Raw genomic sequence first — 55,081 nt, 5'->3', positions numbered from 1 at the left:
TGTCCGTACCGGCGGGCGTATACGTCAGTCTTGGTCAGGAAGTGGTGGCGGGTCAGTTGGGGCGTTCACGTACTTTCACTACCCAAGCCTGGAGCAGTGCAGACCTGCTGCCTAGCTCAAGCTACTTTCTGCGGGCGCAGGTGGTGGGCGGTGTTCTGAGCCTCTATACCCAGCGCGGTACGATTTACGATGTGACACCCGAGACTCTGAAAGGTGTAGCCAACGGTGCTGCCGGCGGCGGTTTTCAGAGCTCGGTGTTGGACATGTGTCTGGCGTGGGTCGTCACCGGTGCGCCAGGCTCCGTGCCGACGGTCCGTGCGATTTACAACCGCGCACGCTTGACCTGGACTCAGACCGTCAACGGCACAGGTGCAGTGTTCCTGCCTCTGGACCCGCATGTACGTGCTGCCCGGCTTGTGGTGGGCAATCCGACGCCCTCATCGACGGCCGTTACGAGTGTGGCGTTTCCGGCGACTGGATGGGCTGGGGGCAACTACAGCTACCTGTCACCGGTATCGACGGGCGTATCCAATAATGCGGGAGGCTGGAACCCGGCCACTGTGCAACCGTGCGTGATATTCACCAACAACATCCTCTACGACGTCACGGTCTCGACGCTGACCGCCAGTTTTGATCATGCCAATTTGCGCTCGCTCTGGCAGTCCTATCAGGCTGAGCACAATCTGGGGCAATCCAATGCTGACAGTGATGAATTGCTGTTCAGCATGGGGATCAAGAGCCATCCGCTAACCGACTATACCGCCGGCATTGCGATCAATTTTGGGGACGCTGTGAACGTCCAATTGCAGTGGGAGCTGATTCGATGATCGTCATTCAGGAACTCCATCAGATTGACGGCGAGTTGCGCCCCGCGCCGCCATCTGTCACCCATGACTGGGACGGCGCACGGTGGGTTGTCAATCCGGAAAAAGTCGCGCGGCTTGAGCAGGACGAAGCCGAGCGCCTTTGCGCCAAGGTCGACTCAGTAGCCGACAGCGCCCGCCTCGAATTGGTCGGCGACCCGCTCAAAGCCATGGAATACGCCCAGGCCGCCGCCGACGCACAGGCCTATCAGGACGCCGGTTACCCGAAAAAGGAAGTGCCGCTGTCGGTCGCAGCGTGGGTGGTCAAAGGACGCACTGCCAAACAAGCCGCCGAGCAGATTCTGAGCAAGGCCGATCAACTGACCGACCATCTGCTGGCGCTGCGTACGCTGCGCCTGAAGGCCAAAGCGCAGATTCGCGCACAGGCTGCCAAGGGCAACATGGATCTGGCGCGCAGCGCTGGTGACGAAGCTTTGGTCGCCATTCGCGAGTTGGCCAGCGGCCTTTCCAGCTAAGCCGAAAATTCTGCGTTCCGAGTCACCCAAGCCCACTTCGTTGTGGGCTTTTTATTTTCAGAAAACGGACCGTGGACAGGCACGCAGAAGACGCTGTGTCGACGCCGGCATTTGTCATTTCAAAGGAACGAACATTCTATGGATTATCCAAAAAGCGTCCCCAGCGTCGGCTTGGTCGATGGCCGCTTCGTCGATGAAAACCCGGTGGCGGGTACGCCGGGGTCGTTGATTCCGGCGGTGTGGGGAAATGCCGTCACCGAGGAAATACTCAACGTTGTCACCGGAGCGGGACTGGCGCCTGCTGAAGGTGATAACCGACAACTGCTCAAAGCCTTGCAGGTGCTGTTGGCATTGGCCAGCCCTATGGCAACGTCAGTGACCAGTGTGTCGGCCTCCAAAGCATTGGCGGCAAATGAACTCGGGCTGGTGCTCGTCAATGCGAGCAGTGGTGCGACCACCATCAGCCTGCCGCCGGCGGACCTTACGTTAGGGGTTCGCGACGTCATATTACGTCGGGTCGACAACTCGACATCGCGCTTGGCAGTGCGCGCTTCGGGCACCGACAAAATCAGATTTCATACTCATCTTGTCGCAGCCGGGTATCCCTTTTTTGTACTGATGGGTTCCGGGGACTGGTGGCATCTGCGCAGTGATGGTGCAGGCAACTGGTGGCCGATCGGGCGGTTCGATGGCACGCCGTTGGGCCGGACGGTCTTCGAGACAACGGCACTGCTCAATCCCGGAGGGTACGGGCCGCTTAACGGCGCGGTATTCAGTCGCAGCGACTGGCCATGGTTGTGGGATCACGCGCAGCAGTCCGGCGCACTGACCACCGAAACCGCGAGGGTAGGGACCGAGGGTGGCTGGACCAGCGGAGATGGCACGTTGACCTTTCGCGGGCCGGAGGGTCGAGGTGAGTTCATCAGAGTGTGCGATGAGGGGCGTGGGATTGATGCCGGTCGCTCGGTTGGTAGTTGGCAGGTCGACATGTTCCGCTCGCATCGCCATGAACTCAAAAGCGACCTGCTGGGCGTGCCTTTGGTATCAGCTCAGAACGCAGCACCGGACGCATTATTCAATCAGGCCAATATCAGTCTCGGATTTACCGAAAGCACCGGCGGTGTCGAAACCCGGCCGCGCAACATCGCCTATCCCGGCAGGATAAAACTTATCTGACGCGAGTTTTTCGTTTTCTGAGCAGCTTCAAATGGAAATGAACAATGCCCTATTACTACGTATTAAATGAAGGGACGCAAGAAATTACCGGACCGATCGAATTGCCGATCACACCCGGAATAGGCGTTCAAATACCCGGCAATGCAATCGAGTTGACTGAATTGCTGCCCACCATTGAGCCCGGTTATGTTTGGGTGTGGCGCAATGGGCAAGTTTTGCAACTGATCGACTTGCGCAACCGGCTGGTTTATCGCAAAGACAATGGCAACTCGCTTTACTGGAGCGAGCTTGGGCCTATCCCTGACTATCTGACCGTCAAGCCGCGTCCCGACACTTTCTACTTCTGGAAAGACGATGACTGGGTGCTGGATGTCGACGCCCAACGTGCGGCATTGGTGACGCAGGCGGGCTTAGAGCGCGATAACCGCCTGCGCGAAGTGGTCATTCGTGTCGCACCGCTGCAATACGCTTACGAACTGGGCGAGGCGAGCAGTGATCAACTGGCCACGCTGCAAACATGGAAACGCTACGCGCTTACTCTGGCCCGGATCGAGCTGCAACCGAATTATCCGTTGCTCATTGAATGGCCCGCGACGCCTGCCGAACTGGTTATTTCACCACTCTCATAAGCGCAACTCAATTGATTGAAACCTCATAGACGGCTTGATGCTGTCGGTATTCGGCTGCCTGTCAGAAGCTTGAAGGCTATGGCGTGGATGGTCTGGAACGATGTGCGTTTGTTGACAGCAGATTGGCGGCCTTCAGGGCCAAAGTGGCTTGTTTAAAAAACAGGAGAAATTTAATGGATTACCCAAATAGTGTGCCCAGCGCCGGTCTTGTAAACGGTCGGTTTGTCGATGAAGACCCGCTGAGCGGTAGGCCGGGATCGTTGATTCCAGCGAGTTGGGGAAATAGCGTTACGCAGGAAATTCTTGAAGTTATCAGAACCTCGGGAGCAGTCGCGGACGAAGCCGATAACACTCAGTTAAGAGCAGCAATTAATACGCTGATCTCGAAGAAATATAGTGAAAGCCTGGCCAGTCAAGAAGACGCGGAGTCTGGTGCCAGTACCACCAAGTTAATGACACCGTTGCGCGTAGTCCAATCCATTGCGAAGAAAATCCAACAGGCGACAGAGTCCATCGTAGGCATAGCAAGAGTTGCTTCTCAGGCAGAGGTCAATGCTGGCGTTAGCGACGCGTCTATTGTGACTCCGAAAAAACTTAGACTTGGATTCAAGGTGAATCTGGGCATTTCAGGCTACATCGTTTTTCCCTCTTGGATGGGAGGGTTGATCATCCAGTGGATTAACGGCAGCGCCAGTCAGTCAGGCAACAACAATTGTGGTGACCTGAATTTATGGCCACTCGCATTTCCCAATGCGATGTTTCTTGCGGTCGCCACCCATGAAGGTGGTTCAACGGCAACGTTCTTGACGTGGAACGATACTTCAACAGTAAGTCGGAGAGTGGGCATCAATGTGCGCTGTCCTGATTATTCCAACTCTTCCATTTCCGCCCGAATCATAGGAATAGGGTACTGACTATGTATTATTTTTCGCCGGCAACGTCTGGTTTTTATCATTCGGATGTACATGGAGTGAGTATTCCTTCTGATGCGTTTGCACTCAGCGAAGGTGAGTACTGCGGGCTGGTATCGAATGCTCCAAAAGGTACGGTTCTTTCGCTGAATAGTGACGGACGACCGGAGCGGATATTTTTGGCGGAACCGTCCAGTGACGCGCAAGAGCGAACGTGGCGAGACAAGGCGTTGGGGCTGACTCAGTGGCTGGTCCTTCGTGATAACGAAGAACTGGAAATGGGCGAGGGCACAACCCTCCGTGCCGAGGAGTTCAAAGAACTCCTAGCCTATCGGCAGGCACTGCGCGACTGGCCCAATCATCCGGACTTCCCGGATTCCCATTCACGCCCGGTCGAACCTGACTGGCTTGAAGATTTGCTGCGGGCCAATGACTGAACGGTTCGCCCTGCAATCGAGGATAGATATACATGGATTACCCAAAAAGCGTCCCAGGCTCAGGCTTGGTCGACGGCAAGTTTGTCGATGAAGATGCCATCGCTGGAACGCCGGGGTCGTTGATCCCGGCGAGTTGGGGCAACAGTGTCACCCAGGAGATTCTCAGCGCGATTACCGCAGCGGGTCTGAAACCTGATGAAAAGCAGACAGATCAGTTGGCGCAGGCGATCCGTCAACTGTCCAGGCCTGATCCGCTACAGCAGTTTCCTGTGCAGGTGTATCGCAGGAATGTCCTGATCAATGGCGGGTTCGATATCTGGCAGCGCGGCACGACCAACCAAGGCCCCAATATCGGTGGCTATGTAGCCGATCGTTTTCGCTGCGACTGGAATGGCAATGCTGCCGTGACCATCTCTCGCCAGGACTTTGCTCCGGGGCAGACAGAAGTGACAGGCGAGCCGGGTTATTTTTTACGCTGGCAGCAAACCTCAGCGGGCGTCGGCGCTACCGAGCACAAGATTTCCCAAAGCGTTGAGTCGGTCAGGACTCTGGCCGGACGAACCGCCACCGTGACCTTTTGGGCGCGCTCCGATGCCACACGCTCATTGAAAGTGACGATCGGCCAGTACTTTGGCAATGGTGGTTCGGAAGCCGTCGTCAAAGTAGTCGATGTTTTTCCATTGAGCACTGCATGGGGCATGTACAGCGCAACCTTCCAGGTGCCATCGATCGCGGGGAAAATGCTCGGTGCCAATGATTATTTACGCTTGGCTTTTGATTTGCCGCTCAACGTTTTGCAAACCGTCGACCTGACTCAGGTGCAATTGGAAGAGGGACCGGTTTCCACGCCATTCGAATACCGTCTTTCTGGCGAAGAATTGACGTTGTGTCAGCGTTATTTCGAAAAGTCTTTTGCCAACCGTTTACCGATTCGTGCAAACAACGGCACTGGGACCTGCATCGTATCGTTTACTCAGGCTGCGCCTGGAAATACCGGTCAATACGGGATGGTCGTAGACATGCAGACTCAGAAAAGAGTGCAGCCTACTGTTGTCCTGTATTGCCCTGGAAATGCAAGTAATCAGATTTGGAACTATTCGCAGGGAGTGCCTTGCACAGGCACCATTGTGCAAAGTGTGACACAGCGCAGTTTCGCGATCGGCACTGTGACGCCTGTAAACAGTCAGCCCGGTAACGGATTGCAGATTGAATGGACAGCGGACGCTGAGATCTAGGAGTGAACCCATGACCTATCAACTGACCACTTGCGGAGTACTGCGCACGGAGGACTCTTCGTTTATCCCGCAGGATCCAACCAATCGCGACTGGCTTGACTATCAAGCCTGGCTGTTATCTGGCGGCCAAGTCCTGCCATTGAATGAAACCCTCGAAAACGCAGCCCCGGCCAGCTCAGTGACAAGTCTGGCAAAAAAATGGCTGGGGGCTGTTGTCCGTCAACCGTGATTCAATCGGGGCAATATCCAGGGAGGATCAAGCATTATGCAAATAACTGAAAAAAACCTTATCGACATCATGCCCAACGCCCGCTCCCAAGCGGGCGTTTTTGTTTCGCCGCTCAACAGCGCCATGGCTCGCCGTCATATCGACTCGCCCAAGCGTGTCGCGGCGTTCCTCGCGCAAATCGGCCATGAGTCGGGGCAACTGCGCTACGTGCGGGAATTGGGCAATAACCAATACCTGAGCAAATATGACACCGGTACGTTGGCCTTGCGTTTGGGCAACACCCCGGAGGCTGACGGCGACGGGCAGAAGTATCGTGGTCGCGGGCTGATTCAGATCACCGGGTGCAGTAACTATCGCGAATGCAGTCTCGGCCTGTTCGGCGATGAACGGCTGCTGCCCTTGCCTGAATTGCTCGAACAGCCGCGATGGGCCGCCGAATCCGCCGCGTGGTTCTGGGAAAAGAATGGCTTGAATGAACTCGCCGATCGCGAGCAGTTCAACACCATCACCCGGCGCATCAACGGCGGGTTGAACGGCTTGCAGGATCGCCTGGAAATCTGGGCGCGGGCGAGGGCGGTGCTATGCCAATCCCCTGGCGAGTGATCGGCATCTTTTTGCTGGCCGCTGGTGTGTTTGCAGCGGCCTGGCAGTTTCAGGCGTGGCGCTACGAACGGCAATTGGCCGAGCAGGCCCGGTTGAACGCCGAAACCCTCAATCAACTGACTCTGACGGCCGCCACCGCGCAACAGGCCGAGCAGGATAAACGCCTGGCGCTGGAGCAGCGGCTCGCGACCAGTGAACAAACCCACTATCGAGCGCTGAGCGATGCCCAACGTGATCAGGATCGCCTGCGCGATCGCCTTGCCACTGCTGATGTGCGCCTGTCAGTCCTTCTCGACGCCGGCGACGTTGCCCCAGGCTGCAACGTGCCAGCCACCACCGGCGCCAGCAGCGTGGATCATGCAACCGTACGCGCCCGACTTGACCCGGCGCATGCTCAACGAATTATCGCCATCACCGCCAGCGGCGACCGTGGACTGATTGCCTTGCAGGCGTGTCAGGCCTATGTCAGAGCGCTGGCGCCTGCACATTTTGAATGAGTCTGTGTATTGAAAGCGCAACCGGCTCGTGTACGGTGGAGGCATTCCACACGATCCGGAGCACGCCGTGAAAGAGATCACTCAACTGGCCGCCGACCTGGGCCGACGTTTGCAACTGCTCAATGCCCACGTCACTACCGCTGAATCCTGTACCGGAGGCGGGATTGCCGAAGCCATCACCCGAATCCCGGGCAGTTCGGCGTGGTTCGAGGCAGGTTATGTCACGTACTCCAATCGGCAGAAAACCCAGCAATTGAATGTGCCGGCCGAGTTGTTCGAGTCGGTCGGCGCCGTCAGTCGCGAGGTCGTTGAGGCGATGGTGCGTGGTGCCCAGGACAAAAGCCTGGCGCGATTTGCCGTAGCAGTCAGTGGTGTGGCCGGGCCGGACGGTGGCTCGCCGAACAAACCGGTCGGCACGGTGTGGCTGGCCTGGGGTGTTGGCGAGACGGTGACCAGTGAGGTTCAGCACTTCCCCGGCAACCGCGATGACGTCCGCCGACAAACGGTGAAGGCCGCGCTAGAGGGGCTCCTGCGACTAGCGGCACGAGAAATCGAAAATCAGGGGTAGGCGATCCGCGAACGCTGTGGAATAATACTGGCTACTTATACAGGTGTTGGCCGTCAGGCCTTATTGATTACGTGAGGACTTTAATGGACGACAACAAGAAGAAAGCCTTGGCTGCGGCCCTGGGTCAGATCGAACGTCAATTCGGCAAGGGTGCCGTAATGCGTATGGGCGATCAGGACCGTCAGGCGATCCCGGCCATTTCCACCGGCTCTCTGGGTCTGGACATCGCACTCGGCATCGGCGGCCTGCCAAAAGGCCGTATCGTTGAAATCTACGGTCCTGAATCTTCCGGTAAAACCACGCTTACTTTGTCCGTGATCGCCCAAGCGCAAAAAGCCGGTGCGACCTGCGCATTCGTCGACGCCGAACACGCCCTCGACCCTGAGTACGCCGGCAAGCTGGGCGTCAACGTCGACGACCTGCTGGTGTCGCAGCCGGACACCGGCGAACAGGCCCTGGAAATCACCGACATGCTGGTGCGCTCCAACGCGGTTGACGTGATCATTGTCGACTCCGTGGCAGCCCTGGTACCGAAGGCTGAAATCGAAGGCGAAATGGGTGACATGCACGTGGGCCTGCAAGCCCGTCTGATGTCCCAGGCGCTGCGTAAAATCACCGGTAACATCAAGAACGCCAACTGCCTGGTGATCTTCATCAACCAGATCCGCATGAAGATCGGCGTGATGTTCGGTAGCCCGGAAACTACCACCGGTGGTAACGCGCTGAAGTTCTACGCCTCGGTTCGTCTTGACATCCGCCGTACCGGCGCGGTGAAGGAAGGCGACGAAGTGGTCGGCAGCGAAACCCGCGTCAAGGTTGTGAAGAACAAGGTCGCTTCGCCGTTCCGTCAGGCCGAGTTCCAGATTCTTTATGGCAAGGGCATCTACCTCAATGGCGAGATGATCGACTTGGGCGTGCTGCACGGTTTCGTCGAGAAGTCCGGCGCCTGGTATGCCTACGAAGGCACCAAGATCGGTCAGGGCAAGGCCAACTCGGCCAAGTTCTTGGCGGACAACCCGGAAATCGCCGCGAAGCTCGAGAAGCAACTGCGTGACAAACTGCTGTCGCCAGCAGTGATCGCCGACTCCAAGGCCTCTGCAGTCAAAGAGACTGAAGACGACCTGGCCGACGCTGATATCTGATTGCAGCGATGACCACCGCCGTACTCGATACCCTCGTCGCGGTGCGGCGAACCGCCATGGACCTGCTCGCACGCCGCGAGCACGGTCGAGTCGAGCTGACGCGCAAACTGCGTCAACGCGGCGCTGAGGCGGAGATGATCGAAACAGCCCTCGACCGTTTGACGGAAGAGGGGCTGCTTTCCGAAGCCCGTTATCTTGAAAGTTTTGTTTCCTACCGCGCCCGTTCCGGATATGGCCCTCTGCGGATTCGTGAAGAGCTGAGTCAACGCGGTTTGCAACGCGCCGATATAGAACTCGCCCTGCGCGAAAGCGGTATCAGTTGGCAGGAACAACTGCAGGAGACGTGGCGCCGGAAGTTCTCCGGGCATTTACCGATTGATGCGAAAGAACGGGCCAAACAGGGCCGGTTCCTGGCGTATCGGGGGTTCTCGATGGAGATGATCAACCGCTTGTTCAGCGGTCGAGGGATGGACGATTAAACCGATTCAATAAAAACGGCCCGCTATGAAAATAGCGGGCCGTTTTTTTTTGCCTTCAGATTGCCTTTGACGGCTCGCGGCTGCGTTGTGCTGTTTGCGGCCTGGAGTCGGCCCAGTTTTCCGGCAGGTTGATGTAGTCGATCAACTCCCTCAAGCGCCCGTGGGTGCGGGCATTGAAGGCGAAGGCAAGCCGCACCAGATGGCTGTACTGCGCTTCATCGTGTTCCTCGCCGGCGTAGGCGTGTTGATGAAACTGATCGCTCAGGCACAGATCGGCAAAAGCCTCCTGCATGTGTTCCAGCGCTTGATCGCTGAGCTTGTGATTCATGCGGATCACAAATTGTCGTTTGAGCCAGCGACTGGAGTGGAAGTTGCTGTAGAACTGGTTGATCTGCTCCACCGCCTCGTCGACGCTGTAGACCAGTCGCATCAGTTTCATGTCGGTCGGCAAAATGTAGTGGTTGCTCTCCAGTTGCTGGCGGATGAAGTCCATCGCGCCTTGCCAGAACGTGCCGCCCGGCGCATCCAGCAGCACCACCGGCACCAATGGACTTTTACCGGTCTGGATCAATGTCAGTACTTCCAGTGCTTCATCCAGTGTGCCGAACCCGCCCGGGCACAAGACCAGCGCGTCGGCTTCTTTGACGAAAAACAGTTTTCGCGTGAAGAAAAAGTGGAACGGCAACAGATTGCTGGTGCCGCCCACCGTCGGGTTGGCGTGCTGTTCGAAGGGCAGGGTGATATTGAAGCCTAGGCTGTGATCGCGGCCGGCACCTTCATGCGCGGCGGCCATGATGCCGCCCCCGGCGCCGGTAATGACCATCATCCCCGAGCGGGTCAATGCTGCCCCGAGTTCGCGGGCCATGGCATACAGCGGATGTTCGGCCGGCGTGCGCGCCGAGCCGAACACGGTGACTTTGCGTCGGCCCTTGAACTGCTCCAGCACCCGAAAGGCCTGCTCCAGTTCGCGCAGGGCTTGCAAGGTGATCTTGGCGTTCCAGCGGTTGTGGTCTTCCTGGGCCATGCGCAGCACGGTCAGGATCATGTCGCGGTAGATAGGAATATTCGGGCTGTTGGGGGAAACACGGTTGAGTTGTTCTTCGACCTTGCTGATGAGGTCGGGGCCGCTTTCCTGAAAATGACGGCTGAGCAAGTCATTCGGTTGGTAAGGCATTCAACGTCTCCTTCTGCACAGAGCGGATGGCCCTGACGAGCGGCGTCAGGGCCGCGCTGCAAAAAACACACGATCGGCAGTTCCTTTCCTGCCGTTGAAAAATGATCGGGAATACTCTGAATCTAGACCCTGGCGCGCATTTGCGCTGACTTGATCATTGCGCTGTAAAGTTTTGGCTGGCAACCGTTTATTGATTTTCCGCACGTTGCTTCACCGCTCGTCCGAACGTGCGCCGAGCTGCAATCGCTCTGATTTACTAACATACAGGCGCCTTACGACAGCTTCAGGTCAATAACTGTAGGTCAGGTGCACGCGATTCAAGGATTTGCAGGTGGCAAGGAGGCGAGACATATGGCCAGAGTGATTCTGGAGATCGATACGCAGCTGTATCGAATGTTGAAAGCGGCAGCCGAGACCAATCAGCTCAGTCTCGAAGAGGAGTGCTGCCGGCGCTTGGCGGGTGGCGAGCGCCGTTCGCACTATTTGCAGGCCTTGCTGGCGGAACTGCGCGCCGAGGATGAACAGCGGCGCGCCAATTCGCGATAGTTACTTCTTCTTCGCCGGGGCAGCTTTCGGGCAATCCGATTCCTGGTAGCTGGCGGAGCCGATCGCCTTGTTGGTTTTCACTTCAGTGAAGTCGTAACGCATGATCGCGCCCTTGGCCATCAGCTTGCGGTACGACGGGTTGTTGCACACCGAGGCGCCCAACTGAAAATACACAGCTTTAGGGTCAGCGCGCATTTTGTCGGCGTGGCTCTTCTGTACGCTCAGGTGGTTGATCAACTGAGTGCCTTCAACGGTGTAGCCCTGATCAAGAATGTCTTCATTGATTGCCCGAGGCGTGCCGACGCTGCTTTGGGCGGCGACGTTGCGCAGCTCGCGGTTCAGATTCTGCTCACTCAGGGAAGCAGCCTGAGCGGTGAAGGACGACGCCAGCAGAATGGCAGCGGTGGGAACGATAAGGCGCAGCATGAAACTCTCCTGGTTCAGTGACTGGTGGTTCGACCAGCCACGTGACTGTGCGTTCAGTGGCGGCGAATTATAGGGGAGCCGGTCGGGAGGGTACAGGTTTGTGCCCGTCGCTCTGGTAAACTGCCGGTCTTTATTGCCCTGCCGAGTGCTGTGCGTGTCGAGTTTTCCTGCCGTAAGGCGTTGCCCGTGACCCATCATGCCCCCAACGCCGTAGCCCGCTTGCGCGATCAGCGCGAGGACGAGGGCATCAAGCCGATTCAGGCCCGTGGCTTTCGCTCCGAGCGTTGCCGCGATTGCCGGGTGATCATCAGCCATTGCCTGTGCGCCTGGCGGCCGAACGTCGAAACGCGTTCGGGCGTGTGCCTGATCATGACCGGCAAGGAAGTGTTCAAGCCGAGCAACACCGGTTGGCTGATTGCCGACGTGGTGCGCGATAACCATGCGTTTATCTGGTCGCGTACCGAGCCCGATCCGCAGATGCTCGCACTGCTCAATGATCCGCAATGGCAACCGTATCTGGTGTTTCCCGGCGAATACGTAGAGCCGTCGCGAGTGACCAACACTGTCGCGATCGATAGCAACAAGCGTCCGTTGTTCATTCTGCTCGACGCCACGTGGACCGAGGCACGAAAGATTTTCCGCAAGAGCCCGTATTTCGATCGTTTGCCGATTCTCAGTCTGCTGCCCGACAAACTCTCACGCTACCGCTTGCGCCGTTCGACCCGCAGCGAGCACTTGTGCACTGCCGAAGTCGCGGCGCTGTGCCTGGAACTGGCCGGTGACAGCGACGCCGCCTCGGCGCTGGACGCCTATTTCGACGTGTTCAGCCAGCATTACCTCGGCGCCAAACAGCAACTGGACATGAATGAATCGACGCCGGCCCACGCCGAGTTGCTGCCCTATATACGAAAGCCGCAGCCGGAGTTGGCCCAATAGTGGCCCATACTGTACAAGCCGGCGGCCGTGCTGCTTGACCACCCCGTCTTCGCTGGGCATGCTTGGCGCCGATTAGGGTGCGGCCAAGGTTTGAAACGCCGTGTTTGCTGTTGATTGGCGTTGAACGTGCCCCTGTGGATACCGCTTTCAAGCGGCATCTTGAGTTGCTTTGGCCAGGCCGGAATGCACCGGGTCTGCCATCAAAAACAGGATCATTTGAAAAATGGCCACATACGACATCCTGATTGCCGATGATCACCCCCTGTTTCGTAGCGCCCTGCATCAAGCGGTGACGCTGGGCCTTGGCCCGGATGTGCGGCTGGTGGAGGTGGCGAGCATCGCCGAGCTGGAAACACGTCTGACCGAAAAGGCTGACTGGGATCTGGTCCTGCTGGACCTGAACATGCCCGGCGCTTTCGGTTTTTCCGGGCTGGTCATGCTTCGCGGACAGTACCCGCAGATTCCGGTGGTGATGGTTTCGGCGCAGGAAGAAGCTTCGGTGATGGTCAAATCCCGTGAGTTCGGCGCCAGTGGCTTTATTCCCAAGTCCAGCGACCTCAGCGTGATTCAGGAAGCCGTGCGCAAAGTGCTCGAGGGCGATGTGTTCTGGCCGCCACAAGCATTCGAGGCGGTCAGTGTGTCCGACGAAGCCAAAGCCGCCAGCGATGGCCTCGCCAGCCTGACGCCGCAGCAGTTCCGCGTGTTGACCATGGTCTGTGAGGGCCTGTTGAACAAGCAGATTGCCTATGAGCTGAGCGTGTCGGAAGCGACCATCAAGGCCCATGTCACGGCGATCTTCCGCAAGCTGAATGTGCGCACCCGCACGCAAGCGGCTTTACTGCTGCAACAACTTGAGTCAATTCCGAGCCAATAAAGGCTGGCATCTTCACGCTTTTTTGACTTTTGTTGCTCTAGCTTTCCCCACTCCTTTTCGGTTGGTTTCTACTTTATGTCACCTTTCAAGGGCCAGACCGGCCTGAAACGTATCCTCAATGCTTCGGGTTATTCGCTGGACGGCCTGCGCGCAGCTTTCACCGGTGAAGCGGCCTTCCGCCAACTGGTGCTGCTCAATGTCGTGCTGATTCCGTTGACGTTCTTTCTCAATGTCAGCCGCGTTGAGCAGGCGCTGTTGATTGCTGTGTGCCTGTTGGCGCTGATCGTCGAGTTGCTGAATTCGGCGGTGGAAGCGGCCATCGACCGCATTTCGCTGGAACTGCACCCGCTGTCGAAAAACGCCAAGGACATGGGCAGTGCCGCGCAATTTGTCGCACTGAGCATGATCGCTTTGGTGTGGGCAGTGATTCTGCTTTAAGCAATCGTCGGCAAAACGATCTCGTCGCTGCGCTGCACCCCGGCAGTGAAAGCGCGGCACAGATCGAGAAACTCGCGCATCGCCGAAGTCTGATACTTCTGCTTGTGCCAGATGAAGTAGAACTGCCGCGCCAGGTCCAGGTCCGGCGTCTCCACCGGCACCAGACTGCCACGGCGGAATGCATCACGCAGCGCCAGCCGCGAGATGCAGCCAATCCCCAGCCCCGATTCCACCGCGCGTTTTATCGCTTCGGTGTGTTCCAGCTCCAGGCGGATATTCAGCGCGCTGCGATGATGCCGCATGGCCTGATCGAACGTCAGGCGCGTGCCGGAACCCTGTTCGCGCAGAATCCATGCCTCGTGGGTCAGTTCTTCCATGGTCGCGGAGCCGCGTTGGGCCAGCGGATGTTGCGGCGCGCAGAAAACCACCAACTCATCTTCGACCCAGCTCTGCACTTCGATGTCCGGATGGCTGCAATCGCCTTCGATTAGACCCAGATCAATTTCGTAGTGGGCGACTTGTTGCACGATATTGGCAGTGTTCTGCACGTGCAGCTTTACCTGACTTTCCGGGTGGCGCTGCATGAAGCTGCCGATCAGCAGGGTCGCCAGGTAATTGCCGATGGTCAGCGTGGCGCCCACCGACAGCGAGCCGAAACCGGATTTGCCGTTGAGCAGGTCTTCGATTTCCTTGGCCTGGTCGAGCAGAGCCACCGCCTGCGGCAAGAGCTGTTTGCCGAGGGCGTTGAGGCTCAGCCGTTTACCGGCGCGGTCGAACAACTGGCAGCTGGATTGCCGCTCGAGTTCGGTGATCGACGTGCTCGCGGCCGACTGCGAGAGGTTGAGCAGACCCGCAGCACGGGATACGCTTTCCTGCTGGGCGACGGCGACGAAGACTTGCAGTTGACGGAGAGTAAATCGCATATCGATATAACCGATAACCCTTATCTTAATAATCCAGTTAACAGATATTGTCGTCGCTATTAGAATGCGATGCAATTGCGCACCGTCGCCTTCAAAAGCCAGCGCAGACCCAATATCCAGGAGTCAAACGTACATGAGCAACATGAACCACGAGCGTGTCCTCAGTGTTCATCACTGGAACGACACTCTGTTCAGCTTCAAGTGCACCCGCGATCCGGGTCTGCGCTTCGAGAACGGTCAGTTCGTGATGATCGGCCTGCAACAGCCCAACGGCCGCCCGCTTATGCGCGCTTACTCGATCGCCAGCCCGAACTGGGAAGAGCATCTGGAGTTCTTCAGCATCAAGGTGCAGGACGGCCCGCTGACCTCGCAGCTGCAGCACTTGAAGGAAGGCGACGAGATCATCATCTCGAAGAAGCCTACCGGCACTCTGGTTCTGGACGACCTGAACCCGGGCAAGCATTTGTACCTGCTGAGCACTGGCACTGGTCTGGCGCCGTTCATGAGCGTGATTCAGGACCCGGAAACCTACGAGCGCTTTGAAAAAGTGATCCTGGTTCACGGTGTGCGTTACGTCAACGAAGTCGCCTACCGCGAATTCATCACCGAGCACCTGCCGCAGAACGAGTTCTTCGGCGAGGCGCTGCGTGACAAGCTGATCTACTACCCAACCGTGACCCGTGAGCCTTTCGAGAATCAGGGCCGTCTTACCGACCTGATGCGCAGCGGCAAGTTGTTCAGCGACATCGGTCTGCCACCGATCAATCCGCAGGACGACCGCGCGATGATCTGCGGCAGCCCGAGCATGCTCGACGAGACCAGCGAAGTACTCGACAGCTTCGGCCTGAAGATCTCGGCGCGGATGCGCGAGCCGGGTGATTACCTGATCGAGCGTGCATTCGTCGAGAAGTAAGCCTCTCTTAAAAAGCCCCCATTGCCTATGCAGGCAATGGGGGCTTTTTTATGCCTGAAATATTTCCATCATGCTTGGCCACAATCCATGTAGGAGCTGCCGAAGGCTGCGATCTTTTGATCTTGATCTTAAAAAGAAAGATCAAAAGATCGCAGCCTTCGGCAGCTCCTACATTGGGTGCGGCATCAGACCGTGGCAGGAATGACTTCGAGTACGCGGATCTGCTCAGGCGTCGGGTAATGCCAGCGCACATCCAGATCCCAGAATTGCGCGCCGTATTCGCGTTCTGGCGCCGGGGTTTGGTAGGCCGGACGCGGATCCTGGGCCAGGCACTGCTCGATCAGCTCGACCAACGGCTCGCCAAGGCGCTGAGCGTGTGTGTGCGCCTGTTTCAACGCGGCGTCCGTCCACTGCACGTCAATCAGTTGCGGCGCGGCACTGGCGATGCTGTTGGAGGCGCCGGGGATAATATCGGCGTACGGTACGTAGGGTTTGATGTCGAGAATCGGCGTGCCGTCGAGCAGGTCAATGCCAGAGATGAACAGCCGATTGGCTTCGACTTTGTCCAGCTTCACCACCGATTGACCGATGCCGTTTGGCCGGTGTGTGGCGCGGGTGGCGAACACGCCCATGGACTTGTTGCCGCCCAAACGGGGCGGGCGCACTTTCAGGCGCGGTTTGTCCTCCAGCGCCTGATGGAACAGAAACAGCAGCCACACATGGCTGACCTGTTCCAGGCCCTGCACGGCGTCACCCTGATCGAACGGCGCCACCAGTTCCAGCACGCCACGGGCGGCGGGGGCCAATTGCGGTTGGCGGGGGATGGCGAATTTCTCCTTGAAGCAGGAGCGCACGAAGCCGATGGGGGAGACGCTGTAAGTCATGGTTTGCATTCGAAGCGGGGCGGGGTGGGCATGATAACCCGTCCAACCTCAAGTCTGGTGCTGGTCGGGCGGGCGCCATCGCTGGCGAGCCAGCTCCCACAGGGTTCTCGAGTGTTCTCATAACCGTGTACACCGAAGAACCTGTGGGAACTGGCTTGCCAGCGATAGCTTCACCGCCAATTCAGAGGCTGAAGCCACCATCAAGAGGAATAATATTCCCGGTCATGTAAGCCCCAGCCGTACTCGCCAGACTGATCGCCAACGCCGCCATCTCTTCCTCCCGCCCCCAACGCTTCATCGGAATCAACGCCGTATCCTCAGCCAATGCCTGCTGATCATTGCCAATATGCTGAGTCATCTTGCTCGGAAAGCGCCCCGGCGCAATCACGTTGACGTTGATGTGCTGGCTCACCAGCTCCCGTGCCAGTATTCGCGATAACTGATGCAAGGCCGCTTTACTCGGCCCGTAGGCATACGCCTGCTCGCCAAACGAAGAAATCCCCGCCACCGAACCGATGTTGATGATCCGCGCCGGGTTCGCCGCCGAACCCGCTTTGCGCAACAACGGTAGAAACTGCTGGATGCAACTGAACACCGACGTCACGTTGAGCTGCATGACTTTTTCCCAACCCTTGACCGGGTAACTTTCCAGCGGCGCGCCCCACGTGGTGCCGGCGTTGTTCACCAGAATATCCAGATGGGTGATCTGCTCGCCCAGGCGCGCGGCCAGTTCCTGCACGCCTTCTTCGGTCGCAAGGTTCGCCGCCACGCCGTGACACTTGCCCAAGGCGCTGAGCTCTGCCGCAGTTTGATGGCAGGCTTCGGCGTCGCGCGAGCAGACGTAAACGCGCGCGCCAGCCTCGACAAAGGCTTTGGCGATCATTTTGCCGATACCACGGGTGCCGCCGGTCACCAGAGCGGTGCGGCCTTGCAGGGAGAAATACGGGTGCATGGCGAGTCCTGAGGATTAGGGATCAATACACCCTAGTCGTCAGCCGCGAAAAGCGGAGCCACTATTTTCGGAGGGAATGAACGGTCATGCGCTGCGGCGGCGACCATCAGTCGCCACCGCAGAAGGGGATCAGGCCGGGCGAACGCGCAGGGTCAGACCCTTGAGGAAGTTGCGCAGCAACTGGTCGCCGCACGGGCGGTAGTTGGTGTGGCCGACCTTGCGGAACAGCGCGCTCAGCTCAGGCTTGGACACCGGGAACTCGGCGGCCTTGAGGATTGCGTGCATGTCGTCTTCTTTCAGTTCGAAAGCCACGCGCAGCTTTTTCAGGATGATGTTGTTGGTCACCGGCACTTCGATCGGCTGTGGCGGACGGCTTTCGTCCTTGCCGCGCTTGAAGATCACCAGACCATCGAGGAAGTGCGCGATGACTTCGTCCGGGCAGCGCACGAAGCCTTCTTCGTCTTCTTCTTTCTTGTCGAGCCAGGTCACTACGTCAGCGAGGGTCACGTCCAGGCCGCCGAGTTTGATGATCTCGACCACTTTCTTGTCGCTGATGTCGAGCATGTAGCGCACGCTGCGCAGTACGTCGTTATGAACCATGTGGGTAATCCTGATGCGTTGTGGGCAGCACGCGGGCGCGCTGCCGGAATGTGTGGCGGTAGTGGAAGTCTTAGAACTTCTCTTTGCCGGACAGGTAGCGCCATTGGCCGACCGGGACCTTGCCGATCGACACGCCGCCGATACGGATGCGGCGGATACCGACGACCTTCAGGCCGACCGCTTCGCAGAACTGGGCGATGATCCCCGGCTGCGGGTTTTTCATGGCGAAGCGCAGACGGTTTTCGTTCTGCCAGCTGGCCTTGACCGGCGGCAGTTCCTTGCCCTTGTGCGTCAGGCCGTGCTGCAAGCGGTTGAGGCCGTGAGCGACCATGTCACCTTCGACCTCGACCACGTATTCCTGCTCGATCTTCGCGGCGTCGGCGGTGAGCTTGCGCAGGATCTTCCAGTCCTGGGTGAACACCAGCAGGCCGCTGGCCTTGGGCTGCAGGTCGGCGCTGGCGGTCAGGCGCAGGAAGTGCCCGCGCAACGGGCGCTTGCTGTAGCGGTGCTCTTCGCTGAGGGTCTCTGCGCTGAGCGACTGCATGGCGGTTTCAACATCCATGCCGGCCGGGGCGTTGAGCAGGATGGTCACTGGCTCCGGCGCGGTGGCCTTGGCATCCTTGTCGAGCTCGACCTTCTGGTCGCCGACCTTGAACTGCGGCTCATCAATGACTTCGCCGTCCACGGTGACCCAGCCGCCCTCGATGAACAGCTCGGCCTCCCGGCGGGAGCAACCGACCAGTTCGATGAGGCGTTTGGAGAGGCGAATCGGGTCAGTCATGACAGGGCCGTAACAAAAAAGGGGTGGGCATTGTACCTGTGTGGCGCCGGTTAAGCCCGGTTCCATTTACACGGTATTCGTATTCCCTGTGGGAGCTGGCTTGCCAGCGATAGCATCACCTCGGTATTTGTTGCACACCGCAGTGTCCGCATCGCTGGCAAGCCAGCTCCCACAGGGTTTGTGTTGTGTCAGCCGTTACTGGAGCGTTGCTGGTTCTGGCGCAAGCGCATATGCAGCAGCGGATACGGCTGGCCCATGCCATCCACCTCCGAGCGGCCGATCACCTCGAAACCCTGCTTGAAGTAGAACCCCAGCGCCTGCGGGTTCTGTTCGTTGACGTCGAGTTCATCGGCATTCAAATGTTGCATCGCGTAGTTGAGCAGTTTCTTGCCCAATCCCTGGCCGCGATGGGCGGGGTCGATGAACAGCATTTCGATCTTGCCCGCTGCAACACCGGCAAACCCGGTGATGCGCTGATTGGCGTCTTTGGTGCAGACCAGCATCACCGCATCCAGATAACGGGTGAGCACCAGGTTGCGCAACAGTTCGATGTAGCTGTCCGGCAGAAAATCATGGGTCGCGCGAACCGAGGCCTCCCAGACCCGGGTCAGTTCCTGATAATCGCTAAGTTTCGGTGTGTGGATGACCGAATGGTGACGCATGCCCGTCTGCCTCTTGTCCGTTTCAAGGGAGTCCGTCCCCCGCTAAACGATAGCCGTAAAAAAGCCCCGCATCTTGTAAAAAGAGCGGGGCTTTTTGTATTTGTTGCGGTGTCTGGCTGGCTATTTCTGTCGCCAGCAAGAGCTCTCCCCCTCACCCCAACCCTCTCCCCCAAGGGGCGAGGGGGAAGGGAGCTGATCTTCGTGCTGTTCAAAACCTGAGTTCGACTCGAACGTTCAGGTCGCCGTAATACGAAAGAACAACTCAATCAGTCCCCTCTCCTCCAAGGGGGCGAGGGGGAAGGGGGCTGATCTTCATGCTGTTCAAAATCTGAGTTCGACTCGAACGTTCAGGTCGCCGTAATACGAAAGAACAACTCAATCAGTCCCCTCTCCTCCAAGGGGGCGAGGGGGAAGGGAGCTGATCTTCATGCTGTTCAAAATCTGCGTTCGACTGGATATTTCAAGTCGCCACAATTCGAAAGAACACCTCGATCAGTCCCCTCTCCCTCTGGGAGAGGGTTAGGGTGAGGGGCTTTTGATCTTCAGATCAGATCTGCTCAGCCCACAGATCATATTCGTCAGCATCAGTGACTGTGCACCAGACCTTATCGCCCGGCTTCAGGTTGCTGCCGTTGTCGATAAACACGTTGCCATCGATTTCCGGTGCATCGAAGAAGCAGCGGCCAACCGCGCCTTGCTCGTCGACTTCGTCTACCAGCACTTCGATTTCACGGCCGATGCGCATCTGCAGACGCGCCGAGCTGATCGCCTGCTGGTGCGCCATGAAGCGCTCCCAGCGGTCCTGCTTGACGTCGTCCGGCACCACTTCCAGGTCCAGATCATTGGCAGGCGCGCCATCGACCGGCGAGTACTGGAAGCAGCCAACGCGGTCGAGTTGTGCTTCGGTCAACCAGTTCAGCAGGTACTGGAAGTCTTCTTCGGTTTCGCCTGGGAAGCCGACGATGAAGGTCGAACGGATGATCAGGTCCGGGCAGATTTCGCGCCAGTTCTTGATGCGCGCCAGGGTCTTGTCTTCGAACGCCGGGCGTTTCATCGACTTCAACACTTTCGGGCTGGCGTGCTGGAACGGGATGTCCAGATACGGCAGGATCTTGCCGGCGGCCATCAGCGGGATCAGCTCATCAACGTGCGGATACGGGTAAACGTAGTGCAGACGCACCCAGACGCCGAGGGTGCTCAGCGCTTCGCAGAGTTCGGTCATGCGGGTTTTTACCGGCGCGCCGTTCCAGAAACCGGTGCGGTATTTCACGTCAACGCCGTAGGCGCTGGTGTCTTGCGAGATCACCAACAGCTCTTTAACGCCGGATTTGACCAGGCGCTGAGCTTCGTCGAGCACATCACCGACCGGACGGCTGACCAGTTTGCCGCGCATCGACGGGATGATGCAGAAGCTGCAGCTATGGTTGCAGCCTTCGGAAATCTTCAGGTAGGCGTAGTGACGCGGAGTCAGCTTGATGCCTTGCGGCGGCACCAGGTCGATCAGCGGGTTGTGATCCTGACGCGGTGGCACGACTTCGTGCACGGCGTTGACCACTTGCTCGTACTGCTGCGGACCGGTCACGGCCAGCACGCTCGGGTGTACGTCGCGGATATTGCCTTCTTCCACGCCCATGCAACCGGTGACGATCACCTTGCCGTTTTCCTTGATCGCTTCGCCGATCACTTCCAAAGATTCAGCCTTGGCCGAATCGATGAAGCCGCAGGTGTTGACCACCACGACGTCGGCGTCCTGATAGGTGGACACCACGTCATAGCCTTCCATGCGCAGCTGGGTCAGGATGCGCTCGGAGTCGACCAGTGCTTTCGGGCAACCCAGAGATACAAAGCCAACCTTTGGATTGGCCGGCGCGGGAGTGGTGGACATGTCTAACCTCGGTATTTTGTGACATCGCTTTCTTGATGCGAAAGCCGACGGACGGGCGCTTAGGGCGCGCCTCTGATCAAAAAGTGCGCAATTCTAGCGATGAGCAACGCACTTGACCAGCTTTATGCAGGGAAATACGACGAGTGCTGCGCTATGCTTCGCGCCGTTGAGCTTTACCAATTTTTTACAGTCAACAAAACGTCTGTAACAACAGGTAAAACAGCGCATGCTGCACCACAAAGCATAGTGCTTCATTCAAAGAAGCCGGTTCTGAGAAGTAGGAGTGTTGGATGGGTCAGGCAAGTAGTCAGGCGGCGGGCGCCGAGCATTCGGCTGCAAAACCGCTGAGCATGCTGGTCGCGGCAGTCGGGGTAGTTTACGGCGACATCGGCACAAGCCCGTTGTACACCCTCAAAGAAGTTTTCGCTGGTCACTATGGGGTGCCGGTTAACCACGACGGAGTTTTCGGGATTCTGTCGTTGATTTTCTGGTCGCTGATTTGGGTCGTCACCATCAAGTACGTGTTGTTCGTACTGCGCGCTGACAACCAGGGGGAAGGGGGGATCATGGCGCTGACCGCTCTGGCGCGGCGTGCATCCAGCCGCTACCCGAAACTGCAAACGGTGCTGGTGATTCTGGGGCTGATCGGTGCAGCGCTGTTTTACGGCGACAGCATGATCACGCCGGCGATTTCTGTCTTGTCCGCGGTTGAAGGTCTGGAGCTGGCGTTCGATGGCCTGGAGCGCTGGGTGGTGCCGATGGCACTGGTGGTGCTGGTCGCGCTGTTCCTGATCCAGAAACACGGTACCGATCGCATTGGCAAGCTGTTTGGCCCGGTGATGGTGGCGTGGTTCCTGGTACTGGGCGGTTTGGGTATCAGCGGAATTCTTAAACACCCGGAAGTATTGAGCGCGCTGAACCCGATTTGGGGGGTGCGTTTCTTCATCGTACATCCGGGCATGGGCGTGGCGATTCTCGGCGCGGTGGTGCTGGCACTGACCGGCGCCGAAGCCTTGTACGCCGACATGGGCCACTTCGGCCGCAAGCCGATTGCCCGCGCCTGGCTGATTCTGGTGCTGCCGGCCTTGGTGTTGAACTACTTCGGTCAGGGCGCGTTGCTGCTGGAAAACCCGGAAGCGGCGCGTAACCCGTTCTACCTGCTGGCGCCGAACTGGGCACTCGTGCCACTGGTGGTACTGGCGACCCTGGCCACGGTCATTGCTTCGCAGGCGGTGATTTCCGGCGCGTTCTCGTTGACCCGTCAGGCCATCCAGCTTGGCTACATTCCGCGCATGCACATACAGCACACTTCCAGTGCCGAACAGGGCCAGATTTACATCGGTGCGGTGAACTGGGCGCTGATGGTCGGCGTGATCCTGTTGGTCATTGGCTTCGAATCCTCGGGCGCGCTGGCGTCGGCTTACGGTGTGGCGGTGACCGGCACGATGCTGATCACCAGCATATTGGTGTCGGCAGTGATTCTGCTGTTGTGGAAATGGCCGCCGCTGTTGGCGGTGCCTATTCTGATTGGCTTCCTGCTGGTCGATGGCCTGTTCTTCGCGGCCAACGTGCCGAAGATCATTCAGGGCGGTGCGTTCCCGGTACTGGCGGGGATCGTGCTGTTCATCCTGATGACCACCTGGAAACGCGGCAAGGAGCTGCTGGTCGATCGCCTCGACGAAGGCGCGCTGCCGCTGCCGATCTTCATCAGCAGTATCCGCGTGCAGCCACCGCACCGCGTGCAGGGCACCGCGGTGTTCCTCACCGCGCGCTCCGACGCCGTGCCGCATGCCCTGTTGCACAACCTGCTGCATAACCAGGTGTTGCATGAGCAAGTGGTGTTGCTGACCGTGGTCTACGAAGACATCCCGCGTGTACCGCCATCGCGACGCTTCGAAGTCGAGGCCCACGGCGAAGGCTTCTTCCGGGTGATCCTGCACTTCGGCTTCACCGACGAGCCGGATGTGCCGCAGGCGCTGAAGCTGTGTCATCTGGATGATCTGGACTTCAGCCCGATGCGCACCACGTACTTCCTCAGCCGCGAAACGGTGATTGCCTCGAAACTTGAGGGCATGGCGCGTTGGCGTGAGGCGTTGTTTGCGTTCATGTTGAAGAATGCCAATGGCAATTTGCGGTTCTTTAATTTGCCGTTGAACCGGGTGATTGAGTTGGGGACGCAGGTGGAGATGTAAGCCTGACCTCAAATGAAAAGCCCCCGTCGGCCTAGTGGCTGGCGGGGGCTTTTTTGTGGGCGTCTGGTCGAGCGGGTATTTGGTCGGTGGCTGGAAACAGGAGGTTGCACTGTGTTTAATTCAACGCAATACTCTGTGCATTATTGTGCTAATCAGCAAGTGAGTGAGAGGTAGTTATGACGGCATTACTAGAACGTGCTGACCAGGCAATTTCCGTCACTGCCATGGTCAGGAGCTTCAGTGCGAAGCTCAAGGAAATCTCCAGTCGTGCAACGGAGCGTTTGGTTATCTTCAAAGACAATCAACCGGCCGCTGTCATCATCAATGTGCAGGCCTATCAAGAGATGCTGGATGAACTCGAGAATCTGCGCATCGAAGCGGCAGCCCGGGAGAGATTGATCAATTTTGATCCGGCCCAGGCGGTCAGCCATGACGATATGCGGGCCCGGTATGCCAGGAAGGACTAAAGGAGTGCTGGATGGTTTGGGGAGTGATTTATCATCCGGAAGTCCAAGGGGATCTGGATCAACTGGGATCTGCGGCAGCCAACCGGATTCTTGATGTCATTGAAGAGCGGATTATTAATGGTGAGCCAGACAAGTCTGGAAAACCGCTCAGATCCAGCCTTGCCGGATGTCGCAGGATTCGCACGGGCGACACGCGCATTGTTTATCGGGTCAATGGCAGGGCGATTCAGGTGTTGATCGTCGCCGTTGGGGTGCGGCGAGATGAAGAGGTTTACGACGCCGCCGAGCGTCGAATCTGATCAATGTGTCGAACCCAATTAAAAGATAGCCCTCGCCGGTTTTTCAACTGGCGGGGGCTTTTTTGTGCCTGCGCTTTTACATGCTCTCGGGTGCATCTAATTCAGATTCAGCCTTTGTTCGCGGAGGACGAGGAGTCAGTGTCTGAATCACATCATCAAGCAAAGCCTTGCCCATGAGTGTGAGGTAATGCGCAGCCCAGGCATGGCGGTCGGTGTCTCTGATGAAGGCCGCATCTTCGGCGAAGGATTTTGCGAGGTACAGCAGGTCGGAGGATTGCGACAAGGCATCGATGATCGGGATGCCGGAGCGAACGCTGAAGAACGCTTGATCGGAGTTGTAGAGGAAGGGGGTGAAGCCGATGGTTTTAAGATCAGATTGATTGTTCATGTCAGTTCCCTTGATTTCGAGAGCTGCCGCATCCGATACCAAGCGAATGGGTGGCAGCTGTGCGCAGGTTGGTAAACCGGGGAACCAAGGAAACCGGCACGCTCGAAAGCGTCCCACACACAGCTGCCATAACACAGGGGCACAGACGTGTAATACGCCTGAGTCGTGTCGGGTGCGCTGTTGCGCCTTATTCCACCGGGTTACCAAGCCCGATCGCTGAATGGGTCAGCGACGTCTGGAGAGTATCCCGTCAAAAAACAGCGCAATAGAGCGGCAGAGCGTCCAAACACGAGTTTCGGAGTTTGCCTACAAGGTCTGTGGGCGTCATCCGATATTGCAAGACTGGAAGTAAACGAAACTAAACGCCGGACACGCAATTCCTTGTAGGAGTGGGGTCATCGTCCGAGATGTAAAAAGCCCCCGTGACTGTGAAGTTGCGGGGGCTTTTTGTGGGCGCGGCTCAGATCACTCTTCGGCAACCGAGTCCTTGCTCTGACGCTTTTCGATCAAATCCACCAGACGCTTGGCCAGCGCCGGGTAGTTCTCGTCGAAGTGGTGGCCACCAGGCAGCTTCACCGCTTCGCCCACCGCAGTCTTGTCCGTGCAGCCGCTTTCATCCGTCTCTTCTTCACCATAGATGCACACAACCTTGGCGGGTGGCAGCTTGGCCATTTCCGGGCCGGTGGCGGCTTCTTTGCCGGCATTGCCCAGCCAGCCTTCGACTTCGATTTCGAAGCTGCCGGTGCGGGCGAAGGCCAGCAGGATGATGGCGTCGACGCGTTGCTGCTCGGTGTCCGGCAGGCGGTTGTAGATCGCCGGCAGGACGTCAGCACCGAACGAGTAACCGGTCAGGATGAAGCGCTTGGTGCCCCATTTCTGCCGGTAGTGCTGCATCAGTTCGGTCAGGTCCAGCGCGCTCTGCTCCGGGCTCTTGTGCTGCCAGTAGTAGCGAAGGGTGTCGATGCCGACCACCGGGTAGCCGATCTTGGCCATTTCACCGGCCACGTCGCGGTCGAGGTCGCGCCAGCCGCCGTCACCGGAGAGGAACAGGGTCACGGTGTCTTTCGCTTGGCCGGCCGGCACTTCCACCACCGGGATGGCCAGACCGCCGTTGGCCTTGTCGCCGCCAACGAGGATCTTGCGCAGTTCGTTGTTGAGCACTTGCGGCAGGTTGATGTCGTAGTCGCTGATGCTGGTTTCGGCGTTCGGTTGATCGCGCACGAAACCTGCGCTGGCGTCGTCCGGGTTGTCGTTCCAAGCCACCAGCCAGTGGCCGTGGGCGGCGGATTTCGGCAGCAGGTGGGTGCAGCCACCCTTTTCCAGGGCGAGGTCAACGGAGACGGCTTGGGCCTTGTCGTCTTTTTGCTCGGACAACCAGCGCCAGGCCAGTACCGCGCCGGGGCCGATACCGCTGACCAGCGTGGCCGGGCCGTTCAGTTCGCGCAGACCGGTTTGCAGGGCACGGCTTTGCAGCAGGCAGTCCTTGGGCAGAATCACCTGAACGATCTGCGCCGAAGCGCTGCGGCTCAGGGTGGTCAGTTGTTTTTCACTGAGCTTTTGGTCGTCATTAACGGCGATCAGCACCTGCGCCTTGGGCTTGGTGCCGGGGATGATGCGGGTCAAAACGGTGCCGTCTGCCGCCGTAATAGGTTCGAGCGTCGGTTCCGGTGCCGGACGTTTGAGGTACCAGAAACCGCCGCCGGCAATCACGGCCAGCACGATCAGTGCGGCCAGGATGTACTTCAGGGAGCGTTGAATCATCAGCGTTTCACCAATCCAGTCAAGCCGCCCGCGATCAGGGCAGCAGTGTCGGCCAGCGCCACCAACGGATCGAGTCCGGCGGGCACGGCCATATAACGGGGTTCCCAGTCAGGCTGGAACTTGTCTTTGAAGCGGCGCAAGCCTTGGAAGTTGTACAACTGCTCACCACGGCGGAAGACCATCGAGCCCAGACGCTGGGTCAGCGGTGCACCACGCCGGGGTTGCAACCCCGACAACGGCACCATGCCCAGGCTGAAGCGCGCGTATCCGTGACTCTTATAGTGTTGAATCAGGCCGACCATCATGAATTCCATGGTCAGCTTGGGGGCATCCGGGTGCGAACGCATCAGATCGAGGCTCGCCAGGTTGTGGCTGTAAGTCTCGAGCAGGTTGGCGAATGCCACCGGGCGCCCTTCGAAGCGAATCACCGCGATGCGGAAATGCTTCAGGTAATCGTCACTGAAACGGCCGAGGGAGAAACCTTTCTCACGCACGTTCTTGCCGGTTAGCCACGCATCGGAAATCACTTTCAGCTCGTCCATCGGCGCCTGACCGGGCTCATGGATTTCCAGCGACAAGCCGTCGCGGGTGCCACGGTTCCAGGTGTAGCGCAGGTCCTTCATCTCTTTGCCCTTGGCTTCCAGGTCAAAGCGATGCAGATCGACCCGGGCTTCTTCGCCGAGTTTGATCGCGGTCAGGCCGATGTCCATGTAGTACGGCAGGTTCTCCGCGCGCACTTGATAGAAGACCGGGCGGGCGTGGTGAATGTCGCAGAGGTCGCGGAACTGCCAGATCATCTCGGCGCGTTGCTGGCCGGGGCCGATCGGGTCGTACAGGGCCACCAGGCTGCGGCCACGGCGTGCGTACATCAGGAATGCTTCGTCGTTCTGGTGAAACAGCAACGCCTTGTCACCGGTCAGCGCGAGGCCACCGTCGGGTTGCGACGACGCCATCAGAATCTTCGCCGAGCGATCGAGCTCGTCAGGCGTCGGCAGGTGAATGACCGGGCGCGCGGTGCGCAACAGCCAGGTCAGTGCGATCACCAGCAACAGCACGGCGGCACCGAGCAGCGAGCGCAGGCCACGCGGGGCGTCAGCGTCGAGGGTGAACTGCCACCACAGTTGATGGCTGTACGGTACGTCCTGATAGGCGAACAGCAGCAGCCACGTCGAAGCGCCCAGCACGCAGAGACTGGCCACCAGATACAGCGGCGAGAACGGCAGTTCGGTCAGGCGGCTCGGACGATAGAACGAGCGACGGAACACACCGAGCAATGCTGCGGTGAGGGTCATCAGCGTCGCTTCTTCCCAGTCGAAACCTTTGAGCAGCGAGAGCAGGGCGCCGACCAGCAGCAGAATGGTGGTGAGCATCCACGCGGCCGACAGGCGCCGGCGCAGGCCCTGAGCCAGCATCAGGCAGAGTACGCCGATCAGGCTGGCGCCGAAGTGCGAGGCGTCGACCAGACGATGCGGGATCAGAAAACCGATGTGCTCCAAGCGTGTGTCGATCTCGGGAGTCGCGCCGGAAAACAGCAGCACCACACCGGAGAGGAACACCAGCACTGCCAGAATCGGTGCTGCCAGACCGGATGCCGCGCGCATGGTCTGGGTCTGAAACAGGCGTTGGCCTTCGTTGATCAGCAGCAATACGCAGGCAACCAACAGCGGCAGCACCACGTAGATCAGGCGATACAGCAGCAGCGCGGCTGCCAGGGGCGCGGCGCCGAGCTTGTCAGCGAAAGCGGCCAGCAGGATCGCTTCGAACACACCGACACCGCCGGGCACATGGCTGAGTACGCCGGCAGCCAGCGCCAACAGGTACACCAGCAGGAAAGCACCAAACGGCGGCGCTTCCGGTAGCAACAGATAGAGAACAGTGGCGGCAGCGGCAACGTCGAGCGCGGTGATGACCAGTTGCAGGAAGGTCAGGCGGCGACCCGGCAGGCGCAGGGTGCGGCGGCCCACCCTGACCAGCAGGTTGTCGCGCAACGGTTGTTCCGGCAGGCGCCGACGGTAGATGCCGATAGCCAGTACTGCGCCTAGCAACAGCACGATAGCGGCGACCGTGCCGAGCAACCCTTCGGACAAGCCCAGTGCCTGGGATGCCGCAGGCAGGTCGCTCAGCGTGGCCAGTGCAGCCAGCGGCGGCAAGGCGCAACCCAGCGACAGACTGGCGAACAAGGTCATGTGCGCGACTTCCGACGCTCCTAGCCCCAGTCGTGCATATAAACGGTAGCGTACCGAGCCGCCGGACAGCAGCGACAGACCGATTGCATTGCCGATCGCAAACGCGGTGAAGCCGCCCAGGGCCAAGGTGCGCGGCGGCAAGGTTACGCCGGCATAGCGGCTGGCCGACCATTCGTAGCCGAGCAGGATAATGAAGCCGACCACCGTCGCGCCGAACGCACCGAGGAGGGCGGGTTTCGGCACGTCGAGAATCGAGTCGTGCAAGGCATCGAGATCGAGTTCGGCGAGCAGATGACGACAGGCAATCAGCGCAATGGCGAACAATAGCAAGGTAACCCCCAGCCCGATGGGCTGACGGTATTTGCTTAACCGATCCAGCAAGCGCAGGCGCTCGGGTTTGATCGGGTGTTCCGCTGTGACGGTGTCTTGTGGATCAGACGAGTTGGCGCGCATCAATCACCTCTTGGATTGTGCGCGACAGGATGGAGGTATCCAGCCAAGTTACCAATCCCTGTAGAAAAAAATAATCACAAAATACTACGCCTCTCACCGGGTATCGGCGAGGGCAGTTCCTGGATTGCAGAGGTCTTGCATGCGACTCAAGCATAGTCGCAAGTCGGCACCTCTGAAGATCCCAAGCGGTTCACTGCACAGTGACAGATCATTGTTGCGAAAGGACTTTTTCAACAGATACAAAAAAGGCCACTCTTTCGAGTAGCCTTTTTTGATGTTTGGTTGCGGGAGCCGGATTTGAACCGACGACCTTCGGGTTATGAGCCCGACGAGCTACCAGACTGCTCCATCCCGCGTCTGTGTGGCGGCATTCTACAGGCGAACGGCGAGGTGTCAACCGCTAATCCCGTAAAGGGTCAAATAAGTGTGCAATCGCGTCAAACGGTCGCAGGCAGCGCGTTAAGTTTCGGAAACGCAACGAATTCCTGTTTGGCGGTTTGCTCTCGCCAAGAGGGGAGACCTGAAAAACAGACGCGCACAAAAAAGGCCACTCTTTCGAGTAGCCTTTTTTGATGTTTGGTTGCGGGAGCCGGATTTGAACCGACGACCTTCGGGTTATGAGCCCGACGAGCTACCAGACTGCTCCATCCCGCGTCTGTGTGTCGGCATTCTACAGAGGAACGCCGGGGTGTCAACCCGCAATCCGGATAAAATCTGTTGAGGTTCAATCGGTTAGCGCTTTTTGTCGGGCGTTTTTCCCGCGGCAGGGCAGGTGGCGCAAGGCTTTCAGCTCTATTGGAGGTCGCTCGTCGATTGATAAAGTAAATTCAAAAGACATTTCCTACCGTCTGGAAAGAACATTCATACCACTGGTGCTATATACAGGTGTCAGTGAGATACTGCCCATCCGGTTCGCCACGTTTCCTTTTCTGACATGACCCAGCGAAAAATCATCCACATCGACTGCGATTGTTTCTACGCCGCCATCGAGATGCGCGATGACCCGCGTCTGGCCGGCAAGCCGTTGGCAGTGGGTGGTTCGGCGGACCGGCGCGGGGTGATCGCCACCTGTAACTATGAAGCGCGCGCGTACGGCGTGCGTTCGGCGATGGCGTCGGGGCATGCCTTGAAACTGTGCCCGGACCTGACCATCGTCAAGCCGCGTATGGATGCGTATCGCGAGGCTTCGAAAGAGATTCATACGATTTTTGCCGATTACACCGACCTGATCGAGCCGTTGTCGCTGGATGAGGCTTATCTGGATGTATCGGACAGTGCGCATTTTGGTGGCAGCGCCACACGCATCGCCCAGGACATCCGCCGCCGCGTTTCCAATCAATTGCACATCACCGTTTCCGCTGGCGTAGCGCCGAACAAGTTTCTGGCGAAGATCGCCAGCGACTGGAAGAAGCCCAATGGCTTGTTCGTGATTACCCCGGATCAGGTCGAGGGCTTTGTCAGCGGTTTGCCGGTGAGCAAGTTGCACGGCGTCGGCAAGGTCACCGCTGACAAGCTCGGCAAGCTCGGCATCGTCGACTGTCAGCACTTGCGTGAGTGGGACAAACTGGCGCTGGTGCGCGAATTCGGCAGTTTTGGCGAGCGACTGTGGAGTCTGGCCCGTGGGATCGATGATCGGTTGGTGCATAACGACAGTCGGCGTCAGTCAATCAGCGTGGAAAATACCTACGACGTTGACCTGCCGGACTTGCGCAGTTGCCTGGATAAATTACCCGAGCTGCTGGAAACCCTGAAAACCCGCATGGCGCGGATCGACAGCAGTTATCGGCCGGGCAAGCCGTTCGTCAAAGTGAAATTCCATGACTTTACCCAAACCACCTTGGAGCAGGCCGGGGCAGGGCGGGATCTGGGCAGTTATCAGTTGATGCTGACGCAGGCTTTCAATCGCGGCGGGAAACCGGTGCGGTTGTTGGGGGTTGGGGTGCGGCTGGAGGATTTGCGGGGTGGGTTTGAGCAGATGGAGCTGTTTGAGCGGTAATTTTTCGGTGAATTCGAGATTGCCATCGCGGGCAAGCCCGCTCCCACAGGGTTCTATAGTGATGCACAAAATGTGTGAACACCCGAAACCTTGTGGGAGCGGGCTTGCCCGCGATGCTTTCAGCTGTTAATTCGGTCCCGGATCCGCGACCAGTCGCCCGGCATCCTTGGTCAACGACTTGAGAAACTCGGTCTGCAACTCAGGATCGTTGCGCGTCAGTTCGATCAGGCTTTGTTCCAGCTCGCTGGCTTCTTCTTCCAGACCCAGTTCCGACAGACGTTTGACCCGGTGTACCCACTGGCTCACTTCGTCGTCTTCCAGATCGTCGTAAATCAGCCCGTGTGCTTCCAGCAACTTGCCGCGCAGATGGCTGCTGATCACCAGTGATGAGTCAGAGTGCACGTCATCCTTGGCGTCTTCGACGCTGATCTGCAGTTTGCCGACGTGATTGAGGTCATTCTCGGCGAACGGACTGTCGAGCAGGTTCAGACGCAGCACACCGTTACGATCGGTGGTCATGTCGAAGGTCTGCTTGCCAGCCTTGACCTGCACCGGCCGCTCGCTCCACGGCAGGCTCGAATACTCCGTGCGCTTGTCGCGCTGGACTTCATCGATGCCGGCCAGGTTCTGTTGCGCACGACCGTTGGACTGCGCGTTCATGAACGGGTTGAGTCCGGCAAAGCCATAGCTCAGCCAGTCTCTGGTGATGCTGTCCGGCAAGTTGCCGAGGGCGAACACATTGACCACGTTGGCGCCGATGCCTCCGGCCACGGCTACCGCGCCCAGCGGGATCTCGTAGATCTCCCGCCAAGGCTGGTAAGGCGTGTAGCGATCGTAGCGACGTGTCACTTCGAACTCGGTGACTTCAAAAGTCTTTTGTTCGTTGATCTTCACGCGTCGCTGCGGCAGCTCAAGCGCCTTAGGCTCACCGACATCGATCTGCAGGCTGTGGTCGAGCAGCTTTCGCTCGACCCGCTCTTCGTGCTCGCTGCGTTGTGACATGTGATTGGCACAGCCGCTGACCAGCAGGGCACCGCACAGGGCGGCGCCACCGAGGCCTAAGGTGTTTCGCTTGAACATGACGTCTCTATCTGGTTTCAGCGGCGGATACGGGCCTGAAGGAAGGACAATACGTCGGCCACCGGCAGCGCTTGCGCCTCGCCTTCGGTACGGCTCTTGTATTCCAGGTTGCCTTCGGCGAGGCCGCGGTCGCTGACCACGATCCGGTGTGGAATGCCGATCAGCTCCATGTCCGCGAACTTGATGCCCGGGCTGGTTTTCTTGTCGCGATCATCCAGCAGCACTTCGAAACCGGCGGCCGTCAGTTCGGCGTACAGCTTGTCGGTGGCTTCGCGCACCTGCTCGGTTTCATAGCGCAGCGGTACCAGAGCGATCTGGAACGGCGCCAGCGTGTCGCTCCAGATGATGCCGTTTTCGTCGTTGTTCTGCTCGATGGCAGCGGCGACCACGCGGGAAACGCCAATGCCGTAGCAGCCCATTTCCAGGGTCACCGGCTTGCCGTTCTCGCCCAGCACTTCGCACTTCATCGCCTTGCTGTACTTGTTGCCCAGCTGGAAGATGTGTCCGACTTCGATGCCGCGTTTGATTTCCAGAGTGCCTTTACCGTCCGGGCTTGGGTCACCGGCGACCACGTTACGCAGGTCAGCCACGGTCGGAACCGGCAGATCACGCTCCCAGTTCACGCCGAAGTAGTGCTTGTCGTCGATGTTCGCGCCGATACCGAAGTCGCTCATCAGTTCGACCGAACGGTCAATGATGATTGGCAGCGGCAGGTTCAGCGGGCCGAGCGAGCCGGCGCCGGCGCCGATGGCGTCACGCAGTTCGGCATCGGTGGCCATGACCAGCGGGCTGGCCACGCCAGGTTGCTGGGCAGCCTTGATTTCGTTGAGTTCGTGGTCGCCACGGATGACCAGTGCGATCAGCTTGCCTTCTTCTTCGGCGCGCACGATCAGGGTCTTGATGGTCTTTTCAATCGGCAGATTGAATTTTTCCACCAGCGCCGCGATGGTTTTGGTGTCTGGCGTGTCGACCAGACGCAGCTCTTCGGTCGGAGCAGGACGCGAAGTTTCGCGTGGCACCGCTTCGGCTTTTTCGATGTTCGCCGCGTAGTCGGAACCGTTACTGAAAACGATGTCGTCTTCGCCGGACTCGGCCAGTACGTGGAATTCGTGGGAGCCAGCGCCACCGATCGAGCCGTTGTCGGCTTCAACCGGACGGAATTTCAGACCCAGACGCGTGAAGATGTTGCAGTAGGCTTCATGCATGCGGTCATAGGTGATCTGCAGCGACGCTTGGTCAGCGTGGAAGGAGTACGCATCCTTCATGATGAATTCGCGACCGCGCATCAAACCGAAGCGTGGACGGATTTCGTCACGGAATTTGGTCTGGATCTGGTAGAGGTTGATTGGCAGCTGTTTGTAGCTGCTCAACTCGTTGCGCATCAGATCGGTGATCACTTCTTCGTGGGTCGGGCCCGCGCAGAAGTCGCGACCGTGGCGGTCTTTGATGCGCAGCAACTCAGGGCCGTATTCGTCCCAGCGCCCCGATTCCTGCCACAGCTCGGCCGGTTGGGTGCTCGGCATCAACACTTCCAGAGAACCGGCAGCGTTCATCTCTTCGCGAACGATGGCTTCCACCTTGCGCATAACTCGCAAGCCCATCGGCAGCCAGGTGTACAGGCCCGAGGCGAGTTTGCGGATCATGCCGGCGCGCAGCATCAGCTGGTGGCTGATCACGACCGCATCGGAAGGCGTTTCTTTCTGTGTGGCGAGCAAAAATTGACTGGTGCGCATGGTTGGCCGTTGTCGGTTGCTATGACTGGAAATGACGGAGCAGTGTACCGGCGAGTTTTGCTGACGTACAGGCATGCGGCCGGTGGTGGGGTCCAACGGCGGGATTCCTCCCGCCGTTGGCGAAACGTCTTACGATTCTTCTGCGACCGGTGTCGGCACAGGCTCGGGTTTTGGTGTCGGGCCTTCGCGGCGGCTCTCCTGGAACCAGTGCAGGGCGATCAGCACCAGCGTCGGCACGCCGAGCAGGGCGGTGATCAGGAAGAAACTGTGGTAACCGAACTTCTCCACCAGGACCCCGGAATAGCCGCCCATCAGGCGCGGCAACAGCAGCATGATCGAGCTGAGCAGCGCGTATTGCGTGGCCGAGAACTTCAGGTTGGTCAGGCTCGACAGATAGGCAACGAACGCCGATGTCGCCAGGCCCGAGCTGAAGTTGTCGAGGGAGATGGTCACCATCAGCATCTGCAAGTTCGGGCCCATGTCGGCGAGCATGACGAACAGCAGGTTGGTGGCTGCCGAGGCTGCGCCGCCAATGAACAGAATCGGCAGAATGCCAAAACGCACGATCAACAGGCCGCCCATGCCGGCGCCGACCAGCGTCATGATCAGGCCGAAGATCTTGCTGACACTGGCAATCTGGTCCTTGGTAAAACCCTGGTCGATGTAGAACACGTTGGCCATGACGCCCATCACCGTGTCCGACATTCGATAGGTGGCGATCAGACCGAGCAACAGCAGCGCCTGCCAGCGATAGCGCAGAATGAAGTCGTTGACTGGCGTCAGTACCGGTGCGAGGCCGCGACGACCCATGGTCGACAGGCACAGACCGGTGAGCAGCGTATAGAGAATGGCGCGCAGGAATGCGCGGTCTTCGAGCAGCAGGTCGAGCGGGCTCATGTCGCCGAACAGCACGCTGGCGAAATCCGTGTTGTAGAGCTGGGTGAACATCGCCGGTACCGAGACCAGCAACACAATCAGCACGAACACCGACATCAACTGGTGCATGAATGTATAGCGACCGGCCTGCAACTGTGTGCGCAGCGGCACCGGCGGCTCGCGCATGAGCAGCGTGGTCAGCAGGGCGGGAATCATTAGTGCGCCGAACAGCGCGTACGTGCCGGCCCAGGCCGAGTGCTTGTAATTGAACCCGGTAGACCCGAAGCCCTCAGCGAAGAACAAGGCGCCGGCGGTGGCCAGCAGCGCCGCTACGCGATACCCGGACATATAGCTGGCGGCGAGCGCAGCCTGGCGGTTGTCTTCGGCGATTTCCAGGCGATACGCGTCCACCGCGATGTCCTGGGTGGCGGAGGCGAAGGCAACGACAACGGCAATGGCGATCAGCCAGGACAGATGCTTCTGCGGATCACAGAAACCCATGCCGATCAGGCCGAGGATCACCAGCGCCTGTGAGAGCACCAGCCACGAACGGCGACGGCCAAGCTTGCCCAGCAAGGGCAGGCGCCATTGGTCGAGCAGCGGTGACCAGACCCACTTGAACGCGTAGGCCAGGCCGATCAGGCTGGCGTAGCCGATGGTTTCGCGGGCGACACCGGCTTCACGCAGCCAGACGGAAAGCGTAGAGAACACCAGCATGTACGGCAGGCCGGCGGCAAAACCGAGCAACAACAGCACGAGCGTCGAAGGACTGGCATAAGCGGCTAGCGCGGCGCGCCAGGTTTTACGGGGCATGGGCTGAAGTCTGCCTCAAGATTGCGGAAACAAAGCGCGCACTCTAACCGCTGTGCTCTACCGGACGCCAGCCATGGCGCTGAATATCCACACGATTGTTCCGGACGGTGATGCCTTCCAGGCGCAATCGGGCCCGTTGTTCATCGCCGGACGGGCTGCCCACCGGCAGGCTGATCCGACCGCCGGCGCCCAGCACACGGTGCCAGGGCAGCTTTGTATCGCCGGGCAACTGACTCAGGGTGCGGCCGACCCAGCGGGCGGCGCGCCCCAGCCCGGCCAGCTCTGCTAACTGACCATAGCTGACGACTTTGCCTTCGGGCACTTGGGCGAGCGTCGAGTAGAGCGCCGTGCGTCGGATTTGCGCATCGTTTTCAACGCTGGCGAGCGGGTCTGTCACGTACGCGGTTCCTGAGCATGAACAGTTTGATGGCTTTCAGAGTAATCGGTGATCGCGCAATTGAGAAATGAACTCATCGGAAATCGTCCGGTCAGTCCTTGTCAGGGTCTTATTCCTACGGATAATGCCGACCTTTTTCGCAAACTTGAGCCTCCGATTCGCTTATGTTTTCCAGATCCTTGCTGTGCCTTGCTGTTTTCAGCGCGTCCACGCCCCTGCTTGCCGACACCGTCTGGTTGAAGAATGGTGACAAGTTGAGCGGCACCATCACCGTGTTCGACGGCGGCAAGCTGTTGATCCAGACCAAGTACGCCGGTGCGGTCACGATTGACTGGAAAGAGGTCAAGACTCTGGACAGCGATCAGCACTTGTTGGTCAAGCAGGACGCCTACACCGGTGAAGTGTCCAAGTCGCTGACCGCCGCTGAAGATGGCAAGGTCACCCTCGCCAATGGCGAGGCGCCGAAAACCGTCGAACTGGCGAGCATTCAGCAGATTCTCAAACCGAAACCGGTGGTCGAAGATCTGGTCTGGAAGGGCAACGTCGACCTGGCCCTGGATTATCAGCGCGCCGAGAAAGACACCGATGACTACGATGTCGGCTTCAAGACCACGGCACGTCATGGTCGCTGGCGCCACACCGCCGAAGGTGAATACAACCGCGAAGTACAAGACGACGAAACCACCACCAACAACTGGCGCGCTGAATACGCACTCGACCGCTTCCTGACTGATCAATGGTTCTGGCAGGGCCGTCTGAACTACAAGCGTGATCACGTCGAAGAGCTGGCACGTCAGCGCGTGGTTGGTACCGGTCCTGGCTACCAGTTCTGGGATGATGAGTTGGGCGCGTTCTCGCTCGGCTCGCTGCTCAACCGCACCGACTACGAATATCGCGATGGCAGCAAGGACAACTTCTATTCTGTCGCTATGAAGTGGGATTACAACCGTTACCTGATTGGCAAGAAGGTCGAGTTCTTCACTAACGGTGAGGTGGGCAAGCCGCTGTCGGGCGTCGCCGATTATGCGCTGGATGCTGAGTTGGGGCTGCGCTACAAGGTCACTGATTGGGCCTCGCTCAACCTCAAGGCCGAGCGCGATATCATCAGCGGCACCAATGATGCGGACTTGAACAAGACTCGCTATACCGCCGGGTTTGGCGTGGCCTGGTAGGGCACAAGCAAAAGATCGCAGCCTTCGGCAGCTCCTACAGAGGATTGATGTGCATCCTGTAGGAGCTGCCGAAGGCTGCGATCTTTTTTTGCGCCCGGAAAACAGACGCCCACAAAAAAGCCCCGCTTTTAAGGGCGGGGCTCTTTTCTAAAGAAGCTACAAGTTAGATAACTTGTACTTCTTCAGCTTGCATGCCTTTCTGACCGCGGGTAGCGATGAAAGAAACCTGTTGGCCTTCTTTCAGGCTTTTGAAGCCGTCGGATTGGATAGCTTTGAAGTGAACGAACAGGTCGTCACCGGATTGTGGAGTGATGAAGCCGAAGCCTTTTTCATCGTTGAACCACTTAACGGTACCGGTTTGGCGATTAGACATGGTGTAACTCCTTGAACAAAGATAACTGCGACTCAGGAAGAACCCTGGCCGAGACTGAGTGCAAAGAGCAGGAAAAATTCTTGTAGATGGTTGGATCGAAATTCAACATATCGTGTAGAGATTCTCAGTGACACAAGCAACACAGTGACGCCACCTTAACCCAGTTTCCGAGAAGTGCCAATGCTTCTTGCGAAGGTTTCTCTGTTTTCGGGATCGGCGGTGTGACGGTTCGTCGCCAAAGCCCGTATTTCATGGGTGTTCGGCGAGAATTGCAGACCGCACTTTGAACCCGGCGGCGCGCCCGGTAAGATGCCGGACAGAATTTTTCCACCTCGCTATTCAGGACACCCCGCCATGAGCATCAAATCGGACAAGTGGATTCGCCGCATGGCGCAGGAACAGGGCATGATCGAGCCGTTCGTCGAGCGCCAGATGCGCGGCAGCGATGACAGCCGAGTGATCTCCTACGGTGTGTCGAGCTACGGCTACGACGTGCGCTGCACCAACCACTTCAAGGTGTTCACCAACATCAACTCGTCCATCGTCGACCCGAAAAACTTCGACCCGGGCAGCTTCGTCGACGTCCACAGCGACGTCTGCATCATTCCGCCGAACTCCTTCGCCCTGGCCAGCACCGTCGAATATTTCCGTATTCCACGCAATGTGCTGACCATCTGCCTGGGTAAAAGCACCTACGCGCGCTGCGGCATCATCGTTAACGTCACGCCGCTCGAGCCTGAGTGGGAAGGTCACGTGACGCTGGAATTCTCCAACACCACCAATCTGCCGGCGAAAATTTACGCCAACGAAGGCGTGGCGCAGATGCTCTTCCTTGAATCCGACGAGGAATGCGAAGTGTCCTACAAGGATCGCGGCGGCAAGTACCAGGGCCAGCGTGGCGTGACCTTGCCGCGCACCTGATCCGTCCATCCGACAGATCGCGGGAATTCTTTGGCGGGCAGACACTCTATGGGGTGTACTGCCCGTTTTTGCTTTCGGCAAAACGGGCCTTCGCCGAGGAGTACCCTATGAAGATCGATCCGCAAATCACTGCCGAACTGGCAAGGCTCGAGCCCAATCAGATTGGCGTATTGGCCTGGTCCTTGTTGGCGCATCCGCCACTGAGCATGGCCGGCGGAATTCCCGGACAGCCCGATCCCGATACCCCCAACGAACAACCGACCGAGCCGGGCGAACCAACCCTTCCGGACGAGCCGCCACCGGCACCGGTTGCCTGATCTGCATTGAAAATGAATGGCCAGTCAGATGAGGTCTGCAGAGACTTCAACTGACTGGCCATATTTCGTTGTCACCGATGACGAAAATCCTGCAGCTATCTTCCTTGTCGACCGGATAGCCCCCGGTAAACGCGCCAAAGGCCGGCAACAGGCTGATGCGTTCGCTGAGCCTGAAACACGCCAGACGCAAGCTTTGCCGGCCCTTGCCATGCAGCCGATAGACCGGATGCACATGACCGGCCAGTACGTGTCGTTCAGGGTGCGGGTCCGGTTCATGTTGCAGGGCGAATGGCCCGATCAGCAGCGGTTCGGGCACGACGCGGATGTTCAGCGACTCAGGCGGATCGCCCGCCCGTTTGTCGTGATTGCCACGGATCAGTGTCATCGGCAGCTCGGCGTGGCGCGCGCGCCATTGCGCCAGCGCGTTTAGCGTGCCCGATGCATGGGAGCCGGGGCCGTGGAGAAAATCGCCGAGGAAGATCAGTTGCCGACAGGGCAGTCTCGCCAGCAATCGATCAATCACCGCGATGTTGCTCGCCGTCGTGCCTTGCGGGACCGGTTGACCGAGGCTGCGGTAAGCGGCGGCTTTGCCGAAGTGCACATCGGCAATCAGCAAGGCCTGTTGTGCGGGCCAATACAGCGCCTTCTCCGGCAGCAACCAGAGGTCTTCGCCCGCGAGGCGCAACGGGTAGGGCGCGCTCATCGGGATTTACCTGTGTCGGCGGATTTTTCCAGGTCACCGACCATGCGTCTGATGCGGTCGGCCAGTTTCTCTGAACTCATGCTTTCGCGCATGCGTTCCACCAGCAGTGGAAACCCCAGTGGTGTAGGACGCTTTATCTGATGGACGTCGAGTTTCATCCGGTTGATGTGCTCCAGTGTCTGTTCCAGACGTTGAATATCCAATTCTTCCCGTAAGACTTCTTCCCCGGCCTGGGCCAGCAACAGGTTGTCGGCGTCGTATTGTTTGAACACTTCGAAGAACAAGCCGCTGGAGGCCTGTACCTGCCGGGTACTTTTCGGCGCACCGGGGTAACCGGCGAAGACCAACCCGGCAATCCGCGCGATCTCGCGAAAACGGCGCAAGGCCAGTTCGCCTGCGTTCAGACTGGCCAGAACGTCCGCTAATAAATCATCGGCATTGAACAGATCTGCATTCAAATACTCGGCCCAGTCGATCGGCGTAGCGCTGAGCAATTCCAGACCGTAGTCATTCACCGCAATCGAGAATGTGACGGGCTGGCGCTGGCTGACACGCCACGCCAGCAGGCTCGCCAGCCCCAGATGCACCTGGCGCCCGGCAAACGGGTAGAGGAACAGGTGCCAGCCTTCGCGGGATTTCAGCACTTCGGCCAACAGGTTTTCGGCGGTGGGCAAGCCAGACCAGCGCATCTGCGTTTCCAGTAACGGCCGCAGTGCGTGCATTTCCGGGCCAACAAACTCACCCTGCGCCGCCGCACTGAAGCGCCTGACCACGGCTTCGGCCAATTCATTGGAAAGTGGCATCCGCCCACCATTCCAGCGCGGTACGGCGGCTTTTTTCGCGGTGCTGCGTTTGACGTAAGCGGTCATGTTTTCCACCCGCACCAACTCCAGCAAACGCCCGGCGAAGAGAAAACCGTCACCGGGTTTGAGCCGCGCGATAAAACCTTCCTCGACACTGCCCAACTGTTTGCCACCGCCGCCCTTGCTCCAGAATTTCAGATGGATGCTCGCGTCGCTGACGATGGTGCCGATGCTCATGCGATGGCGTCGGGCCAAGCGCGCATCCGGCACCCGCCAGACGCCGTGCTCGTCTGGTTCGACCCGGCGGTAATCCGGGTAGGCTGTCAGAGACATCCCACCATGGCGTACGAAAGCCAGCGCCCAGCGCCAATCGGCGGGTGTCAGGTCGCGATAGGCCCAGGCGCCGCGGACTTCTTCGTACAACTCATCGGGTAAAAATCCGCCACTGAGGGCCATGCTGACCAAATGCTGGACCAGCACATCCAGCGGTTTGTGCGGTGACTGGCGTGGCTCGATGCGCCGTTGTTCGACGGCATCACGGGCGGCGGCGGCTTCGATCAGTTCAAGGCTGTGAGTCGGCACCAGCGTCACCCGCGACGTGCGCCCCGGTGCATGGCCCGAGCGTCCGGCCCGTTGCATCAGGCGTGCGACACCTTTGGCCGAGCCGATTTGCAGCACGCGCTCGACCGGCAGGAAATCCACGCCCAAATCCAGGCTCGAAGTGCAAACCACGGCTTTGAGGTGCCCGTCTTTCAAGGCCTGCTCGACCCAGTCACGGGTATCGCGAGACAGGGAGCTGTGATGCAAGGCGATCAACCCGGCCCAGTCGGGCCGTGCCTCCAGCAGTGCCTGATACCAGATTTCCGATTGCGCCCGGGTATTGGTGAAGACCAAGGTACTGGCGCAGGCATCCAGTTCAGCAACGACCTGCGGCAGCATCTTCAGACCGATGTGCCCGGCCCATGGAAAACGCTCGATGGCCGGTGGGAGGAGGGTGTCGACCTTCAGCGACTTTTCGCTTTGCCCCTGAATACTTATGCCGCCGCCCTGTGGGATCAGCACTTGCTCGGCGTGGGATTGGTTACCGAGGGTGGCCGACACTCCCCAGACAATCAGCTCGGGTTGCCAATGCCGCAGACGGGCCAGGGCCAATTGCAATTGCACGCCGCGCTTGTTGCCGAGCAATTCGTGCCATTCATCGACGACGATCATGCGCAGGCTCGACAGCGCCACCTGTGCATCGGCACGGGCGAGCAGCAGGGTCAGGCTTTCCGGGGTGGTGATCAGTGTGGTCGGCAGGCGCCGGCTCTGCCGGGCGCGCTCGCTGCTGCTGGTGTCGCCGGTGCGCAGGCCGATGCTCCACGGGATCTGCAGGTCATCGACCGGGGTTTGCAGGGCGCGCGCGGTGTCGGCGGCGAGGGCGCGCATGGGCGTTATCCACAAGACGGTCAGCGGTTCGGCCGGTGGTTTGCGCTTGCGTGGGCTTTCAACGACAGCGGCGGGTTTGGCAAAGCGATTGAGCGCGGCGAACCACACTGCATAGGTTTTACCGGCACCAGTGCTGGCGTGGAGCAAGCCGGATTCGCCGTTTTTGACCGCTGTCCAGACCTGTTTCTGAAAGGCGAACGGCTTCCAGTTGCGGGCGCTGAACCAGACTTTTGCCAGGTCGGAGGATTTCGCCATGCGGGCTGCGCGCGCTCTGGAGGGGTTCTTCCAGAGACCACATCAGTGGGCGAAAGGTTTAATCAGGGTGACCGTGTAGGAGCTGCCGAAGGCTGCGATCTTTTGATCTTGATCTTGATCTTGATCTCTACAAAACAAGATCAAAAGATCGCAGCCTTCGGCAGCTCCTACATGAGCCGCACCGCGGCGTTATTTCAGGTTGCCGCTGAGGAATTGTTTCAGGCGTTCGCTTTTCGGGTTGCCCAGCACTTCTTCGGGCGCACCTTCTTCTTCCACCAGGCCTTGGTGCAGGAACAACACCTGGCTGGAGACTTTGCGGGCGAAGCTCATCTCATGGGTCACCATGATCATGGTTCGGCCTTCTTCGGCGAGCCCCTGAATCACCTTCAGCACTTCGCCCACCAGTTCCGGATCAAGCGCCGAAGTCGGTTCATCGAACAGCATCACCTCCGGCTCCATCGCCAGCGCCCGGGCAATCGCCACGCGCTGTTGCTGACCGCCGGAGAGAAATGCCGGGTATTGATCCGCGACCCGCGCCGGCAGGCCCACCTTGTCCAGATAACGCCGTGCACGGTCGTCGGCTTCCTGTTTGCTGCAACCCAGCACCCGGCGCGGGGCCATGGTGATGTTTTCCAGCACGGTCATGTGGCTCCACAGGTTGAAATGCTGGAACACCATCGCCAGGCGCGTGCGCAGGCGTTGCAGTTCATCGGCGTCGGCGACGTGCATGCCGTGACGGTCGGTGACCATGCGGATCGCCTGGCCATCGAGGCTCATGGCGCCGTCGTTGGGTTGTTCGAGAAAGTTGATGCAGCGCAAAAAGGTGCTTTTGCCCGAGCCGCTGGCGCCGATCAGGCTGATCACGTCGCCTGTCTTGGCCTTGAGCGAAACGCCTTTGAGCACCTGATGGTCGCCATAGCTTTTGTGCAGGCCTTCAACGGTCAGTTTGTACATGGGACAGACATCCTCAAGGCGAAAGTAGGTAGCCGCTGCGATAGGCTTCAGCGCCCGCAACGTGGGCGATGACCATGCCGGCAGTGGCCATGCGTCGCAGCGAACGGGCGTACATCACGCCGGCGCTGGTGCAATGAACGGGGGTGACCCGGTCGTGGATCGGGTCGATGACTTCAGCGATCTGTTGTCCGGCTTCGAGGTATTGCCCCGCCGTGGCGGTGTACACCAGCAGACCACCGACCGGGGTGGTCACCGGTTCCACACCGGCCAGCGGCGTGGCGGGGAACGGCAACGGCGGTTGCGGTTTGGTCTCGCCGACAATCGCATCGGACTGGATCAGGTAATCGATCAGCGCCTGGCAGTCGCGACTGGCCAGCGGATGGGTAACGTCACCCTGGCCGCGCAACTCGACGGTCACCGAGAAACTGCCCAGCGGAATCTCGAAGTGTTCGCCGAAGCGTTCCTTCAATTGCCACCACAGCAGGGTGAAGCATTCGTCGAACGACTGACCGCCGGAGTCGGTGGCGAGCAGGCTCGCCTGTGCTTCGATGTAGCGCGCCAGCGGTTCGACCTGCGGCCATGCTTCGGGCGTGGTGTAGAGGTGCACCACCGATTCGAAATCGCAATGCAGGTCGAGCACCATGTCAGCGTCGCAGGCCAGCCGTTGCAGGGTCAGACGCTGGGATTGCAGTTGCGTGCTGGCGGTCTGGCGGGCGAGGGCGTCGCGCAGGTGCGTGCGGATCAGTTCGAGGTTGTGCTGCGGATCGTCGTTCAGCTTGCCCTCGATTGCGTTGCCGATTTCTTCGCTGAGGTCGACGAACCAGCGGTTGAAGTTCTGCCCGCTCTCCAGTTCGTAGCGGCCCAGCGGCACGTCCATCAGCACTTGTTCGAGGCCGACCGGGTTGGCCACCGGCACCAGCACGATCTGGCTGCGCAGGCGCCCGGCCGCTTCCAGCTCGGCCAGACGCTGCTTGAGGTGCCAGGCCACCAGCATGCCGGGTAATTCATCGGCGTGCAGCGAGGACTGAATGTAGACCTTGCCCTTGGCCTGCTCCGGGCCGAAGTGGAAGCTGTGGATCTGTCGTGCGGTCCCCGGCAGCGGGGCCAGCAAGTCATGAATCAGGTGGCGCATTTGCTGTGGTGTCCTAGTGAGTCGGGCCGAGGAAGGCTAGCCATCGGCGTTCGGCAAGGCGGAACAGGCCGACCAGCGCAAAGGTAATGGTCAGGTAGATCAGCGCGGCGATGCCGAACGACTGAAAGGTCAGGAAGGTCGCCGAGTTGGCGTCCCGGGCAACTTTCAGGATGTCGGGGATGGTCGCGGTGAAGGCCACGGTGGTCGAGTGCAGCATCAGGATCACTTCGTTGCTGTAATACGGCAACGAACGGCGCAATGCCGAGGGCATGATCACGTAGGCATACAGCTTCCAGCCGGTCAGACCGTAGGCCTTGGCCGCTTCGACTTCGCCGTGGTTCATGCTGCGGATCGCCCCGGCGAAAATCTCCGTGGTGTAGGCGCAAGTGTTCAGCGCAAAGGCGAGGATCGTGCAGTTCATTGCATCGCGAAAGAAACTGTCGAGCAGCGGCTGCGCCCGCACGGCGGCGAGGCTGTAGATCCCGGTGTAGCAGATCAACAGCTGGATATACAACGGCGTGCCACGGAACAGGTAGGTGTAGAACTGCACCGGCCAGCGGATGTAGAAGTGCGGCGAAACCCGCGCGATCGACAGCGGAATCGAGACGAGGAAACCGAAGAAGATCGAGGCGCTGAGCAGCCACATTGTCATCGCCAGCCCGGTGATGTTCTGGCCGTCGGTATAGAGGAAGGCGCGCCAGTATTCCTGCAGAAGTTCGATCATCGTACGGCCTCCCGGGCACCGGCGGCGTAGCGGCGTTCGAGCCAGCGCAGGATGACGTTCGAGGCACTGGTGATCAGCAGATAGATCAACGCGGCGAGAACCAGGAAGTAGAACAGTTGATAGGTGCTTTTACCGGCGTCCTGCGCGGCTTTGACCAGGTCGGCGAGGCCGATGATCGACACCAGCGCGGTGGCCTTGAGCATCACCATCCAGTTGTTGCCGATGCCCGGCAGGGCGAAACGCATCATTTGCGGGAATACCACGAAGCGAAAGCGCTGGCCGCGTTTGAGGCCATACGCGGTGGCGGCTTCGACCTGACCGCGCGGCACGGCGAGAATCGCGCCACGGAAGGTTTCGGTGAAATACGCGCCATAAATGAAGCCCAGGGTCAGCACCCCGGCGCTGAACGGGTCGATTTCGATGTATTCCCATTCCAGGTAATCGGTCAGAGACGTCAGCCAGGTTTGCAGGCTGTAGAAGATCAGCAGCATCAGCACCAGATCCGGCACCCCGCGAATCAGCGTGGTGTAGAGCTGCGCGGGCAGGCGCACCAGTTTGACTTTTGACAGCTTGGCACTGGCGCCGAGCAGGCCGAGCAACACGGCCACCAGCAGCGACAACGCCGACAATTTGATGGTCATCCAGGTGCCTTCCAACAGCAACGGGCCAAAACCCTTGAGGCTGAAGGCGGAGAGCCCCAGATTTTGTAAGAGGTTTTCGAACATAAATCAGCAACCTGAGCGGATGGAAAAGGCGCCCATCGAGGATGGGCGCCGGGGCATTATTTACCGCTGTACAGATTCAGATCGCCAAAGTGTTTCTTTTGAATCTCGGCGTATTTGCCGTCATCGTGTAACGCTTTGATACCTTTATCTAAAAGCGCTTTCAGCTCAGTGTTACCTTTCTTAATACCGACAGCGGTTTTGGCTGGCAGCAATTCGCTGTCGACCGGCTTGCTGACGTCATAGTCGGCGCCCTGGGGCGACTTCAAAAAGCCCAGTTCGGCTTGCAGCATGTCCTGAATGCCGGCGTCGAGACGGCCGGAGGTCAGGTCGGAGTACACCTGATCCTGGTTCTGATAGGCCTGGGTTTTCACGCCGGCCTTGTCCAGCACGGCTTTGGCGTAGGCTTCCTGAATGGTGCCTTGCTCGTAACCGACGGTTTTGCCTTTCAGGGACGCGACGTCTGCGGTGATACCGGAACCTTTCTTGAACACGTAAGCGGTCGGGCCGGAGAACAGCTCGCTGGAGAAGTCGATGACTTTTTCGCGGGCCGGGGTCACGGTCATCGACGAGATCACGCCGTCGAATTTATTGGCCTTGAGGCCCGGAATCATGCCGTCGAAGTCACTTTCGACCCACTTGCACTTGACCTTGAGTTCGGCGCAGATCGCGTTGCCCAGGTCGATGTCGAAGCCCACCAGGCTGCCGTCAGCCGCTTTCGACTCGAACGGTGCGTACGAAGGGTCAACGCCAAAGCGCAGCTCTTTGTATTCCTTGGCCAGCGCGGAGCCAGCGGCCATGCACAACGCCAGTGCAGAAAGGGTCAGCAATGCTTTTTTCATTATTCAATCCCTAAGAACCAATATGAGCGCTTGTGGCGCAGAATTATTGTTACTGGAACGCGTACGACCTATAGAAAGTAGCAATTTCCGAACCAGAGTCCCGAACAAGTGTTTTAAAAGGTTGGGCGGGGAGGGGCGAGGGCGATTGAATGCCCGGAATTGGGCATCGCAGAAAGCGTGCACTGATTTGTGGCCGATCGTTCCCACGCAGAGCGTGGGAATGATCAAATAATCGATTGTTGTCCCGGGAAAGGGGGTCAGGCCAGCAAGTCTTGCAAAGTGGCCAGGCTGTCCGCTTCGTCGACGCTTTTATCCTGGCGCCAGCGCAGCATCCTCGGAAAACGCACGGCAATCCCGCTCTTGTGCCGCCGCGACAGGGCAATACCTTCGAAACCCAGTTCGAATACCAGGCTCGGTTTCACACTGCTGACCGGGCCGAACTTCTCCACAGTGGTCTTGCGCACAATACTGTCGACCTGGCGCATCTCCTCATCGGTCAGCCCCGAGTAGGCCTTGGCGAACGGCACCAGCGAACGCTGGCTGGACTCGGGCGGGCCGTCCCACACGGCAAAGGTGTAATCGCTGTACAGACTGGCCCGGCGACCGTGACCGCGCTGCGCGTAAATCAGCACCGCATCGACACTGAACGGATCGACTTTCCACTTCCACCACACGCCCATGTCTTTGGTCCGTCCGACGCCATACAACGCGTCGCGCGCCTTGAGCATCATGCCCTCTACACCGAGTCGCCGAGAGGCTTCGCGCTGACGGGCGAGGTCGAACCAGTCGCTGCCGGTCAGCACGGGCGAAGGTAAAAGTACCGGGCTGTTACAGCGCGCGATAACCTCTTCCAATTGCGCGCGGCGCTTGGCTTGCGGCTGGTTGCGCCAGTCTTCACCCTGCCATTCCAGCAAGTCGTAGGCGAGCACCACCACCGGCACGTCTTCGAGGATTTTCTTGTCGAGGGTTTTGCGGCCGATGCGTTGTTGCAGCAGGGCGAAAGGTTGCACCGCTGGAGGCTCGGTCGATTGCGGATCGAAAGCGTCTGCAGTGCGGGGATGGGTGCTTTTCCACACGACGATTTCGCCGTCGATCACCGTGCCGTCGGGTAAACCGTGTACCAGTACCTCAAGTTCGGGAAAGCGCTCGGTCACAAGTTCTTCGCCCCGCGACCAGATCCACAGCCGGCCTTCACGCTTGACCACTTGTGCGCGGATGCCATCCCATTTCCACTCAATCTGCCAATCGCTGGCCGGGCCGATCAGCGTTTCGAAGTCTTCCACCGGTTGCGACAAGGCATGGGCGAGGAAAAACGGGTAGGGCTGACCGCCACGCTGGGCATGTTCATCGCTGGATTCGGGGGCAATCAGCTTCAGGTAGCTGGCGGCGCTCGGCCGGTTCGAGAGATCGGTATAACCCACGAGACGCTGCGCCACACGCTTGCTGTCCAGCCCGGCCATCGACGCCAACGCACGGGTGACCAGCAGTTTCGACACGCCAACGCGGAAACTGCCGGTGATCAATTTGATGCACAGCATCAGGCTCGGGCGATCGAGTTGCGCCCACAGGGCGGGCAGTTGTCGGCTCAGGTATTCCGGGGTTTCACCGCGCAGCGGCAGCAGTTTGTCTTCAATCCATTCGGCAAGGCCGGCGTCGGAACTGTGCGGGTTTTCCGCGAGTATTAGGGAAATGGTTTCCGCCAGGTCACCGACCGATTGATAGCTCTCTTCAAACAACCACGGTTGCAGACCGGAGACCTCGACGGCGAGTTCGCGCAGGATTCTCACTGGCACCAGTTGCCGGGGCCGGCCCCCGGACAGGAAGTACACCGCCCACGCGGCGTCATGGGGTTCGGCTTGGGCGAAGTAGGCCTGCATCGCCGCCAGTTTGGCGTTGCTCGATGTCGTTGCGTCGAGTTCGGCGTACAGCTCGGCGAATGCTTTCATGCGGGCGTCTCGGCGATGGTCGGTTCGGTGGCGAGGTTTTCTTCTTCGTCATCGCCGTATTCGGTGTTGAACCCCTGGGCATCCAGACCCTGTTCGCGCAGATGCCGCACCAGTACGCCGATCGAGCCGTGGGTGACCATGACGCGTTCCGCGCCGGTCTGCTCGATAGCCCAAAGCAAGCCGGGCCAGTCGGCGTGATCGGAGAGCACGAAACCGCGATCGACGCCACGCCGCCGGCGCGTGCCACGCAGACGCATCCAGCCGCTGGCAAATGCATCGCTGTATTCGCCAAAACGGCGCATCCAATTGCTGCCTCCAGCAGAAGGCGGGGCAATGACCAGGGCCTGGCGCATGATCGGGTCGCTTTTTTTCACGTCCCCGGCGTAGATCGTCGGCGGCAGATACACCCCGGCGTCGCGGTAGACCCGGTTCAGCGGCTCGACCGCACCGTGGCTGAGGATCGGGCCGAGGGTTTCATCGATGCCGTGGAGAATCCGCTGGGCCTTGCCGAACGAATAACAGAACAACACACTGGCCTTGCCGGCCGCGATATTGGCCGCCCACCACTGGTTGATCTCGCTGAACACCTGCCCCTGTGGCTGCCAGCGATAAATCGGCAAGCCGAAGGTCGATTCGGTGATGAAGGTGTGGCAGCGCACCGGTTCGAACGGAGCGCAGGTGCCGTCGGGTTCGATCTTGTAATCGCCCGACGCGACCCAGACTTCGCCGCCGTATTCCAGACGCACTTGTGCTGAACCGAGCACATGGCCGGCGGGGTGAAAACTCAGGGTGACACCGTGGTGCGTCAGGCGCTGGCCGTAGGCGAGGGTTTGCAGGTTGATGTCCTGCCCCAGACGCGCGCGCAAAATCCCTTCGCTGGCGCTGCTGGCCAGGTAATGCTGGTTGCCGGTACGGGCATGATCGCCATGGGCATGGGTGATCACCGAGCGCTCGACGGGGCGCCAAGGGTCGATATAGAAATCCCCGGCGGGGCAATAGAGACCTTCGGGGCGCGCGATAACAAGGTCCATGTCGTTACCTGAATGGGGGGCTTGTTAGCTATGAGGCTGGCGCGAGTCCGGAAGTTCTATCGACTTTGAAGAGCAACCCTCACCCCAGCCCTCTCCCGGAGGGAGAGGGGGCCGACCGAGGTGTCGGGCGAGCTACATCGACCTGAAAGACCGAGTCGATTATGGATTCGGCAGAGCACGAACCGACTTAACTGAGGATTCGGCAGAGCACGAACCGACTTAACTCAAGATTCGGCAGAGCACGAACCGACTTAACTGAGGATTCGGCAGAGCACGAACCGACTTAACTCAAGATTCGGCAGAGCACGAACCGACTTAACTCAGGATTCGGCACCACACCAACCGAGCTGATTCCGGATTCGGCGCCGCCCGTTCAGGTCGGCGTATATCTCCAGCAACCCCCAATCAGTCCCCTCTCCCTATGGGAGAGGGTTAGGGTGAGGGGCTTTTGATGTACAGCTTATTTGCCAGGAGTAAGGGTCAGGCGGGTCTTGCCGTACACCCGGTCAAAGTTCTGCGGCTGCATCGGCAAACCGATGTACTGCCCCTTCAGCCACGCATCGATGCCATTGAGGTAATTCGGACTCACCGGATTACCCGACTGCCCCGTACCGTTCTGGCCCATCAGCGGTTCGGCCTGGCCGAAGTCGACGATGAAACGCATCGACGGCGCACGCGTCGTGGTGAAATCCTGACCCCAGGCAAATGCCGACGTGTTCAGCGTGGTGTGATCGCCGCCGGCCGCCAGAGGTCCGCGCACGGTCTGGCCATTGCTGTTCTTCCAGGCATAGCTGTGCAGCTTGCCCCACTGCCAGACGCGGTGATCGCCGCCCAACTGGCTGTCGCCCGCGCTGATCGCAGCAGCGAGGCTGCGCGCGAGAATCACCGCTTTGTCTTCTTTCTGCGGCGTGCGCAGGTCATCCCAGAACGGGCTGTCCTCGCGTCCCAACAAATGGTCAGCCTGCGCTGCGTAGGACAAATCGCCATTGGCGATAAACGCTTTCCACGCCGGGCTGGATGCCGGGCCGAGTTCGTCGAGGAAGATCTGTTTCATGCTTTCTTGCAGGAACAGTTCGTAAATCGCCGCGTCCGCCGAGGTCGGGCTGAGCTTGCCGTCGAACGCCATCAACCGCGTGAACGCTTCGCGCGCCTTGCTGCGGTCCGCTTCTGGCAGGGCATCGATAGCCTGTTTCAGCGGCTGCTTCATGCCCGGTGCTTCGAAGACTTTCTTCAACTTGGCGGCGAAGGTGGTGGTCTGGTCGTATTGCATGGCGATCACGCTGCGGCTGTCGTGCTTGGCGCTGCCGGCCAGTTCCGCCAGGCGCTCGCCACGTTCCGGCGCCGCCCAGGAGTTCGACAGTTGCATGCCGTAACCGTGTGGAATCACGCGCTGGTTGGCGGTGCCGAGCCAGCCTTGCGCCGGATCCTGATCGTAAGGGTGGAGCATCGGGTCGGCGTAACCGTCCCAGTCATAGCGACCTTCCCAGCCCGGCGACGGCAACAAGCCTTCGCCTTCACGGCGGTTGGGGAAACGGCCGGTGACCTGCCAGCCGATGTTGCTCGCATCGGCGAACACCAGATTCAGGGCGATGGCGCGGATCTCGCGGCTGGCGTCGGAGGCGCGCTCGACGGTTTGCGCGCGGGTCAGATCAAAAAACGCATCCAGCGACTTGTCATCAGTGAAGCTCGGCGTCTGCAAGGCCAGACCGAAACCGTTGCCCTGCGCCGCTGCCTGAGCACTGTTGAGCAGTGCGCCATGGCGGGTTTCGTACACCGCTTCGCGAATCGGCCGCTGGCCTTTGACGAAGTAGGTTTCGTTGCGCACGCCCAGCGGCTGCCATTTGCCATTGACCTCGTAGGTCAGGCTGCTGCCTTGGCGACGGATTTTTTCCAGGAATAGATCCTGGTTGTCGCCAAGTACGCTGGTCATGCTCCAGGCGACTTTGCCGTTGAAACCACCGAGGACCAGCGGCAGACCGGCCACGGTGACACCGGCGGCTTGATATTTCGGTGCGCGGATTTGTACGAAGCTCCACAGCGACGGAGCGGCCAGCGGCCCATGGGCGTCGCTGGCCAGCAGGCTCTTGCCGCTGCGGCTGCGTTGCGGGGCGATCGCCCAGTTGTTCGAAGACGTGGTGCCGAGCAGATTCAGCGTCGACAGTTGCTGGCTGGCGTTGCTCAGCTCGGTCAGCCCCGGGATCTGCCCGTTGAGTTTGAGCCCTTGCAGTTTGTCGGCCTCAGCCAGCGGCAGGTTCTCGTCAGGCGCGGACGGGGTCAGCCAGGCGAGTTTGTCGGTGGTGACGGTTTGTGCGAGCACCAGCGAGGAAATCTCTTCCGGCAGGTTGGCCGACTGGCTGAAATTCAACAGAGCAAAAATCAGCGCCGAATCTTCCGGTTTCCAGTATTCCGGCTTGTAGCCGCTGGAGGCGAGGTCGCCCGGCAGTTTGTCGGCGTAGCGGAACAGGTAGGCGTTGACGCCCCGCGCATAGACTTCAAAGAAGCGCTTGAGACGCGGCGACGAAGCCTTGTACAGCTCGCCGGCGCTTTTCTTCAGATTGACCGCGCGCATGTAGCGGTCGGCATCGAGCATCGACGCGCCGGACATTTCCGCAAGCCGGCCCTGGGCCAACAGGCGCAAGGTCACCATCTGATTGATGCGATCGCTGGCGTGGACGTAACCGAGGCTGAACAGTGCGTCATGGAACGTGTTGCTCTCGATCAGCGGCATGCCCATGGCATTGCGACGTACCGACACGTTCTGCGCCAGGCCCTTGAGCGGTTGCACGCCGGAGGTCGGCGGGAGAGTGTCCTGAGCATTCCAGGTCTGGCAACCGGACAGGCTCAAAACACCGGCCACTGCTGCGGCAACGCCGAACCGGGGAAGAAAATGTGTGAGGGCTGGCGAGGCCATGGCAAAGCTCCTGCGGGGGGTAGCGTCAGTAAAGGCGCTACGTTAGTGAGCAGGAGGGTGCCGCGCAAGCGGGGCGAGCGCTTATTTCTTCCCGCTGATCGACCTGTGCGCATTGGATATGCCTTGCATGGCTGGAGGGGGGGATGCTGAACTGCGCAAAACTCAATGAACCCCGTATGAGAAAAATGCCATGGAGCTTCAGGCCAGCGCCGCACTGATCATCATCGACCAGCAAAAAGGCATTCTGCAGCCGCGTTTAGGGCGAAGGAATAATCCTCAGGCTGAACAGCGAATCCTTGATCTGCTGGGGTTATGGCGGCGTACTGCAAGGCCGGTGATTCATGTGCAGCACCTGTCGCGCGAGCCGGGTTCGGTGTTTTGGCCTGAGCAGGAAGGGGTGGAGTTTCAAGAGAGATTTTTGCCGCAGGATGGCGAATGGCTGATTCAGAAGCAGGTGCCGGATGCGTTTTGTGCCACCGGCCTCGAGATGCGCTTGCGTCAGGCGGGAATCGGGCAGTTGGTCATCGTCGGTGTGGCGACCAATAACTCAGTGGAGTCGACAGCGCGCACGGCGGGCAATCTGGGGTTTGCGGCGTGGGTGGCGGAGGATGCGTGCTTCACCTTCGACAAGGCCGACTATTTCGGCACATTGCGTACGGCTGAAGACGTGCACGGGATGTCGCTGGGGAATTTGCACGGGGAGTATGCGACGGTGGTCAGCTCTGCGCAGATTCTGGTGGCCGGCTGAAAATTTTTGCCGTATGTGCCGGCCCCTTCGCGAGCAGGCTCGCTCCCACAATGGATCGCATTCCAGTTGAAGAAACCCGGTCAACTGCAGGATTGCATTCCAACTGAAGAAATTCGATTAACTGTGGGAGCGAGCCTGCTCGCGAAGGCGGCAGGTCAGGCGAAGAAGTTCTTCGCCCCAGGCATCAAGCGCCGTGGCACTTCTTGAATTTCTTGCCGTTGCCGCATGGGCACGGGTCGTTGCGGCCGACGTCTTTCAGGGCGTTGCGCACCGGCTCCTGGTGGGCGTGGCCGCAGTTCGGGCCGTGCACGTGGCCGTGGTCATGGTCGTGATGATGGTCATGATCGTGGTTGCAGTCAGGGCCATGGACATGAGGTTGCTGGGTCATCGGTGTTGCTCCGGAATTAAATCGGCGGGGATTATCACGCCATTGCGCTCAAGGTGCACGTAGTGGGCGATGAATAAACCGGTTTCCATCTCACCCTGCAAACGATAGGGAATCTGCTGGGTCGAGCTTTTCAGCATTTTCACCACGTCTTTTACCCGAGGCCACAGGTTAGTGCGGATCGGCACCTTGAAATACGCACTGCGTTTCGGCCCGACGGTGAACCAGTGTTCATGCTCACCTTCGGCAAGCAGCATCTCAGCCAAGTGAATACGGTATTCGATGCCGCGTACGGTCAGGTCGCTGTCATTGGGGTTATCGACGCGAAAGTGCAGAATGAATTTCTGTTCGAGCAGCTTGGCGCGCACCACTTCGACTTTCACCAGATGCACGGCGGGATCGACGCTGTCATCGCTGAACCACGACGCGCAACCGCCGAGATTGAGCATCAGCATCAGAATGAAGCATTGGCAGGTGCGCCGACGACCGAGCATGGTTTAACTCCCTTTGGTGCCAGTCTAGACGCTAAAAGATCGCAGCCTGCGGCAGCTCCTACAGGGGAAACGCAAATACTGTGTAGGAGCTGCCGCAGGCTGCGATCTTTTGATCTTCAACCTCAAGCGCCGAAATACCCCGCACAGCACTTCTTGATGTGTTGCAACAATTCACTACATGACGCTAGGACTGCCACGGTAGCCGCTGGGCTTAGGATGCGAGCATAGCCGGTAGGTGGTCACGTGGTGCTGCCTCTACCATGTCACGTTGAATGGAGAATCCATAGGGCAAAAGCGCCAAACATAAGTACGAAATCGACATTGGCACGTGTTTTGCTTAGTGATAGATTGCAATTTCCAAGTTCCGTGGTATAATTAGTATACAGAGACAGTAAATTTATTCGCTCTCTGTTCTACTCCAAATTCAGAACACTTAAACCGAACCGGCAACTTACCGAGTTCGGTTTTTCTGTAGGCCAAGGAACCCTTTAGTCCTGTCACGTTCTCGACAAGTGGGCGGGCCGATACTTGTCACAACTAGCTGGACTGCTCCTAAGGGAGTTCAGCTGAGAGGAAGTTTTAGATCCTTCCTCGACCCGTCAATCCTACGGGTAGCCTTCATAGCCGGCATGGATAACTAATTTCGAAACACTCATGTAAATCTTGGAATGATCAATTCATTCAATAGCCGGACATAGTTCCGGCTTTCTTATGCTTTGCCCTCGCTTACGCGGACATTTCAAACATACCAATTCTTCCCGGAGCCCATTAATGGCAGTAACGGCAGTAAGGCCCTGCGTGGTCTGTAACGCACCAATGATTACCCAGCGATCAACTAAGCAGACATGTGGCGAACGCTGCACGAAAGCCCAATACCGCGCTAAACAGCGCCTACAACAAGCAACACAACCACCCATAAAAACAGAAGGAAACAAAACCATGAGTAAACTAACACCAATGCAGTTCGCTTTCAGTCAGTCGGAATATGAAGCCCGCTGCGAAAATGAAATCGCATTCTATAAATCTCGCATCGAAAAGCCCTATCAGGGTGTTGTCGGCGCCATCATCGAGTCTTCACCGAGCAACCTAACGTTGCAACAGTCTCTTGATTACTACCATCAAATGCTCACTGATGGTTACACGCCGCTTGAAGAAATGTCAGCCCTACCAACGGCGTCACTATTTGATAGCCCGTTGGGCTCATTCGTCACCATCTACCTGATGAAGCCTGAGAAACAACAGAAGAGTGATTGTGCAAAGATTCGTCAGGAGGTTAAGGCTCAATATGAGGCTGAGCTTGAAGAAGCGTTGAATGCCGAGGTAGATCGCCAAGTGGCGTT

The 55,081-nt window shown here is 59.0% G+C and carries 56 protein-coding genes and 2 tRNA genes (2 of these 58 running past the window's edge); 27 read left to right on the top strand and 31 right to left on the bottom strand.

What is annotated here, in order from left to right; all coding sequences use genetic code 11:
• From QZR14_RS04800 to recX, 13 genes are all read left to right on the top strand, one after another.
• Nucleotides 1-827 carry the 3' portion of a phage tail protein gene (locus tag QZR14_RS04800; RefSeq protein WP_311996017.1) on the top strand. Its footprint begins 331 nt before the window's first position, so the window shows 827 of its 1,158 coding nt (coding positions 332-1,158); its start codon lies beyond the left edge, outside the window; its stop codon occupies nt 825-827.
• Nucleotides 824-1,339, top strand: coding sequence for a phage tail protein (locus QZR14_RS04795; RefSeq protein ID WP_311996016.1), 516 nt, complete (start codon nt 824-826; stop codon nt 1,337-1,339). The genes QZR14_RS04800 and QZR14_RS04795 overlap by 4 nt, the downstream gene beginning before the upstream one ends.
• Nucleotides 1,340-1,477: 138 nt before the next feature.
• A complete protein-coding gene (locus QZR14_RS04790; protein ID WP_311996015.1) occupies nt 1,478-2,515 on the top strand; it encodes a phage tail protein in 1,038 nt (345 codons plus the stop codon).
• A 44-nt stretch (nt 2,516-2,559) separates the two neighbouring features.
• Nucleotides 2,560-3,144 carry a tail fiber assembly protein gene (locus QZR14_RS04785; RefSeq protein ID WP_311996014.1) on the top strand — a complete coding sequence of 195 codons (585 nt, stop codon included), beginning with the start codon at nt 2,560-2,562 and terminating at the stop codon, nt 3,142-3,144.
• A 173-nt stretch (nt 3,145-3,317) separates the two neighbouring features.
• Nucleotides 3,318-4,058, top strand: a complete 741-nt coding sequence (locus QZR14_RS04780; RefSeq protein ID WP_311996013.1) for a gp53-like domain-containing protein — start codon at nt 3,318-3,320, stop codon at nt 4,056-4,058.
• A gap of 2 nt (nt 4,059-4,060) precedes the next feature.
• Nucleotides 4,061-4,492, top strand: coding sequence for a phage tail assembly chaperone (locus tag QZR14_RS04775; RefSeq protein WP_311996012.1), 432 nt, complete (start codon nt 4,061-4,063; stop codon nt 4,490-4,492).
• Nucleotides 4,493-4,524: 32 nt separating this feature from the next.
• A complete protein-coding gene (locus QZR14_RS04770; RefSeq protein WP_311996011.1) occupies nt 4,525-5,727 on the top strand; it encodes a carbohydrate-binding protein CenC in 1,203 nt (400 codons plus the stop codon).
• 10 nt (nt 5,728-5,737) lie between these two features.
• Nucleotides 5,738-5,956, top strand: coding sequence for a hypothetical protein (locus QZR14_RS04765; protein ID WP_095119244.1), 219 nt, complete (start codon nt 5,738-5,740; stop codon nt 5,954-5,956).
• Between the two features lie 36 nt (nt 5,957-5,992).
• Nucleotides 5,993-6,559 (top strand): glycoside hydrolase family 19 protein, encoded by a 567-nt coding sequence (locus tag QZR14_RS04760; protein WP_311996010.1) that lies wholly within the window; start codon nt 5,993-5,995, stop codon nt 6,557-6,559.
• Complete coding sequence (locus tag QZR14_RS04755; protein ID WP_311996009.1) at nt 6,538-7,056, top strand: lysis system i-spanin subunit Rz; 519 nt, start codon at nt 6,538-6,540, stop codon at nt 7,054-7,056. Before QZR14_RS04760 ends, QZR14_RS04755 begins: the two co-directional genes overlap by 22 nt.
• 67 nt (nt 7,057-7,123) lie before the next feature.
• On the top strand, nt 7,124-7,624 hold the full coding sequence (locus tag QZR14_RS04750) for a CinA family protein (RefSeq protein WP_250603189.1): 501 nt from the start codon (nt 7,124-7,126) through the stop codon (nt 7,622-7,624).
• A gap of 83 nt (nt 7,625-7,707) precedes the next feature.
• A complete protein-coding gene (gene recA / locus QZR14_RS04745; RefSeq protein WP_090282065.1) occupies nt 7,708-8,766 on the top strand; it encodes a recombinase RecA in 1,059 nt (352 codons plus the stop codon).
• Between the two features lie 8 nt (nt 8,767-8,774).
• The gene (gene recX, locus QZR14_RS04740; RefSeq protein WP_095112456.1) at nt 8,775-9,245 is read left to right on the top strand and encodes a recombination regulator RecX; all 471 of its coding nucleotides are present in this window, start codon (nt 8,775-8,777) and stop codon (nt 9,243-9,245) included.
• A 55-nt stretch (nt 9,246-9,300) separates the two neighbouring features.
• Here the strand turns inward: recX and QZR14_RS04735 are convergent, their stop codons facing one another.
• Nucleotides 9,301-10,419 (bottom strand): TIGR00730 family Rossman fold protein, encoded by a 1,119-nt coding sequence (locus tag QZR14_RS04735; RefSeq protein ID WP_250603191.1) that lies wholly within the window; start codon nt 10,417-10,419, stop codon nt 9,301-9,303.
• Nucleotides 10,420-10,770: 351 nt separating this feature from the next.
• Between QZR14_RS04735 and QZR14_RS04730 the strand changes: the two genes are divergently transcribed.
• The gene (locus tag QZR14_RS04730; protein ID WP_077571372.1) at nt 10,771-10,965 is read left to right on the top strand and encodes a hypothetical protein; all 195 of its coding nucleotides are present in this window, start codon (nt 10,771-10,773) and stop codon (nt 10,963-10,965) included.
• Here the strand turns inward: QZR14_RS04730 and QZR14_RS04725 are convergent, their stop codons facing one another.
• A complete protein-coding gene (locus tag QZR14_RS04725) occupies nt 10,966-11,391 on the bottom strand; it encodes a PA3611 family quorum-sensing-regulated virulence factor (protein ID WP_007908738.1) in 426 nt (141 codons plus the stop codon).
• A 186-nt stretch (nt 11,392-11,577) separates the two neighbouring features.
• Between QZR14_RS04725 and QZR14_RS04720 the strand changes: the two genes are divergently transcribed.
• The 3 genes from QZR14_RS04720 to QZR14_RS04710 all read left to right on the top strand — a co-directional run bounded on the left by QZR14_RS04720 (nt 11,578) and on the right by QZR14_RS04710 (nt 13,639).
• Entirely contained in the window at nt 11,578-12,327 is a 750-nt protein-coding gene (locus QZR14_RS04720; protein ID WP_311996008.1) for a tRNA-uridine aminocarboxypropyltransferase, read from the top strand.
• Between the two features lie 223 nt (nt 12,328-12,550).
• The gene (erdR, locus tag QZR14_RS04715; protein ID WP_250603195.1) at nt 12,551-13,201 is read left to right on the top strand and encodes a response regulator transcription factor ErdR; all 651 of its coding nucleotides are present in this window, start codon (nt 12,551-12,553) and stop codon (nt 13,199-13,201) included.
• Between the two features lie 75 nt (nt 13,202-13,276).
• Nucleotides 13,277-13,639: a diacylglycerol kinase gene (locus QZR14_RS04710; protein ID WP_003222276.1), complete on the top strand. Its 363-nt coding sequence runs from the start codon at nt 13,277-13,279 to the stop codon at nt 13,637-13,639.
• Here QZR14_RS04710 and QZR14_RS04705 read toward each other — a convergent pair.
• Nucleotides 13,636-14,562: a LysR family transcriptional regulator gene (locus tag QZR14_RS04705; RefSeq protein WP_038358063.1), complete on the bottom strand. Its 927-nt coding sequence runs from the start codon at nt 14,560-14,562 to the stop codon at nt 13,636-13,638. The two genes, QZR14_RS04710 and QZR14_RS04705, sit on opposite strands and share 4 nt — an antisense overlap.
• A 133-nt stretch (nt 14,563-14,695) precedes the next feature.
• Here QZR14_RS04705 and fpr point away from each other — a divergent pair, with 133 nt between their 5' ends.
• Nucleotides 14,696-15,475 carry a ferredoxin-NADP reductase gene (gene fpr / locus QZR14_RS04700; RefSeq protein WP_007908723.1) on the top strand — a complete coding sequence of 260 codons (780 nt, stop codon included), beginning with the start codon at nt 14,696-14,698 and terminating at the stop codon, nt 15,473-15,475.
• A 185-nt stretch (nt 15,476-15,660) separates the two neighbouring features.
• On the opposite strand, the gene tsaA is transcribed toward fpr, so the two are convergent.
• The 6 genes from tsaA to rimO all read right to left on the bottom strand — a co-directional run bounded on the left by tsaA (nt 15,661) and on the right by rimO (nt 21,239).
• The gene (gene tsaA, locus QZR14_RS04695) at nt 15,661-16,359 is read right to left on the bottom strand and encodes a tRNA (N6-threonylcarbamoyladenosine(37)-N6)-methyltransferase TrmO (RefSeq protein WP_311996007.1); all 699 of its coding nucleotides are present in this window, start codon (nt 16,357-16,359) and stop codon (nt 15,661-15,663) included.
• A gap of 181 nt (nt 16,360-16,540) precedes the next feature.
• The gene (locus QZR14_RS04690) at nt 16,541-17,311 is read right to left on the bottom strand and encodes an SDR family oxidoreductase (RefSeq protein WP_123452171.1); all 771 of its coding nucleotides are present in this window, start codon (nt 17,309-17,311) and stop codon (nt 16,541-16,543) included.
• Nucleotides 17,312-17,440: 129 nt separating this feature from the next.
• A complete protein-coding gene (locus tag QZR14_RS04685; RefSeq protein ID WP_250603199.1) occupies nt 17,441-17,911 on the bottom strand; it encodes a DUF1456 family protein in 471 nt (156 codons plus the stop codon).
• Nucleotides 17,912-17,981: 70 nt separating this feature from the next.
• A complete protein-coding gene (locus QZR14_RS04680; RefSeq protein ID WP_250603201.1) occupies nt 17,982-18,692 on the bottom strand; it encodes an rRNA pseudouridine synthase in 711 nt (236 codons plus the stop codon).
• A gap of 188 nt (nt 18,693-18,880) precedes the next feature.
• Nucleotides 18,881-19,354 carry a GNAT family N-acetyltransferase gene (locus QZR14_RS04675; RefSeq protein ID WP_311996006.1) on the bottom strand — a complete coding sequence of 158 codons (474 nt, stop codon included), beginning with the start codon at nt 19,352-19,354 and terminating at the stop codon, nt 18,881-18,883.
• A gap of 547 nt (nt 19,355-19,901) precedes the next feature.
• On the bottom strand, nt 19,902-21,239 hold the full coding sequence (gene rimO, locus QZR14_RS04670; RefSeq protein WP_311996005.1) for a 30S ribosomal protein S12 methylthiotransferase RimO: 1,338 nt from the start codon (nt 21,237-21,239) through the stop codon (nt 19,902-19,904).
• A gap of 350 nt (nt 21,240-21,589) precedes the next feature.
• Between rimO and QZR14_RS04665 the strand changes: the two genes are divergently transcribed.
• The 3 genes from QZR14_RS04665 to QZR14_RS04655 all read left to right on the top strand — a co-directional run bounded on the left by QZR14_RS04665 (nt 21,590) and on the right by QZR14_RS04655 (nt 24,197).
• Nucleotides 21,590-23,431 carry a potassium transporter Kup gene (locus QZR14_RS04665; RefSeq protein WP_442967381.1) on the top strand — a complete coding sequence of 614 codons (1,842 nt, stop codon included), beginning with the start codon at nt 21,590-21,592 and terminating at the stop codon, nt 23,429-23,431.
• 176 nt (nt 23,432-23,607) lie between these two features.
• Nucleotides 23,608-23,898, top strand: coding sequence for a Phd-YefM (locus QZR14_RS04660; protein WP_064393110.1), 291 nt, complete (start codon nt 23,608-23,610; stop codon nt 23,896-23,898).
• 11 nt (nt 23,899-23,909) lie between these two features.
• Nucleotides 23,910-24,197 (top strand): type II toxin-antitoxin system RelE family toxin, encoded by a 288-nt coding sequence (locus QZR14_RS04655; RefSeq protein WP_250603209.1) that lies wholly within the window; start codon nt 23,910-23,912, stop codon nt 24,195-24,197.
• A 76-nt stretch (nt 24,198-24,273) separates the two neighbouring features.
• On the opposite strand, the gene QZR14_RS04650 is transcribed toward QZR14_RS04655, so the two are convergent.
• The 5 genes from QZR14_RS04650 to QZR14_RS04630 form a co-directional block, all read right to left on the bottom strand.
• Nucleotides 24,274-24,585 carry a DUF3077 domain-containing protein gene (locus tag QZR14_RS04650; protein WP_250603211.1) on the bottom strand — a complete coding sequence of 104 codons (312 nt, stop codon included), beginning with the start codon at nt 24,583-24,585 and terminating at the stop codon, nt 24,274-24,276.
• A 465-nt stretch (nt 24,586-25,050) separates the two neighbouring features.
• A complete protein-coding gene (locus QZR14_RS04645; RefSeq protein WP_311996003.1) occupies nt 25,051-26,346 on the bottom strand; it encodes a virulence factor family protein in 1,296 nt (431 codons plus the stop codon).
• Nucleotides 26,346-28,985: a bifunctional lysylphosphatidylglycerol flippase/synthetase MprF gene (gene mprF / locus QZR14_RS04640; protein WP_311996002.1), complete on the bottom strand. Its 2,640-nt coding sequence runs from the start codon at nt 28,983-28,985 to the stop codon at nt 26,346-26,348. Before mprF ends, QZR14_RS04645 begins: the two co-directional genes overlap by 1 nt.
• A gap of 279 nt (nt 28,986-29,264) precedes the next feature.
• A tRNA-Met gene (locus QZR14_RS04635) sits at nt 29,265-29,341 on the bottom strand.
• 221 nt (nt 29,342-29,562) lie between these two features.
• Nucleotides 29,563-29,639 (bottom strand) — tRNA-Met (locus QZR14_RS04630).
• Nucleotides 29,640-29,919: 280 nt separating this feature from the next.
• Between QZR14_RS04630 and dinB the strand changes: the two genes are divergently transcribed.
• Nucleotides 29,920-30,981 (top strand): DNA polymerase IV, encoded by a 1,062-nt coding sequence (gene dinB / locus QZR14_RS04625; RefSeq protein ID WP_311996001.1) that lies wholly within the window; start codon nt 29,920-29,922, stop codon nt 30,979-30,981.
• A 126-nt stretch (nt 30,982-31,107) separates the two neighbouring features.
• On the opposite strand, the gene QZR14_RS04620 is transcribed toward dinB, so the two are convergent.
• The 4 genes from QZR14_RS04620 to QZR14_RS04605 form a co-directional block, all read right to left on the bottom strand.
• Nucleotides 31,108-32,061 (bottom strand): hypothetical protein, encoded by a 954-nt coding sequence (locus QZR14_RS04620; RefSeq protein WP_311996000.1) that lies wholly within the window; start codon nt 32,059-32,061, stop codon nt 31,108-31,110.
• Between the two features lie 17 nt (nt 32,062-32,078).
• Complete coding sequence (locus QZR14_RS04615) at nt 32,079-33,794, bottom strand: proline--tRNA ligase (RefSeq protein ID WP_250604204.1); 1,716 nt, start codon at nt 33,792-33,794, stop codon at nt 32,079-32,081.
• 129 nt (nt 33,795-33,923) lie between these two features.
• Entirely contained in the window at nt 33,924-35,483 is a 1,560-nt protein-coding gene (locus QZR14_RS04610; RefSeq protein ID WP_311995999.1) for an AmpG family muropeptide MFS transporter, read from the bottom strand.
• A gap of 43 nt (nt 35,484-35,526) precedes the next feature.
• A complete protein-coding gene (locus QZR14_RS04605) occupies nt 35,527-35,880 on the bottom strand; it encodes an MGMT family protein (RefSeq protein ID WP_311995998.1) in 354 nt (117 codons plus the stop codon).
• 164 nt (nt 35,881-36,044) lie between these two features.
• Between QZR14_RS04605 and QZR14_RS04600 the strand changes: the two genes are divergently transcribed.
• Nucleotides 36,045-37,052, top strand: coding sequence for a DUF481 domain-containing protein (locus QZR14_RS04600; RefSeq protein WP_250603223.1), 1,008 nt, complete (start codon nt 36,045-36,047; stop codon nt 37,050-37,052).
• A gap of 163 nt (nt 37,053-37,215) precedes the next feature.
• Here the strand turns inward: QZR14_RS04600 and QZR14_RS04595 are convergent, their stop codons facing one another.
• Nucleotides 37,216-37,425: a cold-shock protein gene (locus tag QZR14_RS04595; RefSeq protein ID WP_002554837.1), complete on the bottom strand. Its 210-nt coding sequence runs from the start codon at nt 37,423-37,425 to the stop codon at nt 37,216-37,218.
• Between the two features lie 354 nt (nt 37,426-37,779).
• Between QZR14_RS04595 and dcd the strand changes: the two genes are divergently transcribed.
• Together dcd and QZR14_RS04585 are read left to right on the top strand one after the other, a co-directional pair.
• On the top strand, nt 37,780-38,346 hold the full coding sequence (dcd, locus tag QZR14_RS04590) for a dCTP deaminase (RefSeq protein WP_093436360.1): 567 nt from the start codon (nt 37,780-37,782) through the stop codon (nt 38,344-38,346).
• A gap of 107 nt (nt 38,347-38,453) precedes the next feature.
• On the top strand, nt 38,454-38,663 hold the full coding sequence (locus tag QZR14_RS04585; RefSeq protein WP_007918615.1) for a hypothetical protein: 210 nt from the start codon (nt 38,454-38,456) through the stop codon (nt 38,661-38,663).
• Nucleotides 38,664-38,709: 46 nt separating this feature from the next.
• On the opposite strand, the gene pdeM is transcribed toward QZR14_RS04585, so the two are convergent.
• The 10 genes from pdeM to QZR14_RS04535 all read right to left on the bottom strand — a co-directional run bounded on the left by pdeM (nt 38,710) and on the right by QZR14_RS04535 (nt 52,114).
• Nucleotides 38,710-39,366 (bottom strand): ligase-associated DNA damage response endonuclease PdeM, encoded by a 657-nt coding sequence (pdeM, locus tag QZR14_RS04580; RefSeq protein ID WP_311995997.1) that lies wholly within the window; start codon nt 39,364-39,366, stop codon nt 38,710-38,712.
• Nucleotides 39,363-41,852 carry a ligase-associated DNA damage response DEXH box helicase gene (locus QZR14_RS04575; RefSeq protein ID WP_311995996.1) on the bottom strand — a complete coding sequence of 830 codons (2,490 nt, stop codon included), beginning with the start codon at nt 41,850-41,852 and terminating at the stop codon, nt 39,363-39,365. Before QZR14_RS04575 ends, pdeM begins: the two co-directional genes overlap by 4 nt.
• 189 nt (nt 41,853-42,041) lie before the next feature.
• Entirely contained in the window at nt 42,042-42,806 is a 765-nt protein-coding gene (locus QZR14_RS04570; protein WP_007918612.1) for an ABC transporter ATP-binding protein, read from the bottom strand.
• A gap of 13 nt (nt 42,807-42,819) precedes the next feature.
• The gene (locus QZR14_RS04565; protein ID WP_311995995.1) at nt 42,820-43,938 is read right to left on the bottom strand and encodes a succinylglutamate desuccinylase/aspartoacylase family protein; all 1,119 of its coding nucleotides are present in this window, start codon (nt 43,936-43,938) and stop codon (nt 42,820-42,822) included.
• Between the two features lie 13 nt (nt 43,939-43,951).
• Nucleotides 43,952-44,662 carry an ABC transporter permease gene (locus QZR14_RS04560; protein WP_007918610.1) on the bottom strand — a complete coding sequence of 237 codons (711 nt, stop codon included), beginning with the start codon at nt 44,660-44,662 and terminating at the stop codon, nt 43,952-43,954.
• Nucleotides 44,659-45,387 (bottom strand): ABC transporter permease, encoded by a 729-nt coding sequence (locus QZR14_RS04555; RefSeq protein WP_250603231.1) that lies wholly within the window; start codon nt 45,385-45,387, stop codon nt 44,659-44,661. Before QZR14_RS04555 ends, QZR14_RS04560 begins: the two co-directional genes overlap by 4 nt.
• A 56-nt stretch (nt 45,388-45,443) precedes the next feature.
• Entirely contained in the window at nt 45,444-46,226 is a 783-nt protein-coding gene (locus QZR14_RS04550) for a transporter substrate-binding domain-containing protein (RefSeq protein WP_007918608.1), read from the bottom strand.
• Between the two features lie 257 nt (nt 46,227-46,483).
• On the bottom strand, nt 46,484-48,172 hold the full coding sequence (locus QZR14_RS04545) for an ATP-dependent DNA ligase (protein ID WP_311995994.1): 1,689 nt from the start codon (nt 48,170-48,172) through the stop codon (nt 46,484-46,486).
• Entirely contained in the window at nt 48,169-49,203 is a 1,035-nt protein-coding gene (locus tag QZR14_RS04540; protein ID WP_311995993.1) for a ligase-associated DNA damage response exonuclease, read from the bottom strand. Before QZR14_RS04540 ends, QZR14_RS04545 begins: the two co-directional genes overlap by 4 nt.
• Before the next feature lie 460 nt (nt 49,204-49,663).
• A complete protein-coding gene (locus QZR14_RS04535; protein WP_311995992.1) occupies nt 49,664-52,114 on the bottom strand; it encodes a penicillin acylase family protein in 2,451 nt (816 codons plus the stop codon).
• A 190-nt stretch (nt 52,115-52,304) separates the two neighbouring features.
• On the opposite strand from QZR14_RS04535, the gene QZR14_RS04530 reads away from it, so the two are divergent.
• Entirely contained in the window at nt 52,305-52,862 is a 558-nt protein-coding gene (locus tag QZR14_RS04530) for a cysteine hydrolase family protein (RefSeq protein WP_311995991.1), read from the top strand.
• A gap of 184 nt (nt 52,863-53,046) precedes the next feature.
• Here QZR14_RS04530 and QZR14_RS04525 read toward each other — a convergent pair whose 3' ends face one another.
• Both QZR14_RS04525 and QZR14_RS04520 read right to left on the bottom strand, forming a co-directional pair.
• The gene (locus tag QZR14_RS04525) at nt 53,047-53,250 is read right to left on the bottom strand and encodes an SEC-C metal-binding domain-containing protein (protein ID WP_003198420.1); all 204 of its coding nucleotides are present in this window, start codon (nt 53,248-53,250) and stop codon (nt 53,047-53,049) included.
• Complete coding sequence (locus QZR14_RS04520) at nt 53,247-53,741, bottom strand: LEA type 2 family protein (RefSeq protein ID WP_311995990.1); 495 nt, start codon at nt 53,739-53,741, stop codon at nt 53,247-53,249. Before QZR14_RS04520 ends, QZR14_RS04525 begins: the two co-directional genes overlap by 4 nt.
• Nucleotides 53,742-54,680: 939 nt before the next feature.
• Here QZR14_RS04520 and QZR14_RS04515 point away from each other — a divergent pair.
• Nucleotides 54,681-55,081: the 5' portion of a hypothetical protein gene (locus QZR14_RS04515; protein WP_311995989.1), read on the top strand. The gene runs 160 nt beyond the window's last position; 401 of the gene's 561 nt are visible here — the first part of the coding sequence; the start codon lies at nt 54,681-54,683; its stop codon lies off the right edge, out of view.

It is taken from the genome of Pseudomonas sp. rhizo66 (genome assembly GCF_031931925.1).
GTDB lineage: Bacteria > Pseudomonadota > Gammaproteobacteria > Pseudomonadales > Pseudomonadaceae > Aquipseudomonas.
Note: the sequence above shows the minus strand (reverse complement) of the source record. Positions and strands in the feature narration are given on the sequence as shown.

What these genes read in the sequence shown, in the direction of transcription:
- QZR14_RS04795 (WP_311996016.1), top strand. Translation starts at nt 824, where the DNA reads ATGATCGTCATTCAGGAACTCCATCAGATTGACGGCGAGTTGCGCCCC.
- QZR14_RS04790 (WP_311996015.1), top strand. Translation starts at nt 1,478, where the DNA reads ATGGATTATCCAAAAAGCGTCCCCAGCGTCGGCTTGGTCGATGGCCGC.
- QZR14_RS04785 (WP_311996014.1), top strand. Translation starts at nt 2,560, where the DNA reads ATGCCCTATTACTACGTATTAAATGAAGGGACGCAAGAAATTACCGGA.
- QZR14_RS04780 (WP_311996013.1), top strand. Translation starts at nt 3,318, where the DNA reads ATGGATTACCCAAATAGTGTGCCCAGCGCCGGTCTTGTAAACGGTCGG.
- QZR14_RS04775 (WP_311996012.1), top strand. Translation starts at nt 4,061, where the DNA reads ATGTATTATTTTTCGCCGGCAACGTCTGGTTTTTATCATTCGGATGTA.
- QZR14_RS04770 (WP_311996011.1), top strand. Translation starts at nt 4,525, where the DNA reads ATGGATTACCCAAAAAGCGTCCCAGGCTCAGGCTTGGTCGACGGCAAG.
- QZR14_RS04765 (WP_095119244.1), top strand. Translation starts at nt 5,738, where the DNA reads ATGACCTATCAACTGACCACTTGCGGAGTACTGCGCACGGAGGACTCT.
- QZR14_RS04760 (WP_311996010.1), top strand. Translation starts at nt 5,993, where the DNA reads ATGCAAATAACTGAAAAAAACCTTATCGACATCATGCCCAACGCCCGC.
- QZR14_RS04755 (WP_311996009.1), top strand. Translation starts at nt 6,538, where the DNA reads ATGCCAATCCCCTGGCGAGTGATCGGCATCTTTTTGCTGGCCGCTGGT.
- recA (WP_090282065.1), top strand. Translation starts at nt 7,708, where the DNA reads ATGGACGACAACAAGAAGAAAGCCTTGGCTGCGGCCCTGGGTCAGATC.
- recX (WP_095112456.1), top strand. Translation starts at nt 8,775, where the DNA reads ATGACCACCGCCGTACTCGATACCCTCGTCGCGGTGCGGCGAACCGCC.
- QZR14_RS04735 (WP_250603191.1), bottom strand. Translation starts at nt 10,419, where the DNA reads ATGCCTTACCAACCGAATGACTTGCTCAGCCGTCATTTTCAGGAAAGC.
- QZR14_RS04730 (WP_077571372.1), top strand. Translation starts at nt 10,771, where the DNA reads ATGGCCAGAGTGATTCTGGAGATCGATACGCAGCTGTATCGAATGTTG.
- QZR14_RS04725 (WP_007908738.1), bottom strand. Translation starts at nt 11,391, where the DNA reads ATGCTGCGCCTTATCGTTCCCACCGCTGCCATTCTGCTGGCGTCGTCC.
- erdR (WP_250603195.1), top strand. Translation starts at nt 12,551, where the DNA reads ATGGCCACATACGACATCCTGATTGCCGATGATCACCCCCTGTTTCGT.
- QZR14_RS04710 (WP_003222276.1), top strand. Translation starts at nt 13,277, where the DNA reads ATGTCACCTTTCAAGGGCCAGACCGGCCTGAAACGTATCCTCAATGCT.
- QZR14_RS04705 (WP_038358063.1), bottom strand. Translation starts at nt 14,562, where the DNA reads ATGCGATTTACTCTCCGTCAACTGCAAGTCTTCGTCGCCGTCGCCCAG.
- fpr (WP_007908723.1), top strand. Translation starts at nt 14,696, where the DNA reads ATGAGCAACATGAACCACGAGCGTGTCCTCAGTGTTCATCACTGGAAC.
- tsaA (WP_311996007.1), bottom strand. Translation starts at nt 16,359, where the DNA reads ATGACTTACAGCGTCTCCCCCATCGGCTTCGTGCGCTCCTGCTTCAAG.
- QZR14_RS04690 (WP_123452171.1), bottom strand. Translation starts at nt 17,311, where the DNA reads ATGCACCCGTATTTCTCCCTGCAAGGCCGCACCGCTCTGGTGACCGGC.
- QZR14_RS04685 (WP_250603199.1), bottom strand. Translation starts at nt 17,911, where the DNA reads ATGGTTCATAACGACGTACTGCGCAGCGTGCGCTACATGCTCGACATC.
- QZR14_RS04680 (WP_250603201.1), bottom strand. Translation starts at nt 18,692, where the DNA reads ATGACTGACCCGATTCGCCTCTCCAAACGCCTCATCGAACTGGTCGGT.
- QZR14_RS04675 (WP_311996006.1), bottom strand. Translation starts at nt 19,354, where the DNA reads ATGCGTCACCATTCGGTCATCCACACACCGAAACTTAGCGATTATCAG.
- rimO (WP_311996005.1), bottom strand. Translation starts at nt 21,239, where the DNA reads ATGTCCACCACTCCCGCGCCGGCCAATCCAAAGGTTGGCTTTGTATCT.
- QZR14_RS04665 (WP_442967381.1), top strand. Translation starts at nt 21,590, where the DNA reads ATGCTGGTCGCGGCAGTCGGGGTAGTTTACGGCGACATCGGCACAAGC.
- QZR14_RS04660 (WP_064393110.1), top strand. Translation starts at nt 23,608, where the DNA reads ATGACGGCATTACTAGAACGTGCTGACCAGGCAATTTCCGTCACTGCC.
- QZR14_RS04655 (WP_250603209.1), top strand. Translation starts at nt 23,910, where the DNA reads ATGGTTTGGGGAGTGATTTATCATCCGGAAGTCCAAGGGGATCTGGAT.
- QZR14_RS04650 (WP_250603211.1), bottom strand. Translation starts at nt 24,585, where the DNA reads ATGAACAATCAATCTGATCTTAAAACCATCGGCTTCACCCCCTTCCTC.
- QZR14_RS04645 (WP_311996003.1), bottom strand. Translation starts at nt 26,346, where the DNA reads ATGATTCAACGCTCCCTGAAGTACATCCTGGCCGCACTGATCGTGCTG.
- mprF (WP_311996002.1), bottom strand. Translation starts at nt 28,985, where the DNA reads ATGCGCGCCAACTCGTCTGATCCACAAGACACCGTCACAGCGGAACAC.
- dinB (WP_311996001.1), top strand. Translation starts at nt 29,920, where the DNA reads ATGACCCAGCGAAAAATCATCCACATCGACTGCGATTGTTTCTACGCC.
- QZR14_RS04620 (WP_311996000.1), bottom strand. Translation starts at nt 32,061, where the DNA reads ATGTTCAAGCGAAACACCTTAGGCCTCGGTGGCGCCGCCCTGTGCGGT.
- QZR14_RS04615 (WP_250604204.1), bottom strand. Translation starts at nt 33,794, where the DNA reads ATGCGCACCAGTCAATTTTTGCTCGCCACACAGAAAGAAACGCCTTCC.
- QZR14_RS04610 (WP_311995999.1), bottom strand. Translation starts at nt 35,483, where the DNA reads ATGCCCCGTAAAACCTGGCGCGCCGCGCTAGCCGCTTATGCCAGTCCT.
- QZR14_RS04600 (WP_250603223.1), top strand. Translation starts at nt 36,045, where the DNA reads ATGTTTTCCAGATCCTTGCTGTGCCTTGCTGTTTTCAGCGCGTCCACG.
- QZR14_RS04595 (WP_002554837.1), bottom strand. Translation starts at nt 37,425, where the DNA reads ATGTCTAATCGCCAAACCGGTACCGTTAAGTGGTTCAACGATGAAAAA.
- dcd (WP_093436360.1), top strand. Translation starts at nt 37,780, where the DNA reads ATGAGCATCAAATCGGACAAGTGGATTCGCCGCATGGCGCAGGAACAG.
- QZR14_RS04585 (WP_007918615.1), top strand. Translation starts at nt 38,454, where the DNA reads ATGAAGATCGATCCGCAAATCACTGCCGAACTGGCAAGGCTCGAGCCC.
- pdeM (WP_311995997.1), bottom strand. Translation starts at nt 39,366, where the DNA reads ATGAGCGCGCCCTACCCGTTGCGCCTCGCGGGCGAAGACCTCTGGTTG.
- QZR14_RS04575 (WP_311995996.1), bottom strand. Translation starts at nt 41,852, where the DNA reads ATGGCGAAATCCTCCGACCTGGCAAAAGTCTGGTTCAGCGCCCGCAAC.
- QZR14_RS04570 (WP_007918612.1), bottom strand. Translation starts at nt 42,806, where the DNA reads ATGTACAAACTGACCGTTGAAGGCCTGCACAAAAGCTATGGCGACCAT.
- QZR14_RS04565 (WP_311995995.1), bottom strand. Translation starts at nt 43,938, where the DNA reads ATGCGCCACCTGATTCATGACTTGCTGGCCCCGCTGCCGGGGACCGCA.
- QZR14_RS04560 (WP_007918610.1), bottom strand. Translation starts at nt 44,662, where the DNA reads ATGATCGAACTTCTGCAGGAATACTGGCGCGCCTTCCTCTATACCGAC.
- QZR14_RS04555 (WP_250603231.1), bottom strand. Translation starts at nt 45,387, where the DNA reads ATGTTCGAAAACCTCTTACAAAATCTGGGGCTCTCCGCCTTCAGCCTC.
- QZR14_RS04550 (WP_007918608.1), bottom strand. Translation starts at nt 46,226, where the DNA reads ATGAAAAAAGCATTGCTGACCCTTTCTGCACTGGCGTTGTGCATGGCC.
- QZR14_RS04545 (WP_311995994.1), bottom strand. Translation starts at nt 48,172, where the DNA reads ATGAAAGCATTCGCCGAGCTGTACGCCGAACTCGACGCAACGACATCG.
- QZR14_RS04540 (WP_311995993.1), bottom strand. Translation starts at nt 49,203, where the DNA reads ATGGACCTTGTTATCGCGCGCCCCGAAGGTCTCTATTGCCCCGCCGGG.
- QZR14_RS04535 (WP_311995992.1), bottom strand. Translation starts at nt 52,114, where the DNA reads ATGGCCTCGCCAGCCCTCACACATTTTCTTCCCCGGTTCGGCGTTGCC.
- QZR14_RS04530 (WP_311995991.1), top strand. Translation starts at nt 52,305, where the DNA reads ATGGAGCTTCAGGCCAGCGCCGCACTGATCATCATCGACCAGCAAAAA.
- QZR14_RS04525 (WP_003198420.1), bottom strand. Translation starts at nt 53,250, where the DNA reads ATGACCCAGCAACCTCATGTCCATGGCCCTGACTGCAACCACGATCAT.
- QZR14_RS04520 (WP_311995990.1), bottom strand. Translation starts at nt 53,741, where the DNA reads ATGCTCGGTCGTCGGCGCACCTGCCAATGCTTCATTCTGATGCTGATG.